Origin of the sequence: Streptomyces sp. WAC04114, from assembly GCF_019733245.1 — a bacterium.
Taxonomy (GTDB): domain Bacteria; phylum Actinomycetota; class Actinomycetes; order Streptomycetales; family Streptomycetaceae; genus Streptomyces; species Streptomyces massasporeus_A.
This window is the reverse complement of the sequence record NZ_JAIGQA010000029.1, coordinates 1-56,007: the sequence shown is the minus strand read 5'-3', so window position 1 is coordinate 56,007 and position 56,007 is coordinate 1. Positions and strand designations below refer to the sequence as shown.

The following is a 56,007-nucleotide window of genomic DNA, read 5'->3' as shown; positions in this document are numbered from 1 at the left end:
GCGCGTGGGGTCGATGGTCGCCTACGAAGGGTTCGTCCAGTACGAGCCCAACCCGCCGGCCGTGCGCCAGATCGCCAAGGACTGGATGACCGGCGAGGGCGCGCCCCTGATGAAGTGCTCCGGCGACGGCCTGCTCTACCTCGCCGACTACGGGGCGAACGTCGTCGTGATCAACCTCAACGGCGACGGCATCTCCGTCAACGCCACCAACCTGCTCGCCTTCGACGCCCACCTCACGTGGGGTGTGGAGCGGGTCAAGGGCCTGGCGAAGTTCGCCGGGCAGGGCCTGTGGAACACCAAGATCTCCGGGCAGGGCTGGGTCGCGCTGACCTCCCGGGGCAAGCCCATCGTCGTCGACTGCGGAGGCGGCGAGGACGAGACCTACGTCGACCCCGACGCGCTCGTCGCCTGGTCCCCGAACCTCAAGGTGAAGGGAAAGCGCAGTTTCCGGGCCCAGTCGCTGATCGGCCGCGGCAGCGGCGAGGCCTACCAGATGGCCTTCTCAGGTCAGGGCATCGTCGTCGTCCAGCCCAGCGAGGACAGCACCGACCGCCTCCGGGTCCGGGGCTGAGGGGGAGCCACACGCCATGCAGAGCCCGATTTTCGCCTACAACGAGCAGCAGACTCAGGAACGCTGGAGTCTGCAGAACAAGCAGATGCTGCGCGTCGCCCTGGATGGCCACGACGACGTCCTGGCCCGCAAGGGCACGATGGTCGCCTACCAGGGCCTCGTCGAGTTCGATGCCGAATTCCAGAGCAACCAGCAGTCACGCGCGCGTGCGCAGACCGGGGAGGGCCTGGACCTGATGCGCTGCCACGGGCAGGGCACGGTCTATCTCGCCAACCTCAAGCAGCATGTCCACATCACGGAGGTGGACCAGGACGGCCTCACCGTCGACAGCAGCTACGTGCTGGCGATGGACTCCTCCCTGCACCACGAGGTCATCGCCGTGGACAGCCTCTACGGCATCTCCGGCTCCGGGAAGTACCAGCTCAACATCTCCGGCCGGGGCAAGGTCGCCCTGATGACCTCCGGCATGCCGCTGGCGCTGCAGGTGACGCCCGACAAGTACGTCAACTGCGACGCCGACGCGATCGTCGCCTGGTCGACAGGCCTGCGCGTGCAGATGCAGGCCCAGACGCACTCCTCCGGTGTGTGGCGGCGGCGCGGCAGTACCGGCGAGGGCTGGGAGCTGAGCTTCATGGGCACCGGCTTCGCGCTCGTCCAGCCGAGCGAACTGCTGCCGCCGCAGAACGCCCAGATCGGCTCGGGCCTCGCCGCGCAGTACGGCATGGGCCAGCAGGGAGCGCGGGGGCAGAACCAGGGCAACGTCTGGAGCTGAGCGAGTGCTCCGCGGGGTTCGGCCGATTCAGGTCGGGGGTTGTGCGGTCTCGTCTCAGCCCGCGAGCCGTCGGTGCCCGATCGCTCACTTCCCCGCGCCCCTGAGGGGGCGCTGCCACCTGTCAGCAGGAAGGTAAGGGGCGACCGCTACAGCGGTCGCCCCTTACCGAGGTTCAGACCCCGAGCCTCGCGCGGGTCGCCGTCAGCAACTGCACGACCGACTCGTCCGCCACCCCGGCCACCTCGTCGTACCCGAACCAGCGTACGTCGAGCGACTCGTCACTGATCGCGTGCGCGGCGTCCGGGGGTGCCACGACCGCGTACTGGACGTCGAAGTGGCAGTGGCACGGCGGCGGGATCGGATGCCGGTCCAGGCGCACCGGGCCGCCGGGCAGCAGGGAGAGACCCGGGACGCCGGACTCCTCCGTCGCCTCACGCAGGGCCGCGTCCGCCAGGGAAGCGTCGCCGGGCTCGCAGTGGCCGCCCATCTGCAGCCACATCCGCAGCTTCCTGTGCAGGGTCAGCAGCACCCGGCCGCCCTCGGGGTCGATCACCAGGGCGCTCGCCGTGATGTGACCCGCGTGGCAGGCCTTCCACAGGCCGTCCGGGTGCTCCGCCAGGTGGTCCAGATAGGCCTGGCGCAGCTCCGCCTGGTCCTCGTACCCCTTCAGTACGAGGACCGCGTCGTCGTACAGGCTCACCCGGCGTCGTCGCCCTTGCCCTCGTCCTCGGCCCCGCCCTCGTCCTTCTTCTTCAGGTCGGGCTTGTGCGCCGCCTCGCCGAGCATCTTGTCCAGCTCGGAGAAATCGATCTGCTCGCGGTGCACGAAGCCGTCCGGGTCGTCCAGGTCGGTCGCCGTCGGCAGCATGTCCGGGTGGTGCCACAGGGCGTCCCGGCCGTCGACACCGCGCGCGTCCGTGAGCGAGGCCCACAGGCGGGAGGCGTCCCGCAGACGGCGCGGGCGCAGCTCCAGGCCGATCAGCGTGGCGAACGTCTGCTCGGCAGGGCCGCCCGAGGCACGGCGACGGCGCAGGGTCTCGCGCAGGGCGTCAGCGGACGCCAGGCGGGGCTTCGCCGCGGCGTGGACCACCGCGTCCACCCAGCCCTCCACGAGCGCCAGAGCCGTCTCCAGACGGGCCAGGGCGGCCTTCTGCTCGGGCGTGTCCTCCGGCTGGAACATGCCCTGCTGGAGGGCTTCCTGCAGCTGCTCAGGGTTCTGCGGGTCGAACTGGCCGACCACGTCCTCCAGCTTGGCCGTGTCGACCTTGATCCCGCGGGCGTAGCCGTCGACCGCGCCGAACAGGTGCGAGCGCAGCCACGGCACGTGCGCGAAGAGGCGCTGGTGGGCGGCCTCGCGCAGGGCGAGATACAGCCGCACCTCCTCCTGGGGGACGCTCAGGTCCTTGCCGAAGGTCTCGATGTTCACCGGCAGCAGCGCGGCCTTGCCGGCCGGGCCGAGCGGAAGGCCGATGTCGGTCGAGCCGACGACCTCGCCGGCGAGCACGCCGACGGCCTGCCCGATCTGCGTGCCGAACATGGCACCGCCCATCGAACGCATCATGCCGATCAGCGGGCCGGCCATGGCCTGCATCTCTTCCGGCAGGACGTCGCCCATGGCGTTGCCGACGCGCTCGGCGACCGGGTCGACGAGCTCCTTCCAGGCGGGCAGGGTCGCCTCGACCCACTCCGCGCGGCTCCAGGCCACCGCGGAGGCGGCGCCGGAGGGCAGCGACGTGGCATCGTCCAGCCACAGGTCGGCCAGGCGGACGGCTTCCTCGACGCCCTTGCGGTCGGCGGGACCGACGCTGGCGTCCTTGGTGCCGTCAGGGCTGCCCTGGGAGACCGTCTGGCGGGCGATCTGCTTGGCCATGTCCCAGTTCACCGGGCCGCCCTCGTAGGAGAGCATCTGGCCCAGCTGTTGGAACGCGGCGCCCAGGTCGGTGGGGTTCAGCGACCCGAACATGGCTGCGAACGGATTGTCCGCACCGGGGCCGCCGGGGCCACCGGGACCTCCGCCGAAGCCTCCGGCTCCGGGCAGGCCGCCAAAACCGAACGGGTTGGCCGGTCCCTGACCACCACCGCTCTGCTGGTCCTTCTTCTTGCCCTCGTCGCCGTCGTCCGGCTCCTCCGGCGGAAGGCCGAATCCGAATGGGGTGTCACTCACGGGATTCCTCGGCTGGTAGGGCCGCCGGTTCTTTCCGGCGGCACGGCTGCCCGACAACACCACCCAGCGTAGACACCTGGGGCGGATCGGGCCTCGGTGCTTCGCCGACTGACGGCCTGCGGCAGGATGGATGCCACCTGGTACGCACGCGTCGGACGCGCTCGTACTGAAGACAACCGCTGGAGACGCCCGGTGAGTTCCCCAGATCCGCAGGTTCGCGCAGCGCGAAACCGGTCAACCAGTTCCGCGAGTCCCGCGGCGCGCGGACCCGTCGTCGCGGTGACCGGCGCCGCGTACGGCGTAGGAGCCCTGCTCACGGAGCGGCTCGCCGCATCCGACGAGGTCAAGCAGGTCCTCGCCATCGATGAGCGGCGCGGCGAGTGCGCGGCGGCCCAGTGGCACATCCTGGACGTACGGGACCCGGCCATCGCGGACAAGCTGCGCGGGGCCGATGTAGTGGTGCACCTGGCGCTGGATCTCGATCTGGAGACCGACGCAGCCGCCCGAACGGCCTACAACGTACGGGGGACGCAGACCGTCCTGACGGCTGCCGCGGCGGCGGGTGTGCACCGGGTCGTGCTGTGCACCTCGGCGATGGTCTACGGGGCGCTGCCCGACAACGAGCTGCCGCTGTCCGAGGACGCCGAGCTGCGCGCCACGGCCGAGGCGACCGGCGTCGGCGACCTGCTGGAGATCGAACGGCTGGCACGACGGGCGCCGCGGGCGCACCCGGGACTCAACGTCACCGTGGTCCGGCCGGCCGTGCTGGTGGGCGGTACGGACACCGCGCTGACCAGGTACTTCGAGTCTCCCCGGTTGCTCGTCGTCGCCGGGTCGCGGCCCGCGTGGCAGTTCTGCCACGTCGAGGACCTGTGCAGCGCGCTGGAGTACGCCGTCCTGGAGAAGGTCGACGGGGAGCTGACCGTCGGGTGTGACGGCTGGCTGGAGCAGGAGGAGGTCGAGGAGCTCAGCGGGATCCGGCGGATGGAGCTGCCGTCGGCGGTCGCGCTGGGCGCGGCGGCGCGGCTGCACCGGATCGGGCTCACGCCCTCCCCGGCCGGGGACCTGGCGTACACGATGTACCCCTGGGTGGTGAGCGGCAGCCGGCTGCACGACGCCGGGTGGCGGCCGCGGCACACCAACGAGGAGGTGCTGGCGGAACTCCTGGAGGAGGTGTCCGGCCGGCACACGGTCGCCGGACGGCGGCTGGGCCGCAAGGACGCCACGGCCGCCGGTGCCGCGGGTGCGACGGTGGCGCTGCTGGGTGCGGCTGCGGTGGTGCGGCGGGCGCGGAAGGCCCGGCGGCGGTTCTGAGGAGCGCTCCCCACAGTCCGAGGGGCGCTCCCCACTCCGAGGAGGGCGCTCCCTACGGAGGGCGGGAGAAGGACACCTGTAGGAGACTCCAAACGCGTACGCGCGCGTGCCGGTCGAAAGCTCTATTCCGCGCTGTCGGTCGCGTGCGGCACGATGGACCCATGGCAACCACGAACGATCACCCCGGTGAGCAGGCCGCCCAGGACCCGATCAAGCTGATCGGGATCCGGGACTCGGCCCTCTCCCTGGACGAGGTGTTCCGGGCTGTCGGGGACGACGCGGCCGGCGGCACCGCCCTCTTCGTGGGAACCGTGCGCAACCACGACGGGGGCGCCGACGTCGACGAGCTGGGGTACTCGTGCCACCCCAGCGCCGAGGCCGAGATGCGGCGGATCGCCGAGAAGGTCGTCGCCGAGTTCCCGGTGCGTGCCCTGGCGGCCGTGCACCGCGTGGGCGACCTCCGGGTCGGGGACCTCGCCGTGGTCGTCGCCGTCTCCTGCCCGCACCGGGGCGAGGCCTTCGAGGCCTGCCGGAGGCTGATCGACGACCTCAAGCACGAGGTGCCGATCTGGAAGCACCAGAAGTTCTCCGACGGCACCGAGGAATGGGTCGGCGCCTGCTGATTTCGGAAGCCGTCTTCCGGTTGCGTAACCGCACCCCCGGCGTGAGCGTTGTCACTGCGGATCGTTAATCTGCTGATCAGTCAGTTGCGGACGCTCAAAGGGGTTGGAGGTCGGCATGGCGGCGCTCGCCTGGTTGCTGATTCCGCTTGTGGCTGCCATCGGCGCGGGGCTCTGGGGCAGTTGGGCCAACCGGACCCGCAAGGTCCGCAACGACGGCCCGGAGCTCATCGGCTACGCCCGCTTCCGGGAGGCCATGGAAAAGCCCCGGCCCGGTGCCTGACGGGACAGGAAACAGCAGGTCACAAGCGTGGTGAAGCGCAGGGTCGCCCCGGACGGGCGGCCCTGACGGTGCGCCGACAGGACCGTCCCGTAGTGTCGTGTCATGCCACGCCGCACCGCGACGATGCTCGCTTCCACCCTGATGCTGATCGCGCTCCTGTGCGCGGGAGTGTTCATCCCCGTGCCCTACGCGGAGATGTCCCCGGGGCCGACGGTGAACACGCTGGGCGATCACGACGGTGAGCCGGTACTGCAGATCGAGGGCAAGAAGACGTACGCGACCAGTGGCCACCTGAACATGACCACGGTCCGTGTCACGAGCGCCGACTACCGGATGAACCTGGTCGAGGCGGTCTACGGCTGGCTCGCGCACGACAACAAGGTCGTGCCGCACGAGACGCTCTACCCGGACGGCAAGACCGAGGAGCAGTCCACGCAGGAGAACGCCGAGGAGTTCAGCCAGTCCCAGGAGAGCGCCAAGGTCGCCGCCCTGAAGCAGCTGGACGTACCGGTGAAGTCCTGGGTGATCGTCTCGACGGTCGTCAAGGGGTCCCCGGCGGAGGGCAAGCTGCACGCGGGGGACGTGATCAAGGCCGTCGACGGTACGGCGGTGAAGGAGCCGGCCGACGTCGCGAAGCTCGTCACCGAGCACAAGCCGGGCCAGGAGGTCCGCTTCACGATCGTGCCGGCCAAGGAGCAGGCCGCCGCGGAGAAGGAGAAGCGGACGCCGACCAAGACGCAGGACATCACGATCACCACCACGACGTCCGACGACACGGGTGAGAAGCGGGCCATCGTGGGGATCTCCGCGGGGACCGACCACACGTTCCCGTTCACCATCGACATCAAGCTCGCCGACGTCGGCGGACCGAGCGCCGGGCTGATGTTCGCGCTCGGCATCTACGACAAGCTCACTGCGGGCAGCCTGACCGGCGGCAGGTTCGTGGCCGGCACCGGCACGATCGACGACGCCGGCAAGGTCGGGCCGATCGGCGGCATCGAGATGAAGACCGTGGGCGCGCGGGCCAAGGGCGCCCAGTACTTCCTGACGCCCGCCGACAACTGCGCGGCCGCCGCCAAGGACACCCCCGACGGCCTCACCCTGATCAAGGTGGGCACCATCAAGGACGCCCTCGGCGCTCTCAAGGACATCCGCAGCGGCGACACCGCCGATCTGCCGAAGTGCGGTAAGTAGACCGGACCAAGTACCGGGGGACAAGGCGCCAGAGGGCCAGAGGGCCAGAGGGCCAGAGGGCCAGAGGGCCAGAGGGCCAGGGCCAAGGGGTCAGGGGACCAAGGCAGCAGAGGGCCAACGGGTCAGGGGACCAGGGGTCCGGAATGCCGGACCCCACGGTCCTCAGGGGGCTACTCCTCGAACGTCGCCGCCAGCGCCTCCGCCAGGCCCGGGACCAGCTCGGAACCGGTCAGGACCTCGGTGGGGGAGTCCTTCTCGCGCAGCCGCAGGGCCGAATCGCGCGCTCCGTCGCGCAGGACCGCGACCGTCATGCGCACCTCCTGGCGGTCCGGGTGGTCCGCCACCCACTTCGTGAGCGCGGCCTCGCTCAGACCCTTCGGAACCTGGGCCTCCGCGGACGGCGGCAGCATCAGGCGCTCCACGGCGAGGGCGCAGCCGACCACGGCGTCGGGCCAGGCGATGGTGGCGAGGAACTCGTCGAGCGGCTTGCCCGTTGGAACTTCATCCTGCTCGATCGGGGTGAGGCCGGAGTTCTCCGGCTCGTCCCCCAGACCGAGCCGGTCCGCGAGCGAGGGCTGATCGGCCCGCAGCCGTGCGGTGTCGACGAGGGCGAAAAGGCGGGCTGGCTGGTCCCAGCCGAGGCCGGAGACGTACTCGTCGATCTCGAGAACGGCCCGGGTGAGCGGGTTCGCAGCCATGGGAGTGTTGGACATGGTCACAATCCTCTCTCGTTCCTGACCGGAATCGGGAACCGAGTAAACGGTGAGTAAGTTGCATAGGTGGGGGCCCACGATCACGGGGGCCACGCACGGTCCGTGAAGACGCGGGCCTGACGAATCAACAGCGAACTTCGAGGTGCGCACCTTGGCTTTCCAGATGCCGGACCGCGGCGGAGGCCCTTCGGGGCCGCGGATCAGAGTGGGCCGCCCGTCCCGGCGTGTCCGGACCCTGCTCATGACGCTGGGCGTCCTGGCCGTTCTCGGCATGGCGTTCACCATGTTCGCGGGCTTTTGGACGGACTGGCTCTGGTACCGCTCGGTCAACTACTCCTCGGTCTTCACCACCACCCTGTGGACCAAGATCGGGCTCTTCTTCGTCTTCGGCGTGCTCATGGCCCTCGCCGTCGGCTTCAACATCTGGCTGGCGCACCGGCTGCGGCCGCCGCTGAGCGCCATGTCGATGGAGCAGCAGAACCTCGACCGCTACCGGATGGGCATCGCGCCCTACAAGAAGTGGCTGCTGTTCGGGATCACCGCCCTGGTGGGCCTGATCGCCGGAGCCTCCGCCTCCGGCCAGTGGCGCACCTGGCTGATGTGGGTCAACGGCGTGCCCTTCGGCCAGAAGGACCCCCAGTTCAAGCTGGACGTCTCCTTCTACGCCTTCGACCTGCCCTGGTACCGGTTCCTGCTCGGCTTCGGCTTCGCCGCCGCGATCCTCTCCGTGATCGCCGCCGCGCTCACGCACTACCTGTACGGCGGCCTGCGTGTCACCAGCCCCGGCGCCCGCGCCACGGCCGCGGCCACCGGGCACCTGTCGGTCCTCATCGGCGTCTTCGTGGCCCTCAAGGCGGTCGCGTACTGGCTCGACCGGTACGGACTCGCGGTGAAGTCCAGCGACTTCAGGGCGACCGACAACTGGACGGGCCTCAGGTACGTCGACGCCAACGCCTACCTGCCGGCGAAGACCATCCTGTTCTGCATCGCCGTCATCTGCGCGCTGCTGTTCTTCGCCACCATCTGGCGGCGCACCTGGCAGCTGCCCGTGATCGGCTTCGGCCTGATGGTGCTCTCCGCGATCCTCATCGGCGGCCTCTACCCGGCCATCGTGCAGAAGTTCCAGGTCCAGCCGAACGAGCAGGCCAAGGAAGCGCCGTACGTCGAGAAGAACCTCGAGGCCACGCGCCAGGCGTACGGCATCGACGGCACCAAGGTCACCGACTACTCGGGCACCGGCAACACCGAGGACAAGACCAAGCTGCGCGACGACGTCGGGTCCACGGCGAGCATCCGCATCATGGACCCCAACATCGTCTCGCCGACGTTCCAGCAGCTCCAGCAGATCAGGAACTACTACGCGTTCCCGGAGAACCTGGACGTCGACCGCTACGCCAAGGACGGCAAGGACCAGGACACCGTCATCGGCCTGCGTGAGATCAACCTCGCGGGCATCCCGAAGAAGAACTGGATCAACAACCACTTCCGTTACACCCACGGATACGGAGTGGTCGCCGCCGAGGGCACCAGTGCCGACGCCCAGGGCCGGCCGAACTTCACGGAGTCCGACCTCCCGTCCAAGGGCGACCTCGGCACGTACGAGCAGCGGGTCTACTACGGCGAGAAGACCACCACGTACTCGATCGTCGGCGGTCCCCAGAAGGAGATCGACTACTCCGACGACAACGGTGAGAAGACCACCAGCTACAAGGGCGACAGCGGGGTCAACCTCTCCAACCCGGTCAACCGGGCCGCGTACGCGGTGGCGTTCGGAGAGCCGCAGATCCTGTACTCCGGCGCCATCGGGGACGGTTCGCGAATCCTGTACAACCGCACGCCCAAGGAGCGCGTCGAGGCGGTCGCCCCCTGGCTGACCATCGACGGCGACGCCTACCCGGCGGTGGTCAACGGCCAGATCCAGTGGATCGTCGACGCGTACACGACGACCAACGGATACCCGTACTCCTCGCGTACGACCCTCGGTGACACGACGGCCGACTCGCTGACCGCCACCAACGACAACCGCGCGGTGGTGGCCCAGCAGAACCAGGTCAACTACATCCGCAACTCGGTGAAGGCGACCGTCGACGCGTACACCGGCGAGGTCAAGCTCTACCAGTGGGACACCAAGGACCCGGTCCTGAAGACCTGGATGAAGGCCTTCCCGAACACGGTGGAGCCCAAGAGCGACATCTCCAAGGATCTGATGGACCACCTGCGCTACCCGCAGGACCTGTTCAAGGTCCAGCGGGAGCTGCTCACCCGCTACCACGTGAAGGACGCCACGACGTTTCTCAGCGGCAGCGAGGTGTGGCAGGTGCCGGACGACCCGACGAACCGGTCGGGCAGCGCGGTGCCGCCGTACTACCTGAGCATGAAGATGCCCGACCAGCAGGCGCAGGCGTTCTCGCTGACGACGACCTTCACCCCCACCGGCCGGGACAACCTCAGCGCCTTCATGGCGGTCGACGCCGAGGCGGGCACCAGTGACTACGGCAGGATCAGAATCCTGAAACTGCCGACGAACACCACGGTCAACGGCCCCAAGCAGGTCCAGAGCCAGTTCAACTCGCAGGAGGACATCGCCGAGTCCATCAGGCTCCTGAGAGGCGGCGACTCCGAGGTCGAGTACGGCAACCTGCTGACGGTGCCGCTCGACGGCGGACTGCTGTACGTGGAGCCGGTCTACGTGCGCGGTGGCGGACTGAAGTACCCGCTCCTGCGCAAGGTGCTCGTCACCTACGGAGGCCAGACCGCCTTCGAGAACACCCTCGACGAGGCCCTCAACAAGGTCTTCGGAGCGGACGGCCCGACCACCGAGCCACCGGACGAGGGCGATACGACGACACCACCGCCGACGTCCGACAACCCGACGGTCCAACAGGCCCTGGAGGACGCCCAGAAGGCGTTCGACGCGGGTCAGGAGGCCCTGAAGAAGAACGACTGGGAGGCGTACGGCAAGGCGCAGAACGACCTCGAGGACGCGCTGCGGCGGGCCGAGGACGCGCAGTCCGAGGCGAGCGGCACGGGCGGCGCCGGGGGCGGCGAGAGCAAGCCCGGCGACAAGCCGAGCGGCAGCCCCAGCGGCAGTCCGAGCCCGAAGCCGAGCAGCTGAGGCCCTGGCCTGGTCAAATGCCCACCCCGCGCCGTGATACGGTTGTGAACACAACGGCGCGGGGTGGAGCAGCTCGGTAGCTCGCTGGGCTCATAACCCAGAGGTCGCAGGTTCAAATCCTGTCCCCGCTACTGAAGTCGCGATGTCCGAGTGACGCAGCGACACCGAAGGCCCGGATTCCACAGAGGAATCCGGGCCTTCGTGATGTGTGAACGCATGTGCTGGCGCGGGTTGTGGCCGCGCCGCCGGGGGGAGTTGGGCGATCTGTGTTTGACTTGTCTCTCTGTGGGCATGTCGACAAAACGCTGAAGTGACCTCACTGGCTGCGGTATACCAGGTGTACCCAGGTTGCAGGTGGTGCGACGATGGACGTTATGGGGGACAAGGCAACTCTGTTCGAGACAGGGCGTTTTGTGCAGCCTTCCAGCCGGGAGGACACCGAGACCCCGGACGAGACCGGGGAGATCGCCGACGAGGCGGCCGAGGAGCTGCGTCAGCGGCTGGCCGCCGAGGCCGGCGACGTCGAAGCCATGAGTGTCCTCGGGGCCATGCTGCTGCGCCGTGGCGATCTCGACGGTGCCGAGCCTCATCTGCGAGCCGCCACCGCCGCGGGCGACCGGGCGGCGGCCAACAACCTGGGAGTCCTCCTTCACCAGCGGGGATACGCCGAGGAGGCCGCCGGATGGTGGCGGATCGCCGCCGTCGCCGGATCCACGGCGGCCGCGCACGCCCTCGGCCGGCACCACCGCGAGCGCGGTGACGAACCCGCCGCCGAGTACTGGCTGCGCCAGTCCGCCGAGCAGGGGCACACGCTGGGCGCCTACGCGCTCGCCGACCTGCTGGAGCACCGCGGGGACGCCGCGGCCGAACAGTGGATGCGGGTCGCGGCCGAGCGCGGCCACCGCGAGGCGGCGTACCGGCTGGCGCGGGCGCTGGACCGGAAGGCGGCGCGGGAAGCCGAAGGCGACAACGGTGTCCAGGCGCACGAGGAGGCCGAGCAGTGGTACCGCCAGGCCGCCGCGCGCGGCCACCGGCGGGCCGCCCTGCAGCTCGGGACGATCCTGGAGAGGCGCGGCGAGCTCAAGGAGGCCGGACGCTGGTATCTGACCTCCGCCAAGGACGGCGAGGCGCGGGCCGCCTGCGCGCTCGGCTTCCTGCTGCGCGACGCGGGCGACATCGAGAACGCCGCCGTGTGGTGGCTGCGCGCCGCCCAGGACGGCGACGGCAACGCCGCGAACGCGCTGGGTGCGCTGCACGCCGAGCGGGGCGAGACCCAGACCGCCGAGCGGTGGTACCGAGCCGCGATGGACGCGGGCGACGTGAACGGCGCGTACAACCTCGGCCTGCTCTGCGCCGAGCAGGGGCGCACCCCGCAGGCCGAGCAGTGGTACCGGCGCGCGGCCTACGCCGGGCACCGGGAGGCCGCCAACGCGCTGGCGATCCTGCTGCTGCGGGGCGGCGACGAGACGGGCGCCGAGCCGTGGTTCTCCAAGGCCGCGGAGGCCGGGAGCGTGGACGCCGCTTTCAACCTCGGCATCCTGCATGCCGGGCGGGACGAGGAGCAGGCCGCGCTGCGCTGGTACGAGCGGGCCGCTGCCGCCGGGCACACCGAGGCGGCGCTCCAGGTCGGCATGGCGAGGCTGCGGGACGGCGACGAGCAGGAGGCCGAGCGGCATCTGCGGTGTGCGGCCGGGGGCGGGAGCGCCGAGGCCGCGTACCGGCTGGCGACCGTGCTCGACGCGCGGCGGCCGCCGGAGCCCGCGCACGAGCTCGGGGAGCCGGTGCACCGGCGGAGCGAGTGCGAGGAGTGGTACGAGCGGGCGGCCTCCCAGGGGCATCGGCGGGCGCAGGTGCGGGTCGGCATGCTGGCGGCGGCCCGCGGCGATGTCGTCGAGGCGGCTCGGTGGTACCGGGAGGCGGCCGAGGCCGGGTCCCGCAACGGCGCGTTCAATCTCGGGCTGCTGCTGGCCCGGGAGGGGAGCGAGCCCGAGGCGGCGGTCTGGTGGACGCGCGCCGCCGACGCCGGTCACGGGCGGGCGGCGTTGCGGCTGGCCCTGGTCTACGCGCGTCGGGGTGAGCTGGCGGAGGGCCAGCGGTGGGCCGACCGGGCCGTGTCGCTGGGACCGGCGTCGGTCACCGAGCGGGCGGAGCGGCTGAGGGACGCGCTGCGGCAGGAGCTGTCCGCGTGAGGTGGTGCGGATGGGGCCGGGGTGCAGCCGCGCAATGGATTTGCATCCGTCCTCCGCGGTGACGTAACGTTGCATTCACCGACGCGGGGTGGAGCAGCTCGGTAGCTCGCTGGGCTCATAACCCAGAGGTCGCAGGTTCAAATCCTGTCCCCGCTACTGAAGGCCGAGGGCCGGAATCCGAAAGGGTTCCGGCCCTCGGCGTATGCGACGGCGTCATGCAGCATGGCAGCAGAGAGCCCCGGCACCCATCAGTGCCGGGGCTCCCGCGCGTTCGTGGGGGCTAGGCGGCCGCGCAGTTCGGGCAGACGCCGCGGTAGGTCACCTCGACGTCCGAGACCGTGAAGCCGAAGCGCTCGGTGTCGGGCAGGTCCGCCAGCGGGTTGCCGACCGGGTGGACGTCCCGGATCGCGCCGCACTGGGCACAGACCAGGTGGTGGTGAGGCTGGTGGGCATTCGGGTCGTACCGCTTGGCGCGCTGGTCCGTGGAGACCTCCAGCACCTCGCCGAGGGTCACGAGCTCACCCAGCGTGTTGTACACGGTCGCCCGGGAGATCTCGGGCAGCTTGGCGACGGCCCGGGCATGGACCTCGTCGGCCGTCAGATGGACGTGTTCGCCGTCGAGGACCTCGGCCACGACGCGCCGCTGCGCGGTCATCCGCCATCCGCGTCCGCGCAGGCGTTCCAGAAGGTCACTCATGGCCACCAGCCTAACAGCTAAAGGGACCAGGTCCCGAACAGGTGTGAGTTTAGAGCCTCACTTGCTTTAGACATTGTCTATTGTAGGATCGAGAACGGCTTTGGCCGGTGGACAGGATCGGTCAGGAATGGTGCAGGAGGCGCACGTGACGCAGGGACCGCTTACGACGGAGGCCGGGGCTCCGGTCGCCGACAACCAGAACAGCGAGACCGCGGGCGTCGGCGGCCCGGTGCTCGTCCAGGACCAGCTGCTGCTGGAGAAACTGGCCCACTTCAACCGTGAGCGCATCCCGGAGCGTGTCGTCCACGCCCGCGGCGCCGGTGCGTACGGCACCTTCACGGTGACCGCCGACGTCACCCCGTACACGCGGGCCGCCTTCCTCTCCGGGATCGGCAAGCAGACCGAGGTCTTCCTGCGCTTCTCGACGGTGGCGGGCAACCTGGGGGCGGCGGACGCGGTCCGCGACCCGCGCGGCTTCGCGCTGAAGTTCTACACCGAGGAGGGCAACTACGACCTCGTCGGCAACAACACCCCGGTGTTCTTCATCAAGGACGCCATCAAGTTCCCGGACTTCATCCACACCCAGAAGCGCGACCCCTACACCGGCTCGACGGAGGCGGACAACGTCTGGGACTTCTGGAGTCTGTCGCCCGAGTCGACGCACCAGGTGACCTGGCTGTTCGGTGACCGCGGCATCCCCGCCTCGTACCGCCACATGGACGGCTTCGGCTCGCACACCTTCCAGTGGAGCAATGAGGCCGGCGAGGCCTTCTGGGTGAAGTACCACTTCAAGACCGACCAGGGCATCAAGAACCTGACGGCCGAGGCGGCGGCCCGGCTCGCCGGTGAGGACCCCGACTCCCACCAGCGTGACCTTCGCCAGGCCATCGAGCGCGGCGAGTACCCGACCTGGACCGTCGGTGTGCAGATCATGCCGGTGGCCGAGGCGGCGACCTACCGCTTCAACCCGTTCGACCTGACCAAGGTCTGGCCGCACGCGGACTACCCGGTCGTCGAGATCGGCAAGCTGGAGCTCAACCGCAACCCGGAGAACGTCTTCGCCGAGGTCGAGCAGTCGATCTTCAGCCCCGCCCACTTCGTGCCGGGCATCGGCCCCTCCCCGGACAAGATGCTCCAGGGCCGTCTCTTCGCCTACGGCGACGCCCACCGCTACCGGGTCGGCATCAACGCAGACCACCTGCCGGTGAACCGGCCGCACGCCACCGTGGCGCGCACCAGCTCCCGGGACGGGTACCTCTACGACGGCCGGCACGGGGGCGCGAAGAACTACGAGCCGAACAGCTTCGGCGGCCAGTTCCAGACGGACCGTCCGCTGTGGTCCGCCACGGCCGTGAGCGGCGCGACGGGCAACCACCCGGCTCCGGTGCACGCCGAGGACGACGACTTCGTGCAGGCGGGCAATCTCTACCGCCTGATGAGCGAGGCCGAGAAGGAGCGCCTGGTGGCCAACCTGGCCGGCTTCATCGCCAAGGTCTCGCGCGACGACATCGTCGAGCGGGCGATCGACAACTTCCGTCGGGCCGACGGAGACTACGGCAAGCGGCTGGAGGCCGCGGTCCAGGCCCTGCGCGGCTGAACTCCAGCGCTGGACCGCTTGCGGTGGCGGACGGGCCGGGTCCCTTCGGGGGGCCCGGCCCGTCCGCGTCTCACGCCGGAACCTGCTGTCGCGCCGGTGCCCAGCAGCGGATGATGTCGCGGACCGAGACGATGCCGGCGGGTTCGCCGTCGTCCAGCACGATGAGGTGCCGGAAGCCGCCGTGCGCCATGGCGGCCGCCGCCTCCTCCAGGGTCCAGGCCGGGGCGGCGAACACGACGTTGTTGGTGGTGTGGGCGTGGGCGCGTTCCGCGTCCGGGTCCTGGCCCAGGCCCACGGAGTTGAGGATGTCGCGCTCGGTCAGGATGCCGATGCCGGTGTCGGGGTCGTGGACGACGGCCGCCCCGACCTTGCGCGCGGACATCAGCGCCGCGGCCTGGCGCAGGGTGTGGGTCGGGCCGATGGTCAGGACGACAGTGCTCATGGCGTCACGGACGAGCATGGATGGAGCCACCTCCTGGGAGTCTCCCCGCCGTTCGTTCGAAATTTCACAAATTCACAAGTGGGGGGGACTCTCAGGGTGACAGGTAAAGGGAGGGTCAACAAGGGGGCGCTCGGTAACAACGGGGGGCTCAGTAGCGCTGGTTCAGGTATCCCAGCAGCTCGTCGTGGAGCAGGCCGTTCGACGCGGCCGCGTTGCCGCTGTGGGGGCCCGGGCGGGCGTCGAGGCCGGTGAAGGTGCCACCCGCCTCGGTGACGACGATGGCGGTGGCGGCCATGTCCCACAGGGACAGCTCCGGCTCGGCGCACATGTCGACGGCGCCCTCCGCGACCATCATGTACGGCCAGAAGTCGCCGTACGCGCGCGTGCGCCACACCTCGCGGGTCAGGTCCAGGAACCCGTCCAGGCGGCCCTGCTCCTCCCAGCCGCTCAGCGAGGAGTACGAGAAGGACGCGTCGGAGAGCTTGGAGACGCGGGAGACCTGCAGCCGGGAGGCCTTGGTGAGGCTGCGGCCGGAGAACGCGCCATGGCCCTTCGCGGCCCACCAGCGGCGGCCGAGGGCGGGGGCGGAGACGACGCCGACGACGGGCTGGAAGCCGCCCTCGCCGGCCTCCATCAGCGAGATGAGCGTGGCCCAGACGGGAACGCCGCGCACGTAGTTCTTGGTGCCGTCGATCGGGTCGATCACCCAGCGACGGGGGCCGGTGCCCTCGACGCCGTACTCCTCGCCGAGGATCGCGTCTCTGGGGCGGGCGCGCCCGAGGTGGCCGCGGATGAGTTCCTCCGCGGCCTTGTCCGCCTCGCTCACCGGGGTCATGTCCGGTTTGGTCTCGACCTTGAGGTCGAGGGCCTTGAACCGGTCCATCGTCGCGGCGTCGGCGGCGTCGGCGAGGACGTGGGCGAGACGCAGGTCGTCGAGGTAGTCGGGCATGCAACGAACCTATCTGCCGAGGTGGCGATGGGGCTACAGGGGGTTTGCGGGGGAGTCGGATGCGGTCTCGGGTCTGGTGTGGAGGATGTCGCGTGCCTGCTCCGCGGCGCGGGCGGAGCTCTCGGAGACGAAGTCGAGGAAACGGGCGATGTTCTCGAGGCGGACGGCGGCCGGGGTGCCGGGGCCGAGGACGCCGACGCCCTGCCGTGCGGTCTCGACGACCTTGGCGATGGACTGTGCGCTGGCCAGCATCGACCGGTACCAGATGTCGTCGTCGACGATGTAGCGCTCCCGGCGGCCCTGGTCGGCCTCCCGGCGGACGAAGCCCTGGCTGTCGAGGAACGCGACCGCCTTTGACACCGAGGCCGGGCTGACCTGGAGGCGCTGGGCCAGTTCCGACGCGGTGAGGCTGCCCGAGTCGGTCATGCACAGGCAGGCCAGCACGCGGGACATCATCTTCGGCATGCCCGACCCCATCATGACGGTGGTGAACGTCTCCTCGTACTCGCGTACGGCCTCGGCGTCCCGTCCGTCGGGCTGCGGGAGCGCCTTCGGGTCGCGTGGTGCGGCCTGCTTGCGGCGGGTGCGGCGTTCCGTGGCGCGATGGGCCAGGTCGGCGCGGTAGGCCGTGGGGCCGCCGTTGCGCATGACCTCGCGGGTGATCGTCGAGGTCGGGCGGTCCAGGCGCCGGGCGATCTCCGCGTAGGCGAGGCCGTCGGCCAGTCCCAGCGCGATCTGCTGGCGCTCGTGCTGAGTGAGTCTGCCTCCCGGCATCGCGGCCTCCTTCGTGGTGCGTGATGTTCGCACCATAGCGTTCATCTTCATTTCATTGCAACGAAGCGCATGGTGTTGTTGCGTTAGGCGGCAGGATCGTTGCAATGAAATATCGGCTCTGAGCTGTGTTGACTGGCTTCGCATGCAACGAAGTTGTTGCCTATCACGTGAACGCAACGTAGCTTTTCCATCGTTGGAAACGACGGAACGAAAGCCAGAGCAAGGAGAGCAACGATGCAGAAGTTCGACAGCCCCGCCCCCGTCTCGGCCGTCCTCGACATCCCCGCCGGACGCATCCGCCTCATCGCCGCTGACCGCACCGACACCACCGTCGAGGTCCTGCCCGCGGACCCCGCCAAGAGCCACGACGCCAAAGCGGCACAGCAGATCGAGATCACCCACCACGACGGCGTCCTGCGGATCGAGGCCCCCGCGCCCAAGAACCGCATCCTCGGCAACTCCGGATCCGTCGAGGTCACCGTCCAGCTGCCCGCCGGCTCCAGCGTCCAGGCCAAGGCCGCCGCCGCCGACCTGCGCGGCGTCGGACGGCTCGGCGACGTCACCTACGACGCGGCCCAGGGCACCGTCAAGCTCGACGAGGCCGGCAGCGCCCGCCTCACCCTGCTCGCCGGCGACATCTCCGTCGGCCGCCTGGGCGGCCCCGCCGAGATCACCACCCAGAAGGGCGACCTCCGCATCGCCGAAGCCGTGACCGGCGCAGTCAGACTGCGCACCGAGCAGGGCGACATCACCGTCACCGCCGCCCGCGGCGTCTCCGCCTCCCTCGACGCCGGCACCGGCTACGGCCGGATCCACAACTCCCTCAACAACACCGAAGGTTCCGCCGCCGGTCTGATCGTCCACGCCACCACCGCCCAGGGCGACATCACCGCCCGCAGCCTCTGAAACCCCGCCGCCCGTCCGAAGGAGCACCTCTCATGACCGATCTGGCCATCGCGGCGAACGGGCTGCGGAAGTCCTACGGCGACAAGACCGTCCTGGACGGCGTCGACCTGGCCGTCCCGGAAGGAACGATCTTCTCCCTCCTCGGCCCGAACGGCGCCGGCAAGACCACCGCCGTCAAGATCCTCTCCACCCTCATCTCGCCGGACCCGGCCAGCGGCGAGATCCGGGTCGGCGGCCACGACCTCACCGCCGACCCGCAGGCCATACGCGCCGCGATCGGAGTGACCGGTCAGTTCTCCGCGGTCGACGGCCTGATCACCGGCGAGGAGAACATGCTCCTCATGGCGGACCTGCACCACCTGCCCAAGCGCGAGGGCCGCCGCGTCGCCGCCGAGCTGCTGGAACGCTTCGACCTCACCGACGCCGCGAAGAAGCCCGCCTCCACCTACTCCGGCGGCATGAAACGCCGCCTCGACATCGCCATGACCCTGGTCGGCGACCCCAGGATCATCTTCCTCGACGAACCCACCACCGGCCTCGACCCCCGCGCCCGCCACAGCATGTGGCAGATCATCCGCGACCTCGTCACCGGCGGCGTCACCGTCTTCCTCACCACCCAGTACCTGGAGGAAGCCGACGAACTCGCCGACCGCATCGCCGTCCTCCACAACGGCACCCTCGCCGCCGAAGGCTCCGCCGAGGAACTCAAGCGGATCGTCCCCGGCGGACACGTCCGGCTCCGCTTCACCGACCCCACCGCCTACCGGAACGCCACCACCGCCCTGCACGAAGTCACCCGGGACGACGAAGCCCTCGCCCTTCAACTCCCCAGCGACGGCAGCCAGCGCGCACTGCGCACCATCCTCGACCGTCTGGACGCCGCAGGTGTCGAAGCGGACGAGTTGACCGTGCACACCCCCGACCTCGACGACGTGTTCTTCGCCCTGACGGGCACCACCGACCAGTCCAAGGAGACGGCCCGATGACCTCCCTCTCGCTCGCCGTGCGCGACTCGGCCACCATGCTGCGCCGCAACCTGCTGCACGCCCGGCGCTACCCGTCCCTCACGCTGAACCTGCTGCTCACGCCGATCATGCTGTTGCTGCTCTTCGTCTACATCTTCGGCGACACCATGAGCGCCGGTATCGGAGGCGGCGGTCCGGACCGCTCCGCATACATCGCCTTCGTCGTCCCCGGGCTGCTGCTGATGACCATCGGCAGCACCACGATCGGCACCGCGGTCTCCGTCTCCAACGACATGACCGAGGGCATCATCGCCCGCTTCCGGACCATGGCCATCCACCGCGGCTCGGTGCTCATCGGGCACGTCATCGGCAGCGTGCTGCAGGCGGTCATCAGCGTGGTGCTCGTCGGCGCCGTCGGTGTGGCCATCGGCTTCCGCTCCACCGACGCCACCGTGCTGGAGTGGCTCGCGGCCTTCGGACTGCTCGTGCTGTTCGCGACCGCCCTCACCTGGATCGCGGTCGGCATGGGCCTGGTCAGCCCGAACGCCGAGGCCGCCGGCAACAACGCGATGCCCCTGATCCTGCTGCCGCTGCTGTCCAGCACCTTCGTCCCGCTCGACGCGATGCCGGGCTGGTTCCAGCCGATCGCCGAGTACCAGCCGTTCACCCCGGCCATCGAGACCTTGCGCGGCCTGCTGCTCGGCACCGAGATCGGTCACAACGGGTGGCTCGCCCTCGCCTGGTGCCTCGGCCTCGCGGTGCTCGGCTACTTCTGGTCGGCCTCGAAGTTCAACGACGACCCGAAGTAGCCCTCCGGGCCGACGCGTCGCGCGACAAGGCCGTTGCCCTCCGGGCCGACGCCCCGCGCGACAAGGGCGTAGCCCTCCGGCCCAACGCCCCGCGTGACAAGGCCGAAACGCGCCCCCAAGCGCGCTCGCGAACCCTTGACAGTGGTTCCACGCGCGTCAAATCTGGGCGCAGACCGCTCGCCCCAAGGGGAGGCGAAGATGCCTGCAGCGCGGGAATCTCTACTGGACGCCGCGTACGCGGCGCTGGTGCGCCGGCCGTGGTCGGCCGTACGGATGGTGGACGTGGCCGCGGCGGCCGGAGTGTCCCGGCAGACGCTGTACAACGAGTTCGGCAGCAAGGACGGCCTCGCCCGGGCGCTCGTCAGGAGAGAGGCCGACGGATTTCTCGCCGGGGTGGACCGCGCCCTCACCGGGCCCAGCGACCCCCGCGACCGGCTCACCGCCACCGCCGAGTGGACCGCTTCAACCGCCCGGGAGAACCTCCTCGTCCGCGCCATGCTCACCGGCTGCTGGAGCGAGCGGCTGCCCGCCCCGGCCCTGTCGGCCGTGCCGTCCACCTCCGCCGTGCCGGCCCAGCGCCGCGCCGACGGGCCGCTGCCCTCACCCGGCGACTTCGTCGCTCTCGTCCGCGACCGGGCAGTCGGCCTCCTGGCCGGCCCCGGCACGGCCAAGTCCGACGCCGCCGACCTGGCCCGCTCCTGCGAACTCGCCGTCCGGCTGGCCCTGTCGTGCGTGGCCGCGCCACCCGGCGAGGGCGGCGTCGCCGACCTGGTTCGCAGCGCCCTTCAGCGGCAAGCGGGGTGACACCGCGTCAGTGTGCCGACCCCGACAACTGCAGTCCGACCACACCGATGATGACGAGACTGATCGACACGATCTTCAGCGTGGACACCACGTCGCCCAGGAAGACCATGCCGTAGATGGCCGTTCCCGCCGCCCCGATGCCGGTCCACACCGCGTACGCGGGACCCACGTCGAGCCGTCTCAGCGCGAGGGTCAGCAGTCCGAAGCTGCCGAGGGCGAAGATGCAGAACGCGATGGTCGGCCACAGCCGGGTGAAGCCGTGCGACAGCTTCAGACACACCGCGAAGCCGGTCTCGAGCAACCCGGCCACGATGACCAGCAGCCACGCCATGAGTCGTCCTCCCGTATCCCACGTTCAGTGACCGCTTCATCGTCTGTTCCGTCGCGCTCGCCGGGCTTTGGCCAGGCGCGCGTCCGGCTTGGGTGCGATTATGCACTTACCGTCCGCACGCCAGGACAAACAACGCGGAGGTCAGTCGCCTTCCTTGCGCTCGCGCGTGGCCAGCAGCCGGCGCAGCGAGTACAGCCGCGCCGGATCCGCGTGCCCCTCGGCCACCCACGCGTCCAGCGCGCAGTCAGGCTCGTCGTGGCTGCACGCGCGCGGGCAGCCCTCGGTGCCCGGCTCCAGGTCGGGGAAGGCGTGGATGACCCGGGACGGGTCCACGTGGTTGAGCCCGAAGGACCGCAGGCCCGGGGTGTCGATCACCCAGCCGTCGCCGCCCGACAGTGGGAGCGCCAGCGCCGAGGTCGTGGTGTGCCGGCCGCGGCCCGTCACCGCGTTCACATGACCCGTCGTACGCCGCCGCTCCTCGGGCACCAGCGCGTTCACCAGGGTCGTCTTGCCGACTCCGGAGTGGCCGACGAACGCGGTGATCTTGCCGTCGAGCTGCTCCCGCACCCGGGCCAGGGCGACCCCGCTCTCCAGTTCCGCGCGGCTGGTGACGACGTAGGGGATGTCGAGGGCGCCGTACAGCTCCAGCAGCTTCTCGGGCGGGGCGAGGTCCGACTTGGTCAGCACCAGCAGCGGATCCAGGCCACCGTCGTAGGCCGCGACCAGACAGCGGTCGATCAGCCGGGGGCGGGGCTCCGGGTCGGCGAGGGCGGTGACGACGGCCAGTTGGTCGGCGTTGGCGACGACCACCCGCTCGAACGGATCGTCGTCGTCCGCCGTGCGACGCAGTACGGACGTGCGCTCCTCGATGCGCACGATCCTCGCCAGCGTGTCCTTCTTGCCCGTCAGATCACCGACGAGCGCGACGCGGTCGCCGACCACCGCCGCCTTGCGGCCCAGCTCGCGCGCCTTCATCGCCAGGACCACACGGTCCTCGACGAGGCAGGTCAGACGGCCCCGGTCGACGGTGAGGACCAGGCCTTCGGCGGCGTCCTCGTGCTTGGGGCGGATGTTCGTCCGGGGCCGGGTGTTCCGGCGGCCCGGACGGGTGCGGATGTCGTCCTCGTCGGTGTGCTTGCCGTAGCGCCGCATGACGTGATCCCTGCGTCCTACGCCCCGAGCATCCCGGTCCACAGATCGGGGAAGTCGGGCAGGGTCTTGGCCGTCGTCGCGACGTTCTCGATCTGCACGCCCTCCACCGCGAGACCGATGATCGCGCCGGCCGTGGCCATGCGGTGATCGTCGTAGGTGTGGAAGATCCCGCCGTGCAGCCGGCGCGGGCGGATGTGCAGACCGTCGGCGGTCTCCGTGACGTCGCCGCCGAGTTCGTTGATCTCCTTGGTCAGCGCGGCCAGCCGGTCCGTCTCGTGCAGCCGCAGGTGGGCCACGCCGCGCAGGGTCGACGGGGAGTCCGCGAGGGCCGCGACCGCCGCGATGCCCGGCGTCAGCTCGCCGACCTCGCCCAGGTCGACGTCGATGCCGTGGATCGAGCCGGAGCCGGTGAACACCAGCCCGTACTCGGTCAGTTCGCAGGAGCCGCCCATCTCGGTGAAGATCTCGCGCAGCCGGTCACCGGGCTGCGTGGTGCGGGAGGGCCAATCCGGGACGACGACCTTGCCACCGGTCACCAGGGCCGCCGCGAGGAACGGCTGGGCGTTGGACAGGTCCGGCTCGATGACCAGGTCCCGGCCGAGCAGGGCACCCGGCGTGACCCGCCAGACGTTCGGCTCGCCGCCCGACTCGGGCGTGTCCACCTGGGCGCCGACCGCGCGCAGCATGTCGACGGTCATGCGGATGTGCGGCATGGAGGGCAGCGTGGCGCCGGTGTGGCGGACCTCGACGCCCTGGTTGAAGCGCGGCCCGGACAGCAGCAGGGCGCTCACGAACTGGGACGAGGAGGAGGCGTCGACGGCGACCGTGCCGCCTTCGAGGGCGCCGTTGCCGTGCACGGTCATCGGCAGGGCCCCGCGGCCGTCGTCGTCGATGCGGGCGCCGAGCTGACGCAGCGCGTCGATGACGCCGTTCAGCGGACGCTCGTAGGAGCGGGGGTCGCCGTCGAACCGGACGGGGCCGTCGGCGAGCGCGGAGACCGGCGGCAGGAACCGCATCACCGTGCCGGCGTTGCCGACGTCGACCGCGGCCGGGCCGCGCAGACCCGAGGGGATCACCCGCCACGCCTCGCCGGTGCCGTCGGGGCCCACGCCTTCCTCGATCTCGATGCCCATCGCGCGCAGTGCCCCGGCCATCAGCAGGGTGTCCCGGGAGCGCAGGGGGCGGCGCAGCCAGCCGGGCTCGGAGGCGAGGGACGCGAGGACCAGGGCACGGTTGGTGACCGACTTGGACCCGGGCACGTGGACCGTCGCGTCGACGGCTCCGCTCGCGTGCGGGGCGGGCCAGAGGGCGGTGTCTGCGGTGTTCGGGGCCATGGCCCCACTTTATAAGCAGGCAGTGGTTCGAGTACGGCTGCGTCGCGGCTGGTCGCGCCCCGCGGCGGAGCCGCAGATCAGCTCAGCCCCGCGCCCCTGTGACCGCGCCCCTTCGGGGCCCGTCACAGCTCGAGCAGCCAGCGCCCGCCGCCGATCAGCGAGCACAACGACACCGCGTGGAAGAGGAAGAACCACAGCCCCGCCGGTACGTGCGTCAGCCGCGACAGCTGGTCCGCGTCCGAGTCGCCCGCCCCGCCCCGCGCCCGCTTCGCCTGCAGTTCGAAGGCCGGGCGGACTCCGCCGATCAGCAGGAACCACACCACCGCGTACGCGAACGCCGCCTGGACCTGGGGGCCGGCCAGCCAGGACACCAGCACGAACAGGCCGCCGGTGACGAGCATGGTCAGGGCGCCGTAGGCGTTGCGGATCATCACGAGCATGGCCAGGAGCAGGGCCGTGGCCAGCCACAGCAGCAGTGTGATGCGGCCGCCGCCCAGCAGGGCCGCGCCCCCCAGGCCCAGCAGGGGCGGGGCGGTGTAGCCCGCCGCGGCCGTCAGGATCATGCCGATGCCGTGCGGCTTGCCGCGGCTGACGGTCAGGCCGCTGGTGTCCGAGTGCAGGCGTATCCCGGTGAGGGTGCGGCCGGTCAGCAGGGCCACGAGCCCGTGGCCGCCCTCGTGGGCGATGGTGATGGCGTTGCGGGAGATGCGCCACAGGCCGTGCGGGATCACCACGGCGAGCGCGGCGCCCAGAGTCGCGATCACCACCCACAGATCGGGGTCGGGCTGCGTGCCGGACACCTCGTCCCAGAGGGAGGCGAGCGAGGCGGTTGCGGTGCTGTCCATGTGCGGCGTTGGCTCCCTGCGGTCGGATGGAATCTGGCAGTGTGGCACGTATGTGCGGACGGTATTCAGCGAGTCGTAGGCCAGAGGATCTCGCAGGAATCTTTGAGATCGAGAAGTGGGAGCCCGAGGAGACCCTCGCGCCGGACTACAACGTGGCACCCACCAAAGAGGTCTACGCCGTCCTGGACCGCCCCCTGAAAGACGCGGACGACCCGCGCCCGGTTCGGCAGCTGCGCACGCTGAAGTGGGGCCTGGTCCCGTCCTGGTCGAAGACCCCCGAGGGCGGCGCCCGGATGATCAACGCCCGTGCGGAGACCGTCCACGAGAAGCCCTCCTACCGCCGCGCCTTCACCTCCCGGCGCTGCATCCTGCCCGCCGACGGCTACTACGAGTGGGTCACCGGCACCCAGGAGCGCGAGCTGGAGGTCGAGGGCAAGAAGAAGCGGCCCCGCAAGCAGCCCTACTTCGTGACACCGGCCGACGGGTCGGTTTTCGCGATGGCCGGGCTGTACGAGTTCTGGCGCGACAAGACCCTGCCGGACGACCACCCGCAGGCCTGGTGGGTGACGTGCTCGGTCATCACCACGGAGGCGGAGACGAGCCCGCTCGCGGTGTCCCCGGCCGACGGGCCGCGGGCGCTCGCCGAGATCCACCCCCGGATGCCGCTGATGCTGACGCCCGACCGCTGGGACGCCTGGCTGGACCCGTCCCGCACGGACGCCGACGACCTGCGCGAGCTGCTCGCCCCGCCGCCCGCCGGGCTGATGCGGGCCTACCCCGTCGCCACGGCCGTCAGCAACGTCCGCAACAACGGGCCGGAGCTGCTGAAGGAGCTGGAGGGGCCCGAAGAGGGCACACTCTTCTGACGTGACGCATGTGACGAAGACGGCCCGCCCCACCACCGAGACCGTCGAGACCGACGCCGGAACCGCCCGTATCACCTGGCACGAGGCGAAGAAGGCCCGGCTGGTCCTCGCCGTCAGCCACGGCGCGGGCGGCGGCATCGAGGCCCGCGACCTGGTCGCCCTGGCCGAGGCGCTGCCCGCCCACGGCGTGACCGTCGCCCGGGTGGAGCAGCCCTGGCGGGTGGCCGGGAAGAAGCTGGCACCCGCGCCGAAGACCCTGGACACCGGCTGGCGCGGCATCTGGCCCGCGCTGGCGAAGTCCGGGCTGCCGGTGATCTCCGGCGGGCGCAGCGCCGGGGCCCGGGTGGCCTGCCGCACCGCGACCGAGCTGGGCGCCCACGCCGTGCTGGCGCTCAGCTTCCCGCTGCACCCGCCGGGCAAGCCGGAGAAGTCCCGCGCCGAGGAGCTGCTGGGTTCCGGGGTGCCCACCCTGGTCGTGCAGGGCGGCAACGACCCGTTCGGAAAGCCGGCGGAGTTCCCCGAGGGGACGTACGCGCTCGTGGAGGTCCCGTACGGGGATCATGGCTTCGCCGTGCCGAAACGTGCGGAGATCTCGCAGGACGAGGCTGTGGCGGTCATCACGGACGCGGTCGTGGAGTGGACCGGGTCACTCGGGTAAAGCTTCGGGAATGCCGGGACGGCGGTCACTGTTGTGCGGGACGTACGTGCTGGAGACCAGCGCCGACGTCGTAGGAGAGGGAGTCCGCCGCATGGGTTCGACCATCTGCCCGACCCGCAGCAGCCGCGCCGACCTGGACTGGACGGTGCTGCACGCGGCCAGGACCGCCCCTATTCGGGCGGCGGGCGGACCGGATCGTCGTCTATCCTCCGATTCGGGTGAGACCGGTCTCGGTCTCACGAGAACATTCGAGGAGGTGGGTCCGGTCACAGGGACCGACGCAGGGACCGATAACGGCCAGGCGGAGCAGCCCGAGGGCCAGGGCGGCACGGGTGCGGAGACGGCCGCGGAGCGCAGTGCGCGCTTCGAGCGGGACGCGCTCGAGTTCCTCGACCAGATGTACTCGGCCGCGCTGCGCATGACGCGCAACCCGGCCGACGCCGAGGACCTGGTGCAGGAGACGTACGCCAAGGCGTACGCGTCCTTCCACCAGTTCCGTGAGGGCACCAATCTCAAGGCGTGGCTGTACCGGATCCTCACCAACACCTTCATCAACTCGTACCGCAAGAAGCAGCGCGAACCTCAGCGCTCCGCGGCCGAGGAGATCGAGGACTGGCAGCTCGCCCGCGCCGAGTCGCACATGTCGACGGGCTTGCGCTCCGCGGAGTCGCAGGCGCTCGACCACCTGCCCGACTCGGACGTGAAGGCGGCGCTCCAGGCGATCCCCGAGGAGTTCCGCATCGCCGTCTATCTCGCGGACGTCGAGGGGTTTGCCTACAAGGAGATCGCCGACATCATGGGGACACCCATCGGTACGGTGATGTCCCGGCTGCACCGGGGCCGCCGTCAGCTGCGCGGCATGCTGGAGGACTACGCCCGTGACCGCGGGATGGTCCCGGCCGGTGCCGGAGAGTCGAACGAAGCGAAAGGCTCGGGGTCATGAGCTGCGGAGAGCCGCACGAGACGGATTGCAGCGAAATCCTCGATCATCTCTACGAGTTCCTCGACCGTGAGATGCCGGACTCGGACTGCGTGAAGTTCGAGCACCACTTCGAGGAGTGCTCGCCCTGCCTCGAGAAGTACGGGCTCGAGCAGGCCGTGAAGAAGCTCGTCAAGCGCTGCTGCGGGCACGACGACGTGCCGGGCGACCTGCGGGACAAGGTCATGGGGCGGATCGACCTGATCCGCTCCGGCCAGGCCGTCCCCGAGCAGGACGTCACGGCCTCGCCCGCCACGCATCAGGAGTCCTGACACTCCTGCGTGTTACACCTACCCCCCTCTCCGCAGGGGTAGTCGCCTTCGAACACGTCACTCGAACGTGCTAATCCGCGGGTTGTCGACCCGCGGAACCCCCTGCCGCCGCTCTAGGCTCCGATGCCTGACGGACATGGCCGGGGGAGGGGCTCATGGAAGCGGTACCGGCACGGGCACGTGTCTACATCGCCTGTGTCGCCGTGGCCGCGCTGCTCTGCCTGCTGCCGCCGCCGGGCGTCCGCACGCCCTGGTGGGCGGCCGCGCTGCTCGCGGCGCTGTACGCGGGGTGCGAGCGCGTGGCCCGGTCCCGGTTCGTGGGGATCTCCCACCCGGCCGGGACCTTCTACCCCGTCCTGCTCGCCGGCGCCTTCCTGTTGCCCGCGCCGGCCGCGGCGCTGGTGGTCGTGCCCGGCGCCCTGCTCTCGCAGGTCGCGCAGCGGCCCGTGGCGCTGCGGCGCGTCTGGCGGGCCGCCCAGCTCGTCCTCGGGGTGTGGGCCGCGGCCGAGGTGCACCGGCTGCTCGGCGGGCGGGACGCGGTCGCGGCGGGCGACGTCCCGTACGCCCTCGGGCCGGCCGGAGCGGCCGTCCTGGCGTTCTGCCTGGTGCTCGCGCTGCTCGACGGCGGCATCCTGGCCCTGGCCGAACGGGTGCCGGTACGGCGGGCCTGGCGCGGCCTGGTGGCCCGCTCGCTCGCCCCGATCGCCGTGCACGGCCTCGCCGGACTGATGATGGCCGTCCTGTGGCGCAGCCCCTACGGGCCCGTCTCCGCGCTGCTCGTCCTGCTGCCCATGTGCGTCTCGTGGTGGGCGTTCGCGCAGTACCACCGCGAACGCGCCGCGCATCAGGCGACCATCCGGGCGCTGGTGCAGGCCGTCGACATCAAGGACGGCTACACCCGCGGGCACAGCGAGCGCGTCGGGCAGGCCTCCATGATGATCGCGCGCGAGCTGGGCATGGCCGACGAACGCGTGGAGGTGCTCCGCTTCGCCGGGATCCTGCACGACGTGGGCAAGCTGGGCGTGCCCACCCGGCTGCTCAGGAAGGACGGGCCGCTCACACCCGAGGAGCGGCGGGTGATCGAGCTGCACCCCGAGTACGGGCACGAGATGGTGCGCGGCATCGGCTTCCTCGGCGAGGCCCGCGCCGCCGTGCTGCACCACCACGAGCGGCTCGACGGCAGCGGCTACCCCTACGGCCTGGTGGGCCGTCAGATCCCCGAGTCCGCACGGGTCGTGGCCGTCGCGGACGCCTTCGACGCCATGACCTCCACCCGCAGCTACAGCAGGGCCCGGCCCGTCTCCGTGGCCCTGGCGGAGCTGGAGCGGTGCGCGGGCAGCCAGTTCGACCCGGTGATGGTCGCGGCGCTCGTCGAGGCCGTCGGGCGCACCGGATGGCACCCCGCCGTGACCGCCGACGACGAGGAGACCCGCCCGTCCCGCGTGCCCCCGCCCGGCACCCGCCTGGCCGGCCGTCCGGGAGCACACCGATGAGCGCGTACCGGCCGCCACCGCTCCTCATCCTCGTCCACGCCTGCGCCGCCCTCCTCGCGACCGGCTCCCTCGCCGTCACCTTCCACCACGGCCTGGAGGAACGCCGGGTCGCCCTCGCCTTCGGCGTCCTCGTCACCGTCGGCGAACTCACCCGGCGCAACGGCGCCCGGGTCCGGGAACCGGCACCCCTCGGGGCCGCCGCGGCCCTCTCCTACGCCCTGCTCGGCGAGGCCGGCGGACAGGCCACCCACCACGGCCCCGCCCAGGCCGTCGCCGTCGTACTGGCCGCCTGTCTGCTCGGCAGCGTCCCGCACGTCGCGCGCGGGCAGGGGCCCACCCTCGACCACCTCGCGCGCCGTGTGCTCACCGTCGGGTTCGTCGCCGTGTGCTTCCAGCCCCCGTACAACCGGGGCATGTTCGACGACTGGGGCGGTCCCGCCTACGCCCTGCTCCTCCTCGCGCTGCTGTCCCTGACCGCGCTGTGCGACGCGGTGCTCGCCGCCGCCCTCGCCCACACGCGCACCGGCTGGCCCTTCGGGCCGGTGCTGCGGGACGAGATGCGGGCCGTGTACGGCATCGGGTCCGCCGTCATCGCCACCGGGGCGGTGATGGCGCTGGCCGTCGCCGTGGTGGGGCTCTGGGCGCTGCCCGTCTTCTCCGTGCCGTTGCTGCTCGCCCAGATGGCGTTCCGCCGGTACGCCGCCGTCCGGGCGACCTACCGGCAGACCATCGCCTCCCTCGCCCGGGCCACCGAGGTCGCCGGATACACCCCGGCCGGGCACGCCCGGCGCGTCGCCGTGCTCAGCAAGGCGGTGGGGCGCGACCTGGGGATGACCCAGCCCGAGCTCGCCGTCCTGGAGTACGCCGCCCTCATGCACGACATCGGCCAGCTCAGCCTGGTCGACCCGGTGCCCGCCGGCGCCACCGCCGCACTGCCCGCCGCGGAGCAGCGGCGGATCGCCCTGCTCGGCGGAGCCGTCGTACGGCAGACGGGCGTCGACGAGGCGGTGGCCGTGGTCGTGGAGCGGCAGGCCGACCCCTACGCCGAGCAGCCGCTCGCCGCGCGAATCGTCCGGGCCGTGAACGCGTACGAGGAGAAGTCCAGGGAAGGAGGGCCCGGCGGGCCGCTGACGGCGCTGGAGGAACTCCGGCTCGCCACCGCCGGGACGTACGCCCCGGAGGTGGTGGAATCACTGGCCCGGGTACTGGCAAGGAGCAGTCTGACCCTGCCCGTGACTGGGTAACCCATGGGTAATGAGCGGCCTCGAGGCCGCACGTGGTTGGATGCGAAGGAGAAGGTGTCCGGGGGCTCGAAACACAGCTACGGCCAGCCCACCGCACGGAACTGGCAGGCGGGAATCGTGAGGATCTTCGGCAAGGGACGGCACCGGCCCTCCGCCTCCTGGCGGCAGGCCACGGACCGGGCGTTCACCCTCATCGGCGACGGCCGGTACGAGGACGCAGGCGCACTGTTGACACGCGCCGCCGATCTGGAGCCCTGGCTTTCCGAGTCCTGGTTCAACCTCGCGCTGCTGCACAAGTTCCGGCACGACTGGGAGCAGGCGCGGGCGGCCGGCCTGCGGGCCGTGGCACTGCTCGACCGGGACACCGGCGCGCCCGACTGGTGGAACGTCGGCATCGCCGCGACCGCGCTCCAGGACTGGCCGCTGGCCCGGCGCGCCTGGCAGGCCTACGGGCTGCGGGTGCCGGGTGCGGCCAACGACTCCGGTGAACCCCTCGGCATGGACCTCGGCAGCGCGGCCGTACGGCTGTCCCCGGAGGGGGAGGCCGAGGTCGTGTGGGGGCGGCGGCTGGATCCCGCGCGGATCGAGGTGCTGTCCATCCCGCTGCCGTCGTCCGGGCGGCGCTGGGGCGAGGTCGTCCTGCACGACGGGGTGCCGCACGGGGAGCGGACGACCGCCGCCGGGCACACATACCCGGTGTTCGACGAGATCGAGCTGTGGGCCCCGTCCCCCGTGCCGACGTGGGTGGTGCTGCTGGAGGCGGCGACGGAGGCGGACCGGGACGCGCTGGAGCAGCTGGCCGCGGACGCCGGGTTCGCCGCGGAGGACTGGTCCTCGTCGGTGCGGTTGCTGTGCCGGATGTGCTCGGAGTCCCGGATGCCGTCGGACGAGGGCGACGGGGAGCATCTCGATCCGCACGATCACAGTGAGCCGGGGCATCCCGGGCCGCTGGGGCACCGGACGGATGGGCAGCTGTGGGTTCCCGAGCGGGAGTGCGGGTTGGCTGCGCCGGCTGCGCTGGTCCGGGGGCTTCTGGACGGGTGGGTGGCCGACAGCCCGGATTCTCGTGACTGGCGGGATCTGGAAGAGGTGTGCTAGGTCGTCCGACGGGTGCGGCGCCGCGGGGGCTGATCGCGCAGTTCCCCGCGCCCCCAGGACACGAAGGGGCGTCCGACACCGGCGTAATCTGTATCAGGATCTCAGCCCGGTCAGTTTCAGGAAGGCGTACACGACGTCATGGCTCAGCAGGACACCGATCAGCAGCGCGCGGGCGTGCTCCCCGTCGATGACGAGGGGTACGTGATCGACACGGAGGACTGCGAGGAGCGCGAGGCTGCCTGGCGGGAGCGGGGGACCTCGCGGCCGATCACGGTCGTCGGGAATCCGGTGCTGCACAAGGAGTGCAAGGACGTCACCGACTTCGGCGAGGAGTTCCAGCAGCTCGTCGCGGACATGTTCGCCAGCCAGCGCACCGCCGAGGGCGTGGGCCTCGCCGCCAACCAGATCGGCGTCGACGCGAAGGTCTTCGTCTACGACTGCCCCGACGACGAGGGCGTCCGGCACACCGGCGTCGTCTGCAACCCCAAGCTCGTCGAGCTGCCCGCCGACAAGCGCCGCCTGGACGACAGCAACGAGGGCTGCCTGTCGGTGCCGACCGCGTACGCGCCGCTCGCCCGGCCCGACTACGCCGAGGTGACCGGGCAGGACGAGAAGGGCAACCCGATCAAGGTGCGCGGCACCGGATACTTCGCACGGTGTTTGCAGCACGAGACGGATCACCTCTACGGCTACCTGTACATCGACCGGCTCTCCAAGCGTGAGCGCAAGGACGCGCTGCGGCAGATGGCCGAGAACGAGCCCCGCTACCCGGTCGTGGCCAACGACTGAGACCTCAGCTTCACCAGGCGCACGGCGTCTGTTCGGGTTTCCCACCCTGAACAGGCGCCGTTCGTCTGCACCGTTCGCCTGTCCGTCGCACGTTCGACCGCTTCTGCTCGCCAGGCGATCCGCCGGTAGTCACGCAACGGGAGGTTCCCGGCGCTGTGGTGTAGTGAATGAAGCAAATGCGTTCCCAGAACGGTCAGTTGTAGTGCTGAATGGGATGAGCGGGGTATGCAACGGCGCACGCCCGGCACGAAGGGAGGGGCGCCCGCGCCAACTGGCGGCTGAGAGGGGTTAGTTCGTGCATGCTTTGTCACGCGGCACCACATCGACACCGGTCACGATCGCAGTTCCACCGTCGCTCTCTCTCCCGGTGATCGAGGAGGGGTTTCCCCGGCAACTCCACCCGTATTGGCCGAAGTGTCAGGAGAAGACCCGGGCCTGGCTGCTCGAAAAGCGGCTCATGCCGGCGGACAAGGTGGAGGAATATGCCGACGGCCTTTGCTACACCGACCTCATGGCCGGGTACTACATCGGCGCCTCCGACGAGGTCATGCAGGCGATCGCCGACTACAGCGCGTGGTTCTTCGTCTGGGACGACCGTCACGACCGCGACATCGTGCACGGCCGCCCTGTCGCCTGGCGGCGGCTGAGGGACCGGCTGCACGCGGCCCTCGACTCCCCCGGGGAGCACCTGCACCACGAGGACCCACTGGTCGCCGGGTTCGCGGACAGCGTGCTGCGCTTGTACGCGTTCCTGGGCCAGACGTGGAACCTCCGGTTCGCCCGGCACTTCCACGCGGTGATCGACGCCTACGACCGGGAGTTCCACAACCGCACCCGGGGCATCGTCCCGACGGTCGAGGAATACCTGCAACTGCGCCGGCTCACCTTCGCGCACTGGATATGGACGGACCTGCTGGAGCCGACCGCCGGCTGTGAACTCCCCGACGCCATACGGAAACACCCGGCGTATCGGCGGGCGGCACTGCTCAGCCAGGAATTCGCCGCCTGGTACAACGATCTGTGCTCCCTCCCGAAGGAAATCGCGGGCGACGAGGTGCACAATCTCGGAATCAGTCTCATCACCCATGAGGGGCTGACTCTGGAACAGGCGGTCGTGGAAGTCAGGTGCCGTGTCGAGAAAAGCATCACCGATTTCCTCGAGGTCGAGCAGGAAGCCTTGCGGTTCGCCGACGACCTCGCCGACGGATCCGTGCGGGGAAAGGAATTGAGCGCCGCCGTGCGGGCCTGCCTGAGCAATACGCGGAACTGGTTCAGCTCCGTCTACTGGTTCCACCACGAGTCCGGCCGGTACATGGTCGACAGCTGGGACGACCGGTCCACGCCCCCGTACGTCAACAACGAAGCGGCAGGTGAGCAATGACCGTCGAGTCTGTGCAGCCCGAAACGCCGTCGGCCGTGGAGCTGCGGGAGCCGCCCCGGGCGGGCGGGGGTGTCCCCGTGCTCGGGCACGGCTGGAAGCTGGCCCGCGACCCGCTGGCCTTCATGTCCCGGCTGCGCGAGCACGGCGACGTCGTGCGGCTGAAGCTCGGGCCGAAGACGGTGTACGCGGTCACCGCCCCGGCCCTGACCGGCGCACTGGCGCTGAGCAACGACTTCATCATCGCCGGGCCGCTGTGGGAGTCCCTGGAGGGCCTGCTCGGCAAGCAGGGCGTGGCCACGGCGAACGGCCCGCTTCACCGGCGCCAGCGGCGCACCATCCAGCCCGCCTTCCGGCTCGACGCGATCCCCGGCTACGGCCCGATCATGGAGGAGGAGGCGCACGCGCTCACCGAGCGCTGGAAGCCGGGCGAGACGATCGACTGCACCTCCGAGTCCTTCCGGGTGGCGGTGCGCATCGCGGCCCGCTGTCTGCTGCGCGGCGACTACATGGACGAGCGGGCGGAGCGGCTGTGCGTCGCCCTCGCCACCGTCTTCCGTGGCATGTACCGGCGGATGGTGGTCCCGCTCGGACCGCTCTACAACCTGCCGCTCCCGGCCAATCGGGAATTCAACCGGGCCTTGGCCGATTTGCATCTCCTCGTCGACGAGATCATCGCCGAGCGCCGGGCATCCGGTCAAAAGCCGGACGATTTGCTGACGGCATTGCTGGAGGCGAAGGGCGAGAATGGCGACCCGATCGGGGAACAGGAGATCCATGATCAGGTCGTTGCGATCCTCACCCCGGGCAGCGAAACCATCGCCTCCACGATCATGTGGCTGTTGCATATGCTCGCGGAGCACCCCGAACACGCCGACCGAGTGCATGACGAAGTGCGAGCGGTCACCGGTGGGAGGCCGGTGGCATTTGCAGACGTCCGAGGACTCAGGCACACCAACAATGTCGTCATCGAGTCCATGCGTTTGAGTCCGGCCGTCTGGATTCTGACCCGCCGGGCGGTCAGGGATACGGAACTCGGTGGATACAGTATTCCGTCCGGGGCGGACATCATCTACAGCCCGTACGCGATCCAGCGCGACCCGAGGTCGTACGATCGGCACCTGGAGTTCGACCCCGACCGCTGGCTTCCGGAGCGGGTCACGGACATCCCGAAGCACGCCATGAGCCCCTTCAGCGTGGGCAACCGCAAGTGCCCGAGCGATCACTTCTCGATGGCCCAGCTGACGCTGGTCACGGCGGCGCTGGCGACGAAGTACCGCTTCGAGCAGGTGCCGGGCTCGAAGGACGCCACCCGCGTCGGGATCACGCTGCGGCCGCACGACCTGCGGGTGCGGCCGGTGGCGAGGTGAGGACCCCCGGGCTCAGGCCGCCTCGGGGCCCCTGAACGTCCGCCGGTAGGCGTTCGGGGTCGTCCCCACCGCCCGGACGAAGTGGTGGCGCAGTGTGGCCGCGTTGCCGAACCCCGTTCGGCCGGCGATCGCGTCCATGGTCTCGTCCGTCGCCTCCAGCAGCCGCTGGGCCAGCAGCACGCGCTGGCGCAGGATCCAGCGGTAGGGAGTGGTTCCGGTCTCCTGCTGGAAGCGGCGGGCGAAGGTGCGCGGGGACATGTGGGCGTGGACGGCGAGCTGCTCGACGGTGACCTCCTCGTCGAGATGGCGCTCCATCCACGCCAGCACCTCGCCGATCGTGTCGGCCTCGGTGTGGGGGAGCGGGCGCTCGATGTACTGGGCCTGGCCGCCGTCGCGGTGCGGCGGCACCACCATCCGCCGGGCGATCTTGTTGGCGACCTCGGTGCCCTGCTCCTTGCGCACCAGGTGGAGGCAGGCGTCGATGCCGGCGGCCGTGCCGGCGGAGGTGATCACCGGGTCCTCGTCGACGTAGAGCACGTCCGGCTCGACGACCACGCGCGGGTACTGCCGGGCGAGGTCCTTCGCGTGTTTCCAGTGCGTGGCGCACCGGCGGCCCTCCAGCAGCCCGGCCGCGGCCAGCACGAAGACCCCGGAGCAGACGCTCAGCACGCGCGCACCGCGGTCGACCGCGCGACGCAGCGCGTCCAGCAGCTCCGGCGGGAAGTCCCGGGACGCGTAGCTGTGCCCCGCGGGCACGGCGATCAGATCGGCCGTCTCCAGCCGCTCCAGACCGTGCTCCACCCGGAGCGAGAAGCCCGAGTTCATACGCAGCACCGGGCCCTCGGCCGAGGCGACCGCGAAGTCGTAGACCGGCAGGCCTTCGTCGCTCCGGTCCGTGCCGAAGACTTCGCACACCACACCGAGTTCGAAGGGGTTCACGCCGTCTAGGAGGGCGACGGCCACGTTCTGCAGCATGGATCCAGTGTGCCTCGCCGTTGGCAGTAATTCGAGGGTCTACGGCAGTACTGCCACTGACGGTAAGGAGTAAACGGCGCGACAGTGGTGTCCATGAATACGAACCAGATCGAAGCACTCATCGGACTGTCCGCCACCTTCGCCATCCTGGTCCTCCTGATCCTCCCGTCCGTGATCGGCCTGGTGCGCGAGCATCGCATCGACCGTCAGATCCGGGAGGCCCAGGAGGCCCGCGGAGAGCGTCCGGCTCAGAAGTCCTCGTCCAGGTCGACGGTGCCCTCCACCGCCACCTGGTACGCGGAGGGCCGCCGCTCGAAGAAGTTGGTCAACTCCTGAACCCCCTGGAGCTCCATGAAGGAGAAGGGGTTCTCCGAGCCGTAGACCGGAGCGAAGCCGAGGCGGGTGAGCCGCTGGTCGGCGACGCACTCCAGATACTGCCGCATCGACGCGGTGTTCATGCCCGGCAGGCCGTCACCGCACAGGTCGCGCGCGAACTGCAGCTCGGCCTCGACGGCCTCCCGGAGCATGTCCGTCACCTCCTGCTGGAGCCCGTCGTCGAACAGCTCCGGCTCCTCCTTGCGGACGGTGTCGACCACGTCGAAGGCGAAGGACATGTGCATCGTCTCGTCGCGGAACACCCAGTTGGTGCCGGTGGCCAGGCCGTGCAGCAGGCCGCGGCTGCGGAACCAGTAGACGTACGCGAAGGCGCCGTAGAAGAACAGGCCCTCGATGCACGCCGCGAAGCAGATCAGGTTGAGCAGGAACCGGCGGCGGTCGGCCCGGGTCTCCAGCCGGTCCAGCTTCTCCACCGAGTCCATCCACTTGAAGCAGAACGAGGCCTTCTCGCGGATGGACGGGATGTTCTCCACGGCCGCGAAGGCCGCCGCCCGGTCCTCCGGGTCGGGCAGATAGGTGTCGAGCAGCGTCAGATAGAACTGGACGTGCACGGCCTCCTCGAAGAGCTGCCGCGACAGGTACAGCCGCGCCTCCGGGGAGTTGATGTGCTTGTACAGCGTCAGCACCAGGTTGTTCGCGACGATCGAGTCGCCCGTGGCGAAGAAGGCGACCAGCCGGCCGATCAGGTGCTGCTCCGCCGGTGACAGCTTGGCGAGGTCGGCGACGTCCGAGTGGAGGTCGACCTCCTCCACGGTCCAGGTGTTCTTGATGGCGTCCCGGTAGCGCTCGTAGAAGTCCGGGTAGCGCATGGGGCGCAGGGTGAGTTCGAAGCCGGGGTCGAGAAGGTTCTGAGTGCTCATTACTGGCAGGCCTCGCAGGACTCGGGGTTTTCCAGGGAGCAGGCGACCGCTTCGGGGTCCGGGGTGGCCTGCGCGGGAACGGTGGCCTGGGCGGCGCGGGCGATGCGGGTCGCCGGGCGCGAGCGCAGGTAGTACGTCGTCTTCAGCCCGGACTTCCAGGCGTAGGCGTACATCGAGGAGAGCTTGCCGATGGTCGGCGTCTCCAGGAACAGGTTCAGGGACTGGGACTGGTCCAGGAACGGGGTCCTGGCCGCCGCCATGTCGATCAGGCCGCGCTGCGGGATCTCCCACGCCGTGCGGTAGAGGGCGCGCACGTCCTCGGGGATCCAGGCGAAGTCCTGCACCGAGCCGCTGGCCTCGCGCAGGGCCTCCCGGCTGCGGGCGTCCCACACGCCGAGCCGCTTGAGCTCGTCCACCAGGTAGGAGTTGACCTGGAGGAACTCGCCCGACAGCGTCTCGCGCTTGAACAGGTTGGACACCTGCGGCTCGATGCACTCGTACACGCCCGCGATCGAGGCGATGGTGGCCGTGGGGGCGATCGCGAGGAGCAGCGAGTTGCGCATGCCGGTCGTGGCGATGCGCTCCCGCAGCGCCGCCCAGCGCTCCGGCCAGGTCAGCTCCACGTCGTAGTGGTCCGGGTGCAGCACGCCCCGGGCCGTACGGGTCTTCTCCCAGGCCGGCAGCGGGCCACTCCGCTCGGCGAGGTCGGCGGAGGCCTCGTACGCGGCGAGCATGATCCGCTCGGCGATGCGGGTGGACAGGGCCTTGGCCTCCGGCGAGTCGAAGGGCAGGCGCAGCTTGAAGAAGACGTCCTGGAGGCCCATCGCGCCGAGGCCGACCGGACGCCAGCGGGCGTTGGAGCGGCCCGCCTGCTCGGTCGGGTAGAAGTTGATGTCGACGACCCGGTCGAGGAAGGTCACGGCCGTAACGACGGTCTCGTCAAGACGCTCCCAGTCCAGGTCGCCGGTCGATGTGTCGACAAAGGAACCCAGGTTCACCGAGCCCAGGTTGCAGACCGCCGTCTCCCCGTCGCTGGTGACCTCCAGGATCTCCGTGCAGAGGTTGGAGGAGTGGACGACGTGGCCCGGCTCGGCCGTCTGGTTGGCGGTGCGGTTGGCGGCGTCCTTGAAGGTCATCCAGCCGTTGCCGGTCTGCGCGAGGGTGCGCATCATGCGGCCGTACAGCTCACGGGCGGGCAGGGTCTTCCTCGCCAGGCCCTTCGCCTCGGCCGCCCGGTACGCGGCGTCGAACTCCTCGCCCCACAGGTCGACCAGCTCGGGCACGTCCGAGGGGGAGAACAGCGACCACTGCGCGTCGGCGTTCACGCGCCGCATGAACTCGTCCGGCACCCAGTGCGCCAGGTTCAGGTTGTGCGTGCGGCGGGCGTCCTCGCCGGTGTTGTCGCGCAGTTCCAGGAACTCCTCGATGTCGGAGTGCCAGGTCTCCAGGTACACCGCGGCCGCGCCCTTGCGCCGGCCGCCCTGGTTCACGGCGGCGACCGAGGCGTCGAGGGTCTTCAGGAACGGGACGATGCCGTTGGAGTGCCCGTTGGTGCCGCGGATGAGCGAACCGCGGGCGCGGATGCGGGAGTAGGCGACGCCGATGCCCCCGGCGTGCTTCGACAGCCGGGCCACCTGGTGGTACCGGTCGTAGATGGAGTCCAGCTCGTCCTTGGGGGAGTCGAGGAGGTAGCAGGACGACATCTGCGGGTGCCGGGTGCCCGAGTTGAACAGGGTGGGGGAGGAGGGGAGGTAGTCGAGGCGGCTCATGAGCCCGTACAGGGCCGCGACCTCCTCCAGCGCGCGGGTGGTGTCGTCCTCGGCGAGGCCGCTCGCCACCCGCAGCATGAAGTGCTGGGGCGTCTCGACGACCTTGCGGGTGATCGGGTGCCGGAGCAGGTAGCGGCTGTGCAGCGTGCGCAGGCCGAAGTAGCCGAAGCGGTCGTCGGCGCCGGTGTCGATCAGGTCGTCGAGCCGGGCCGCGTGCAGCCGGACGAACTCGGCGGTGCGGTCGGCGATGAGGCCCTCGCGGTGGCCGACCGCCACGGACTCGGTGAAGGACGTGACGCCCTGCGAGGCGGCCTCCTCGCGGATGCCGATGGTCAGCAGCCGGGCGGCCAGCCGGGAGTAGGCGGGGTCCTCGGAGATCAGACCGGCCGCGGCCTCCGTCGCCAGCTCCCGCAACTCCGCCTCGTCCGCGGCGGCGGACCGGCCGCGCAGCGCTGCGGCGGCGACCCGGCCGGGGTCGGCGTCGGGGAGGTCGGCGGTCAGCTCGGTCAGGGTACGCAGCAGCGCGGTACCGGGAGCGTCCTGCTCCTCCTCGGCGGCTGAGACCGGTTCGGCTGGCGCGATGGTCACGTGGGGCTCTCCCTCGCTCGGCACGGGGGCCTCGTCGAGGGCAGGGGGCAGCACACGAGCGCACGCGGCGTCGCGTCCACCGGCCCATTCCACGAGGCCCGGACGTCAGGGCACACCGGCCGGGTGGCCGGGTGCGCTGTCGGCAGGTCCTCGGACTGACGCCCATGCGCCTGTACGGGCATGGGTACACCGTTGCGGGACAGTTCCGGATTCACACCGGATTCCCCTGCGGCGACAGCGAGCATGAGCATACATCTTGTGTTGGGTTCGGTTGGCACCCCCAGATGTTGTGTCGCGGTGGTGTCGGAGCGTCAACTCGTAGGTGAGGAGAGTGATGCCCGGAAGCTCCGGGAGGGGGTTCCGGTCCCGCTCGGGGGTGCGAGTGGAGCCCAGTCGTTCCGTCGTCGGGACAGGCCCCAGCCGTCAGGTCGCCGAGGCTCCTGCATTCGGTGGGTTCCGCACGGCGGACCAGGAAGTCCGTGCAGTGAGTGGGTACGACAGCGGACCGCCGTTGTGCTTGATGCCGGCGGCCCGCTGCGGGTGTTGTGTGGTTGTTCGTGCCCAGGCGGCGGGGCCGCACGGTGATACGGCCTCGCGCCCCTGGGCAGGCGCGCTCAGGCTGCGCTAGTGGCTCGTCCCCGCGGTCGCCGGCGGGAGTTCCACCTGGACCCCGGGGTCGCCCGCGTCCGCCGTGTAGTCCTCCGGCTTGGTCTCGTCGACGCCGTCGGGGGCCTTCAGGGCCTTCAGGGCGAAGGTCAGGACGACCGTCACCACCGCGTTCAGGACGAACGCCGTGAGGCCGATGTAGCCGATCTCGCCGATGCCCGGGATCTCCTTCGCGGAGCCGCCGAAGTGCTTCTGGGTCGGGGAGGCGACGCCGTACGCGGCGACCGTGCCGTAGATCATGCCGACCGCCCAGCCCGCGAGCAGGGCCCAGCGGTGGAACCAGCGGGTGAACAGGCCGCCGACCAGCGCCGGGAAGGTCTGCAGGATCCAGATGCCGCCCAGCAGCTGGAAGTTGATGGCGACCGTCTTGTCCATGGTGAGGACGAAGGCCAGCGCGCCGACCTTCACCAGCAGGGAGACCAGCTTGGAGACCTTGGTCTCCTGGGCCGGAGTGGCGTCCGGCTTGATGAAGTCCTTGTAGATGTTGCGGGTGAACAGATTCGCGGCCGCGATGGACATGATGGCCGCGGGCACCAGCGCGCCGATGCCGATCGCCGCGAACGCCACGCCCGCGAACCAGTCCGGGAACATCGTCTCGAACAGCTGCGGGATCGCGAGCTGCCCGTTCTGCACCTTGATGCCGGCCGCGATCGCCATGAACCCGAGCAGCGCCAGCAGACCCAGCATCAGCGAGTACAGCGGCAGGATCGTGGTGTTGCGGCGGATCACCTCACGGCTCTTCGAGGACAGCGTCGCCGTGATCGAGTGCGGGTACATGAACAGCGCCAGGGCGGAGCCCAACGCCAGCGTGGCGTAGGTCCACTGGCCCGGCTCGGCCGGTGTCAGCGCACCGCGCGGCGCGCCCGTCGCCGGGTTGGTCTGGCTGTACGCCTCACTGGCCTTGGCGAAGATGTCGTCGAAGCCGCCCAGCTTGATCGGGATGTAGATGATCGCCACCGCGATGACGATGTAGATCAGCGTGTCCTTCACGAACGCGATGAGCGCGGGTGCCCGCAGACCCGAGGAGTACGTGTACGCCGCCAGCACGCCGAAGGCGATCAGCAGTGGCAGGTCCTTGATGAACCAGTTGGTGTTCTCGCCGCCGCCGACGCCCATCACGTCCAGCACGGCCTGGATGCCGACCAGCTGGAGCGCGATGTACGGCATCGTCGCCAGGATGCCGGTCACGGCCACCGCCAGCGACAGGCCCTTCGAGCCGAAGCGGCCGCGCACGAAGTCGGACGTCGTGACGTAGCCGTGCTTGTGGGACACCGACCACAGGCGGGGCAGGAAGGTGAAGATCAGCGGGTAGACCAGGATCGTGTACGGCACGGCGAAGAAGCCGGCCGCGCCCGCCGCGTAGATCGCCGCCGGCACGGCGACGAAAGTGTACGCCGTGTACAGGTCGCCGCCGAGCAGGAACCAGGTGATCCAGGTGCCGAACGAGCGGCCGCCCAGGCCCCATTCGTCCAGGCTGTGCTCGTTCTCGGCCTTGCGCCAGCGCGCGGCCAGGAAGCCCATGACCGTCACGGCCAGGAAGAAGAAGATGAAGACGCCGAGCGCGACGCCGTTCACGCCGTCCTTCACTGCGACGCACCGCCCTTCGCGGCCGAGCGGGCGCGCTGGTCACGCTGCCACAGCTTGTAGGCGATCATCGTCAGGACGGTGGAGATGAGCACCCACGCCATCTGGTACCAGTAGAAGAACGGGATCCCGATGAAGGCCGGGTCGGTCTTGGCGTACGAGCCGACCCACAGCATGGCCACGAACGGCGCTATGAGGCAGACGGCGATGACGACGCGCATGGGCGTCACCACCGGCCCTCCACTGGCTTCTGGGGCTTGCGACATCAGGCGGCTCCGTCCCCTTGGTGATCACCTGTGTAATGCGCAGGCAATCTAGGTCAGGGTGTGCCGATAGCGGAACCCCTCGTCCGCAATGCGACCCAACCGAAACCGGGCTTCAGCAGTGACGGAAGCGCGCCGGGCGCCTAGTCGGCGGGCCGCTTCAGCCGTGCCACGAACTTGTACCGGTCGCCCCGGTAGACCGACCGCACCCACTCCACCGGCTGGCCGCCCCGGTCCAGCGAGTGCCGGGAGAGCATCAGCATCGGCAGCCCCACGTCCGTGCCGAGCAGGCCGGCCTCGCGCGGGGTGGCCAGGGACGTCTCGATGGTCTCCTCGGCCTCCGCGAGATGGACGTCGTAGACCTCGGCCAGCGCCGTGTAGAGGGACGTGTACTTCACCAGCGAGCGCCGTAGCGCCGGGAAGCGCTTCGCGCTGAGGTGCGTGGTCTCGATGGCCATCGGCTCGCCGTTGGCCATGCGCAGCCGCTCGATGCGCAGCACGCGCCCGCCGGGCGTGATGTCGAGCAGCCCGGCCAGGCGGTCGTCGGCGGTGATGTAGCCGATGTCCAGCAGCTGCGAGGTGGGCTCGAGGCCCTGGGCGCGCATGTCCTCGGTGTACGAGGTCAGTTGCAGCGCCTGCGAGACCTTGGGTTTGGCGACGAACGTGCCCTTGCCCTGGATGCGCTCCAGCCGGCCCTCGACGACCAGTTCCTGCAGCGCCTGGCGCACGGTGGTGCGCGAGGTGTCGAACTCCGCCGCCAGGGTGCGCTCGGGCGGGACCGGCGTGCCGGGCGCCTGGGTCTCGGTCATGTCGAGCAGGTGTTTCTTCAGGCGGTAGTACTTGGGCACGCGCGCGGTACGGACGGGCACCCCGTTCTCGTTCTCCGCACTGCTGACGTCGGTGCTCATGCTCCGCCTTCCCGGCTGGGTCTGCCGACACGATCCCACTTGTATACCGTCGGCGCCTCTTTTGGTCTAGTCCACCAATCGCTGTGGTCTACCCGCAGTATGCCGTGCCCACCCGGGTTTTCGCTGCCTTCTTACTTAAAGGTTCCTGCATATGTAGGTCGCATAACGGCTGGTCAGGGCTGTATCGCGACCCTTGACAGGCCCTCTGGTCTGGTCCAAGCTCCCCGTACTGGTCTACACCATTGGTCCAGGCCCGGCCCCACGTTCACTGCGGGGAGCCAGGGGGGTTGTGGGATCCCTGAGGAGGGTGGCGTGAAGCGCAAGCTGACAGCCGCGATCGGTATCGCGGGCATGATGGTCTCCATCGCGGCATGCGGCGGCGAGGGCGGCGGGGGTTCCGACAAGGGCGCGGACGCCAAGGAGCTGACCGTCTGGCTCACCGTCGACGCGCAGAACAACTGGCCGGAACTGGTGAAGGCCGCCGACGCCGCGGTGAAGAAGAAGCACCCCGGCGTCAAGATCAACCACGAGTACTACGGCTGGTCCGACAAGAACGCCAAGCTCGACGCCGTCCTCGCCACGGACAAGGCCCCCGACGTGGTCGAGATGGGCAACACCGAGATGCTCGGCTACATGGTCAAGGGCGCCTTCGCCCCCCTCGACCAGGCCAAGTTCGACAACTCCGACGCCTGGCTGGACGGCCTCAAGGCCTCCGTCACCTACGAGGACAAGACCTACGGCGTCCCGTACTACGCCGGCGGCCGCGTCGCCAACTGGCGCAAGGACGTGGCGGCTTCCGTCGGCGTGAAGTCGGCGCCCAAGACGTACAAGGAGCTCACAGCCGCCCTGGACAAGATCCAGAAGAAGCAGGGCGACAAGTACAACGCCTGGTACCAGCCCACCCGCGACTGGTACGCGGCCATGTCCTTCGTCTACGACGCCGGCGGCGCCATCGCCACCGAGTCGGGCGGCCAGTGGAAGGCCTCCCTCTCCTCGCCCGAGTCCCTCAAGGGCCTCACCGAGTTCAAGAACGTCGTCGACAAGTACATGCACGGCGACAAGACCAAGGACGAGTCCGACCGCTACATCGTCTACGGCCAGGGCAAGTCCGCCATGATCTTCGCGGCCGCCTGGGAGGGCGCGACCGCCGAGGACCCCAAGAACGACAAGACCGGCAAGCTCAAGGGCAACCTTGAGAACTTCGTGATGCCCGGCCCCTCCGGCAAGAACATGCCCGTCTTCCTGGGCGGCTCCGACCTCGCCGTGCCGGTGAAGTCCGACGCGCAGGCCCTGGCCGCCGAGTGGATCAACGCCCTCACCGGCTCCTCCGGGCAGAAGGGCCTGATGGCCAAGGGCAACCTGCCCAACAACAAGACCGACCTCGCGACGCTCAAGAACGACCCGAAGACGGCGGTCCCCGCCACCGCGGCCGAGTCCAACTGGTTCGTCCCGATGGCCCCCGGCTGGGGCCAGGTCGAGAAGGCGCAGATCCTGCAGACCATGCTGCAGAGCATCGGCACCGGCAAGAAGTCCGTCGAGGCCGCCGCCAAGGACGCGGACGCCGCGATCGACAAGGTCATCAACACCAAGTGACCTGCGCGCGGGGCTCCCTGGCCTGCGGAGCCCCGCCGCCGTCAAGACCTGAGGGACCGCCGAGGAGCGCGCGATGAGTGCCGCAGACACCACCACCCCCGCCAAGGTGCCGCCACCGCGGCAGGCACCGCCGCCGCCCCCGAGGAACCGGCGGCCCCGCGGGCAGCGCACGTCGGGCGGGGCCGCCACCCCCTGGCTGCTGCTCGCGCCCTGCCTGCTGATCCTCGCCCTGGTCATGGGCTATCCGCTGGCCCGCCTGGTCACCCTGTCCTTCCAGAAGTTCGGCCAGTCCCAGCTGTGGGGCTTCCAGCCGGCCGAGACGGTCGGGTTCGACAACTTCGCCAAGGTGCTGGGCGACGGCGAGTTCTGGGCCGTCGTCCTGCGCACGATCGTCTTCGCCGCCGGAGCCGTCGTCTTCACCATGGTGATCGGCATGGCCCTCGCCCTGCTGCTCCAGCGGGTCTCCGGCTGGCTGAAGATGCTCATCAACATCGTGCTGGTGGCCAGCTGGGGCATGCCGGTGATCGTCGCCACCACGGTGTTCAAGTGGCTCTTCGACTCCGACTACGGCGTCTTCAACGCGCTGCTCAGCAAGCTGCCCGGCGTCGAGATGATCGGCCACAACTGGTTCGCGAGCGGCCCCGAGGGCCTGGCCGTGATCATGCTGCTGGTGATCTGGGGAGCCGTGCCGTTCGTGGTCATCACCCTCAGCGCCGGTCTCACCCAGGTCCCCAAGGAACTGGAGGAGGCCGCCCGGCTGGACGGCGCGGGCTCCTGGGGCGTCTTCCGCTTCGTCACCCTGCCCGTCCTCAAGCCGATCATCGTGATGCTCACGACCCTGTCGGTCATCTGGGACATGGGCGTCTTCCCCCAGGTGTTCGTCATGCGAAACGGCCACCCCGAGCCGGAGTTCCAGGTCCTCAACACCTACTCCTACGACCGGGCGTTCGTGGTCAACGACTACGCCCAGGGCTCCGCCATCGCGCTGATCACCGTCCTGCTGCTGCTCGGCGTGGTCGCCGTCTACATGCGGCAGATGCTGAAGATCGGAGAGGTCGAATGAGCACGTTCGCCGGAGCCGGCCGCCACAAGTCGCGGCTCGGCTGGAACCTCCTCGGCCTCCTCGTCTTCGTCGTCGCCGGCTTCCCGCTCTACTGGATGCTCAACACGGCGTTCAAGCCCGCCAAGGACGCCATCGATTCGGATCCGAGCCTGCTGCCGACCGGCCTCACCTTCGACAACTTCGGCCGGGCGCTGGACATCGCCGACTTCTGGGGTCCGGTGGGCCGCAGCCTCGTGGTGTCGCTGGCCGTGGTCGTGATCGGCATGGTCGTCGGGCTGCTGGCCGCGCTCGCCATCTCCCGGTTCGCCTTCCGCGGCCGCAAGATCGTGATCGTGGGCATTCTCGCGGTCCAGATGGTGCCGCTGGTCGCCATGATCATCCCGGTGTTCCTGCTGCTCAACGACCTGGGCCAGTACGACCGGCTGACCGGCCTCATCATCACCTACCTGACCTTCGTCCTCCCCTTCACCGTGTGGACGCTGCGGGGCTTCATCGTCAACATCCCGAAGGAACTGGAGGAGGCCGCCATGGTCGACGGCTGCTCCCGCACCGGCGCCTTCCTCCGGGTCGTCTTCCCCCTCCTGGCCCCCGGCATGGTCGCCACCTCGGTCTACGGCTTCATCCAGGCCTGGAACGAGTACCTCTACGCCCTGATGCTGCTCAGCCAGAAGAACCAGACCGCGACCGTCTGGCTCGGCAACTTCACCACCAAACACGGCACCGAATACGCCCCGATGATGGCCGGCGCCACGATGATGGCCGTGCCGATCGTCGCCCTCTTCCTCCTCGTCCAGCGCAAGATGGCCGCGGGCCTGACCGCGGGCGCAGTGAAGGGATGACCTCACCCGATGACGACACTCGCCAGCGGCACCGACACGCTCACCCGCGACGCCCTGACGGTCCTCCAGCCCGGCTTCACCGGCACCACCGCCCCCGACTGGCTGCTGCGCCGGCTCGGTGAGGGCCTCGCCTCCGTCGGACTGTTCGGCCGCAACATCGCCTCCCCCGGCCAACTGGCCGCGCTGACCGCCCAGCTGCGGGCCGAGCGCGACGACGTCCTCGTCGCGATCGACGAGGAGGGCGGCGACGTGACCCGCCTGGAGGTGCGCAGCGGCTCCTCCTTCCCGGGCAACCATGCGCTCGGCGCGGTCGACGACGTGGAGCTGACCCACCAGGTCGCCCACGAACTGGGCCGACGCCTCGCCTCCTGCGGCGTCAACCTCAACTGGGCCCCGTCCGCCGACGTGAACTCCGACCCGCGCAACCCGGTCATCGGTGTCCGCTCCTTCGGCGCCGACACCGAACTGGCCGCCCGGCACACCGCCGCCTATGTGACCGGCCTGCAGTCCGCCGGCGTCGCCGCCTGCACCAAGCACTTCCCGGGCCACGGCGACACCGCCGTCGACTCCCACCACGCCCTGCCGCGCATCGACGTCTTCGCCGACGTGCTGGCCGAACGCGAGCTGGCCCCGTTCCGCGCCGCCATCGCCGCCGGCACCCGGGCCGTCATGAGCGCCCACATCCTGGTCCCCGCCCTGGACCCGGACCGCCCGGCCACCCTCTCCCGCCGCATCCTCACAGGCCTGCTCCGCGACGAACTCGGCTACGACGGCCTCATCGTCACCGACGGCATGGAGATGCGGGCCATCGCCGGCACCTACGGCATCGAACGCGGCAGTGTCCTCGCCATCGCCGCGGGCGCCGACGCCATCTGCGTGGGCGGCGGCCTCGCCGACGACGCGACCGTCCTGCGCCTGCGGGACGCCCTGGTCGGAGCCGTGCGGGCGGGCCAACTCCCCGAGGAGCGCCTCGCGGAGGCCGCCGACCGGGTCCGGGCACTGGCCCGCTGGGCCGGCACGGCGGCCAGCCCTGCCGAAAGCACCCACGGTACCGAGATCGGCCTGCACGCCGCCCGCCGCGCCCTCACCGTGACCGCCGCGCCGGGCCTCGGCAGCCCCGACACCTTCGAGCCCCTCACCGAACCCCCCTACGTCGCCGCCCTCACCCCCGTCGCCAACATCGCCGTGGGCGACGAGACCCCCTGGGGCGTCGCCGCCGAGCTCATCCACCTCCTGCCGGGCACGGTGACGGGCAGCTTCTCCGCCGGTGACGGCCCGGAGAACGAGGCCGGGGAGAACGCGGGCCGGGCGGCCCTCCAAGCGGCCGGCCCCCGACGCATCGTCGCCGTCGTCCGCGACGAACACCGCCACCCCTGGATGGCCTCGGCCCTCGACGCCCTGCTGACGGCCCGCCCCGACACGATCGTCGTCGAGATGGGCGTCCCCCAGGCGACCCCCCGAGGCGCCCTGCACATCGCCACCCACGGCGCGGCCCGCGTCTGCGGCCGCGCCGCGGCCGAGGTGATCGTCGGCGGTCCGGGGGCGTGAGGGCACTCCGGTGAGCGGCTGGCCGGGTGGCGTCGTGCGTGCCGAGCCCGGGCCACCCGCTCAGCCCGTGGACAGACCCGGTGTGCTCGTGCGCGCTCGGCGGGGCCGCCCATGTCCCGCGATGCGCCCGGCCGGGGCCCGGTCTCTTGCGGTGACCGCTGCCGCGGCGTCGGCGGGCGCCGCCCGGCACGAGACTCCACGGAGGGCACGGCGACGACTCCGTCGGCCGACCCGGCCGTTGTTGCGCTGCAGGCCGCCCGCCCGGGGTGGACCTTGTGAGCGGAACGCAGCCGCGTTCTCGCCAGGTCCCACCCCGTGACGACCCTGCTCCTGGCCGCGGCGGCGGTCGCTCTCTGATCACGGACGGGGCCGCTGGCGACGCCGCAAAGGCAGGCCGGTTTGCGCGCCCAGGACGAGCCGGCCGATGACGACGATGTGCTGGAGCCGGGGTTCTCGGCCGCTAGGGCTGTCGGCAGCCAGAACCTCGGAGGCCAGGACTCCCGGCGGGCAGGTCCCCCTGCGGGCAGGACTCTCGGCGGGCAGGACCTTCGGTACGCAGGCTCCTCGGCGGCGGAGACTCTCGTCCGTATCAGACGGCGGGCAAACGGCGCCGCCGTCGCGTGCCGGTTGGCGAGCATCGCGCCCACCCCCAGCCCAGGGCGCGGCAGCTCGCGGCGGATCCGGCGGCCTGTGAGAGGCCTCAGATCCCCTGCCACTCCGGCTTGTTGAGGTACGTGTGCCGGAAGTAGTCCGCCAGCTTCAGCTTCGACGCGGCGGCCTCGTCGACGACGACGGTCGCGTGCGGGTGGAGCTGGAGCGCGGACGCGGGGCACACCGCGGCGATCGGCCCCTCCACCGTCGCCGCGACGGCGTCCGCCTTGCCCTCACCGGTGGCGAGCAGCACCAGATGACGGGCCTCCAGGATGGTGCCGATGCCCTGCGTGATCACATGGTGCGGCACCTGGTCGATGTCGCCGTCGAAGAAGCGCGCGTTGTCGATCCGGGTCTGCTCGGTGAGTGTCTTGATCCGCGTCCGTGAGGCCAGTGACGAGCAGGGCTCGTTGAAGCCTATGTGCCCGTCCGTCCCGATCCCGAGCAGCTGAAGGTCCACACCCCCGGCGTCCGACAGCGCCTTGTCGTAGGCCTCGCACGCCCCCTGCACGTCCTCCGCCGTGCCGTCCGGGCCCGTGAACTGGTCCATCCCCATCCCGAGCGGCTCCAGCACCTCACGGCGCAGCACCGAGCGGTAGGACTCCGGATGTTCGGCGGGCAGCCCCACGTACTCGTCGAGCTGCGCGATCCGGGCCTGCCCGACGTCCGCGGCACCGGAGCGCACCTTCGCCGCCAGCGCCTCGTACACGGGGAGCGGCGTCGAGCCGGTGGCGACGCCGAGCAGGGCGCCCGGCTTGCGCCGGAGCAGCTTGGCCATGGCCTCGGCAATGAGCTCGCCGCCCGCCTTGGCGTCCGGAACGATGACAACTTCCACGCTGGGCCTGCCGATCTGAGAGGAGTGCTCAACTGGGACTGGACCCGGGAGGGGTCGTGTGGTTTAGACCAATCTAACAGAGCGGTTCTGTCCCTCCCAGGGTGAAGACCGTTGCTCCCAAGCGGGCAGCGCCGCCGTGCCCACCGGGCCACCACGGGGTGAACAGCGCCGCTCCGCGCGGGATACGGAGGGGTGGGGAGTGACGCGGAAGCAGGAGGGCGGCCTCCCGGGCGGGCGCCGTGCGGCCCGGGGGAGTGGAATGGGTCTGCAGCCGCCCCGCCCCGCCCCGGAAGGACCTCGTCATGACAGCAGCCGCCTCACCGGACCCCTTCCCCGCCGCCACACCGGACACCATCAGCGAACTCCCGGGCCGGGCCATGGCCCGTGAGATGGCGGAGCAGCCCGCCGTCCTGCGACGGATCCTGTCCGAGGGCGCCCCCGCCATCCAGGACGTGGCCCGGCGGATCGCCGCCCGCGCACCCCGCTTCGTCCTGCTGACCGCCCGTGGCACCTCCGACAACGCCGCCCTGTACGCCAAGTACCTCCTGGAGATCCGGCTCGGCCTGCCCTGCGGACTCACCTCGATGTCCACCACCACGGCCTACGGCGCCCGGCCGGACCTCACCGACGTCCTCGTCGTCACCGTCAGCCAGTCCGGCGGCTCCCCGGACCTGGTCGCCTCGACCCGGGCCGCCCGCGAGGCCGGGGCGATCACGCTGGCCGTCACCAACAACCCGGACTCACCGCTCGCCGGCGTCTCCGAGCACCACATCGACATCATGGCCGGACCAGAGGAGGCCCTTCCCGCGACCAAGACCTACACCGCCTCCCTTCTCGCGCTCTACCTCTTCGTCGAGGGCCTGCGCGGCGGCGACGGCGCGCCCGCGCAGGTGCTGCCGGACCGCGCCGAGCAGCTGCTCGCCCGGCAGGGTGAGGTGCGCACCCTCGCCGCCCGCTACCGCTTCGCCGAGCGCATGGTGATCACTTCCCGCGGCTACGGCTACCCCACGGCCAAGGAGGCCGCCCTCAAACTGATGGAGACCAGCTACATCCCCGCCCTGGCCTACTCCGGCGCGGACCTGCTGCACGGACCGCTCGCCATGGTCGACAACGTCTCCCCGGTCATCGCCGTGGTCACCGACGGCAAGGGCGGCGAAGCGCTCCAGCCCGTCCTGGACCGCCTGCGCGGTCGCGGCGCCGACCTCGTCGTCATCGGCCCCGGGCGCCAGGTCGAGCAGGCATCGGCCGGCTTCGTCATGCCCACCGGCGACGTGGCCGAGGAGGTCCAGCCCGTGCTGGAGATCATCCCCCTCCAGCTCCTCGCCTACGAGGTCACCATCGCCATGGGGCAGGATCCGGACGCGCCGCGGGCGTTGGCCAAGGTGACGGAGACCCACTGAAGGCGGGGAGTCCGCGAACGTCATCGCGGTCGGCGGGGGAGACCTGGCCGGCCACGTCCATGGCGGTCAGGTCACCGCGGCCAGTGAGGCCCGCCCGTTCACCCCACACCACCCGGTCCCCGCCCCACAGTCCGGCCGGCCGCCGCGGCTACGTGAGCGATCCCCCCGTCACATCCACCCAACTCCCCGTCACCCAGCGCCCCCCGTCCGACACCAGGAACGCCACCACGTCGGCGACCTCGGCGGGCTCGCCCACCCCGCCCAGTGCCGATATCGCCGAGGCCTTCGCCCAGCCGTCGGGGGTGCCGCGCAGCAACTCTGCCGTGTTGTCCGTGTCGATGATCCCCGGGGCCACCGAGTTGACCGTGATGCCCCGGTGCCCCAGCACCTTGGACAGGTCCCGGGAGAGGACGTCCAGCGCGCCCTTCGTCATCGCGTAGGCCACGTTGTCCGGCATCACCGCCGTGCGGGCCAGCCCCGACGAGATGTTGACGACCCGGCCGCCGTCCCGCAGGCGCGTCATGCCGTGCTTGATGATGAAGAACGGCGCCTTCACGTTCACCGCGAAGGCCTCGTCATACTCCCGCTCCTCCAGCTGCCCGATCGGCCGTGTGTTTCCGATCGCCGCGTTGTTCACCAGGATGTCCAGCCCGTCCGCGTGCCGGTCGAACTCCGCCCACAGCGCCTCGGCGGCCCCCGGCGTCCCCAACTCCACACCCACCGCGAACGCCGAGCCCCCGGCCCTCTCGATCGCCGCGACCGTCTCCTTCGCCGCCGACTCGTTCCTGCCGTAGTGCACCGCGACCCTCGCGCCGTCGCGTCCCAGCCGTTCGGCGATTCCGCGTCCGATGCCCCTGCTCGCTCCCGTGACGAGTGCGGTCCTGCCTGTGAGCACGCCCATGGTGGCGCCCCCCTTCTCATTTCCCTAGCGGTCGCTACAAAAATGACCGTACAGCAGCCCGCAGACATTTCTCTAGTGCCCGCTATAAAATGCACCCCATGGTGAACGACGACGGAACCGCCAAGGCCTCGCAGGGGCCCGAAGCCGCGAGCGCGAGAGCCGCCGGGGGCGGCAAGGCCGGGACCAGGCGCCGCGGCCGCCCCCGCTCCTTCGATCGCGAGACCGCGCTGGAGAAGGCCCTCCTCGCCTTCTGGGAGCACGGCTACGAGGCCACGTCCGTCTCCGATCTCACCCGCGTCATGGACATCGGTGCCCCCAGCCTCTACGCCGCCTTCGGCGACAAGCGGTCTCTCTTCGACGAGGTCGTCCGCGTGTACGGCACGAGATACGGGTCCTTCACCGACCGCGCCCTCGCCGAGGAGCCCACCGCCCGGGACGCCGTCGAGCGCACCCTGCGCGAGGCCGCCACCGCGTACACCGAACCCGGCCACCCGCACGGCTGCCTCGTCGTCCACGCGGCGGCGAACTGCTCGAACCCCGAGGTGGAGCAGTCGCTGCGGGACCGCCGCAACGCCAACATCGCCGCGTTCGAGAGCCGCATCCGGGCCGACGTCGCCGCCGGCGTGCTGCCGCAGGCCACCGACGCCGCCGCACTGGCCCGCCACACCGGAGCGATGATCCAGGGCATGTCACAACAGGCACGCGACGGGGCGAGCCGGGAGGAACTGGAGGCGGTCGCGGAAATTGCCCTCTCCATCTGGCCCCGCACAGGAACCCGCACGGGTTAGGCTGCCTGCTGGACGCCGCTGCGTCCGACGTGTCGCGGAAAAAGACAACAACGAACAGCCTCCCACGCATGGACACCCGCAAGTGGTCTAGTCCACAATGCGTGACGAGAGCGCGTGTGCAACGCGCACCAGCCTCCGTCTTCCCCGCACAGGAGGACGGACCGAGGAACCGAGGCTCTCTGCCCTGACTGCCCCGGCTCCTCATCCTTCGGCCGACCGGGACCGCACACCCCACGGCCGATGCTGCTCCGGGCTGCGGTGCCGGGAGGGTTGAGGGTCCCTCTCAGGCGCCGCGGCCCGCGGGTGTTTCAGGGCCGTACGAACCCCCGGGTACGCTCGCAGACGTGCCCTCCATGAACGAACTCGTACGCCAGCACACCGCACTCGACGACACCGACCTCGAGTGGCTGCACCTGCTGGTCTCGGAGTGGCAGCTGCTCTCCGACCTCTCCTTCGCCGACCTGGTCCTGTGGGTCCCCACCAGCGACGGCACCCGGTACGTCTCGGTCGCCCAGATGCGGCCCAACACCGGCCCGACCTCGTACCAGGACGACATGGTGGGCCACCTCGTGCCGCGCGGCCGGCGGCCGATGCTGGACGCCGCCCTCGACGAGGGCCGCATCGTGCGCGAGGGAGACCCCGAGTGGCGCGAGGAGGTTCCCGTCCGGGTCGAGTCGATCCCCGTAAGGCGGGAGGGGCGCGTCCTCGGCGTCATCGCCCGCAACACCAACCTCCTCACCGTGCGGACCCCGAGCCGCCTGGAACTCACCTATCTGCAGAGCGCCTCCGACCTGGCGCAGATGATCGCCGCCGGGTCCTTCCCGTTCGCGAACCAGCAGCTCGACATGGACGCCTCGCCCCGGGTGGGCGACGGCCTGATCCGGCTCGACGCCGACGCCATCGTCCAGTACGCCTCCCCGAACGCCCTGTCCGCCTACCACCGGCTCGGCCTCGCCTCCGACCTCGTCGGCCAGCACCTGGGCAAGACCACCGCCGAACTCGCCCCGACCCGGGGCCCGGTGGACGAGGCGCTCGCCAAGGTCGCCAGCGGCTGGGCACCGCGCGAGTTCGAGATCGAGGCCAGTGACGGGGTCATCCAGTTCCGTGCGATCCCGCTCAAGCCGAAGGGCACCCGCATCGGTTCCCTCGTGCTGCTCCGCGACGTCACCGAACTGCGCCGGCGTGAGCGCGAGTTGATCACCAAGGACGCGACGATCCGGGAGATCCACCACCGGGTCAAGAACAACCTCCAGACGGTGGCCGCGCTGCTCCGTCTCCAAGCCCGTCGCATCGAGTCCGACCGCGGGCGCGAGGCCCTCGAAGAGGCGGTGCGCCGCGTCGGATCGATTGCGATCGTGCACGAGACGCTCTCCCAGAACCTGGACGAGCGGGTGGAGTTCGACGACATCGCCGACCGTGTGCTGGCCATGGTCGCGGAGATCTCCCCGGGCAAGGTCGCGGGCCGGCGCACCGGCCGCTTCGGCATTCTCGACGCCGAGGTGGCCACCCCGCTGTCGATGGTGCTGACCGAGGTGCTGCAGAACGCGCTGGAGCACGGCTTCCGTGAGGGCGACACCGGCACGGTTGAGGTCTCGGCCGTCCGCGGCGGCACGGCCAAGGAGGCCCGGCTGCTGGTCACGGTCCAGGACGACGGGGTCGGTCTGCCCGAAGGGTTCGATCCGCACACCGCCGGCAATCTCGGCCTGCAGATCGTGCGGACCCTGGTGGAGGGCGAGTTGGGCGGCACCTTCGACATGGTCCCGGCCCCGGAGCGCGGCACCCGTGTGATCCTCGACATCCCGGTGCCGTCGCAGAAGTGACGGAATCGCAGAAGTGATGCAATCCGGGACCCCGCCAAGGGGCCTCGGTAAAGCAATGAGCCCCGGGCCACCAAGTGGCCCGGGGCTAAAGCTCGTTGCTGCTTAACTAAGCGCATCGGGGGAACTGCGCGCTGCGGCTCGGGGGCGGGAGATGCGTACTCGCTGTACGCGCCGCCAAGCTCAGGCTGTCAGCAGGGGTGGGTTGTCAGGCGGAGGCCTGACGGGCCCGGTTGCGGGCAGCGCGGCGCTTCATGGCGCGACGCTCGTCCTCGCTGAGACCACCCCAGACGCCGGAGTCCTGGCCGGACTCGAGCGCCCACTGCAGGCACTGCTCCATAACCGGGCAGCGACGGCAGACGGCCTTGGCTTCCTCGATCTGCAGCAGCGCAGGACCGGTGTTGCCGATGGGGAAGAAGAGCTCGGGGTCTTCCTCGCGGCAAACGGCGTTGTGACGCCAGTCCATGGCTGCTACCTCTCCTTGGTATTACGTGCAGGTTGCTTGTGAATGTGAACGCTTTCACGAATCCCTCAACAAGTGAAGGGCCGACTGCCAGGTTCCCCGGCGAAGGTCCTGTGAGTTGAAGAGGGGTTCTGGTGATCAGTGGAGGCCGGTGTTGCGGGCCGTCTCGATCGCCACGTAGAGACTCGCAAACCTCAGCGGCGGATACAACCCCTTCTGGAAAGTTTTTTTTGATTCTTCGGTGTCGACTAGGTCACAGCCGTACTTCCATGGGGTGGATCCTGGCCTAAACGTTCGAGTGAAAGGACTTTAGCCAGTTCTGCTCACACAATCACACGCAGTGCACGGCGTACGCCTGTGAACGTCACGCTTGTTCGCAGCCCCAGGTGGTCGCCGTCCATCTGGAGGGGGAGCGGGACCTTCGAATGCAAGGTGAACTCTGTCAAGTCGTGCAGAGATGTGGCGTGCTTGCCATGGGGTCCCCGCTCGGGGGACGAAGTGAGCAACTGGGTGCCATACCGGGCAACCGCCGCGGTCGACAGGCGGCTGAGACCGAAGAGATCGAGCCCGGTATCGAACGAGGCTTTAGGCGCCGCGTAGATCGGGCGATTGCCCAGAAACGTCCATGGCGAGGTGTTCGAGACTATGGACAGCACCAGATCGGTGATCGGGTCCTCGCCGGCCCGCTCCAGCGTGATCGTCCCGTTGCGGCGGTTCGGCTCGCCCAGGAGCTGACGCATCACCTGGCGCACGTAGAGAGCGTGTGTGGATTTCCTGCCGCGCTCGCGATGCTGCTCCACACGGCCCACCACACCGGCGTCGAAGCCGAGCCCCGCGTTGAAGGTGAACCAGCGGGAGGGCACCGCCTCGTCCTCCGTGCCCGGCGTGCCGGATGTCAGGCCCAGCCCGACGGTTCGCTCGCTGCCGTCGCGCAGGGCGTCCAGCAGTGCGCCGGTGGCTTCCACGGCGTCGTTGGGCAGGCCCAGGGCGCGGGCGAAGACGTTGGTGGAGCCGCCCGGGACCACGGCGAGGCCGGGCAGACGGCCCGGGGCGGGGCCGGCGTGCAGCAGGCCGTTGACCACTTCGTTGACCGTGCCGTCGCCGCCGAGGGCCACCACCAGGTCGATGTCGTCGCTGTCGGCCGCGTGCCGGCCGAGGTCGCGCGCGTGGCCGCGGTACTCCGTGGTGACCGCCTCCAGCTTCATCTCGCTGGCGAGCGCATGGATCAGCACGTCGCGCGTGCGCGCACTCGTGGTGGTTGCCGCCGGATTGACCACGAGAAGTGCACGCATGACTGGCAGCGTACCTACTGGGTGGTACTGGGCCCATACCGAGGTAGGGATCAGGTAAGAGGAGGGGGGTGAACCGTGCCACGGGGGGCGTGTACGGCGGGGGCTACTCTTCAGGTGTGAGC

52 protein-coding genes, 2 tRNA genes, 1 pseudogene and 1 riboswitch (1 of these 56 only partly in view) are annotated in these 56,007 nt (G+C 70.3%); of the genes and pseudogenes, 33 read left to right on the top strand and 22 right to left on the bottom strand.

Annotation, left to right across the window (positions count from 1 at the left end; genetic code table 11):
• Together K4G64_RS11285 and K4G64_RS11280 are read left to right on the top strand one after the other, a co-directional pair.
• A protein-coding gene (locus K4G64_RS11285) for an AIM24 family protein (RefSeq protein ID WP_031112077.1) crosses the window boundary here: on the top strand, positions 1-571 show its 3' portion. 110 nt of this gene lie to the left of the window's left edge; the window shows 571 of its 681 coding nt (coding positions 111-681); its start codon lies beyond the left edge, outside the window; the stop codon is at positions 569-571.
• Between the two features lie 16 nt (positions 572-587).
• Entirely contained in the window at positions 588-1,343 is a 756-nt protein-coding gene (locus K4G64_RS11280) for an AIM24 family protein (protein WP_221755888.1), read from the top strand.
• A 172-nt stretch (positions 1,344-1,515) separates the two neighbouring features.
• On the opposite strand, the gene K4G64_RS11275 is transcribed toward K4G64_RS11280, so the two are convergent.
• A complete protein-coding gene (locus tag K4G64_RS11275) occupies positions 1,516-2,043 on the bottom strand; it encodes an NUDIX hydrolase (RefSeq protein ID WP_221755887.1) in 528 nt (175 codons plus the stop codon).
• Complete coding sequence (locus tag K4G64_RS11270; protein ID WP_221755886.1) at positions 2,040-3,506, bottom strand: zinc-dependent metalloprotease; 1,467 nt, start codon at positions 3,504-3,506, stop codon at positions 2,040-2,042. Before K4G64_RS11270 ends, K4G64_RS11275 begins: the two co-directional genes overlap by 4 nt.
• Positions 3,507-3,698: 192 nt before the next feature.
• Between K4G64_RS11270 and K4G64_RS11265 the strand changes: the two genes are divergently transcribed.
• The 4 genes from K4G64_RS11265 (at position 3,699) to K4G64_RS11250 (ending at position 6,917) form a co-directional block, all read left to right on the top strand.
• Positions 3,699-4,820 (top strand): SDR family oxidoreductase, encoded by a 1,122-nt coding sequence (locus K4G64_RS11265; protein ID WP_221755885.1) that lies wholly within the window; start codon positions 3,699-3,701, stop codon positions 4,818-4,820.
• 161 nt (positions 4,821-4,981) lie between these two features.
• Entirely contained in the window at positions 4,982-5,443 is a 462-nt protein-coding gene (locus K4G64_RS11260) for a molybdenum cofactor biosynthesis protein MoaE (protein WP_221755884.1), read from the top strand.
• A 115-nt stretch (positions 5,444-5,558) separates the two neighbouring features.
• Positions 5,559-5,723: a hypothetical protein gene (locus K4G64_RS11255; protein WP_199820205.1), complete on the top strand. Its 165-nt coding sequence runs from the start codon at positions 5,559-5,561 to the stop codon at positions 5,721-5,723.
• A gap of 102 nt (positions 5,724-5,825) precedes the next feature.
• Positions 5,826-6,917, top strand: coding sequence for a PDZ domain-containing protein (locus K4G64_RS11250; protein WP_221755883.1), 1,092 nt, complete (start codon positions 5,826-5,828; stop codon positions 6,915-6,917).
• A 170-nt stretch (positions 6,918-7,087) separates the two neighbouring features.
• Here the strand turns inward: K4G64_RS11250 and K4G64_RS11245 are convergent, their stop codons facing one another.
• Entirely contained in the window at positions 7,088-7,630 is a 543-nt protein-coding gene (locus K4G64_RS11245; RefSeq protein WP_221755882.1) for a PPA1309 family protein, read from the bottom strand.
• 163 nt (positions 7,631-7,793) lie between these two features.
• Between K4G64_RS11245 and K4G64_RS11240 the strand changes: the two genes are divergently transcribed.
• The 4 genes from K4G64_RS11240 to K4G64_RS11225 all read left to right on the top strand — a co-directional run bounded on the left by K4G64_RS11240 (position 7,794) and on the right by K4G64_RS11225 (position 13,090).
• On the top strand, positions 7,794-10,745 hold the full coding sequence (locus K4G64_RS11240; RefSeq protein ID WP_221755892.1) for a UPF0182 family protein: 2,952 nt from the start codon (positions 7,794-7,796) through the stop codon (positions 10,743-10,745).
• A gap of 57 nt (positions 10,746-10,802) precedes the next feature.
• Positions 10,803-10,876 (top strand) — tRNA-Met (locus tag K4G64_RS11235).
• Between the two features lie 234 nt (positions 10,877-11,110).
• Positions 11,111-12,934: a tetratricopeptide repeat protein gene (locus tag K4G64_RS11230; protein ID WP_221755881.1), complete on the top strand. Its 1,824-nt coding sequence runs from the start codon at positions 11,111-11,113 to the stop codon at positions 12,932-12,934.
• Between the two features lie 82 nt (positions 12,935-13,016).
• A tRNA-Met gene (locus K4G64_RS11225) sits at positions 13,017-13,090 on the top strand.
• A gap of 124 nt (positions 13,091-13,214) precedes the next feature.
• Here the strand turns inward: K4G64_RS11225 and K4G64_RS11220 are convergent.
• On the bottom strand, positions 13,215-13,631 hold the full coding sequence (locus K4G64_RS11220; protein ID WP_031110441.1) for a Fur family transcriptional regulator: 417 nt from the start codon (positions 13,629-13,631) through the stop codon (positions 13,215-13,217).
• 145 nt (positions 13,632-13,776) lie between these two features.
• Between K4G64_RS11220 and K4G64_RS11215 the strand changes: the two genes are divergently transcribed.
• The gene (locus K4G64_RS11215) at positions 13,777-15,228 is read left to right on the top strand and encodes a catalase (RefSeq protein WP_221755880.1); all 1,452 of its coding nucleotides are present in this window, start codon (positions 13,777-13,779) and stop codon (positions 15,226-15,228) included.
• 70 nt (positions 15,229-15,298) lie between these two features.
• Here the strand turns inward: K4G64_RS11215 and K4G64_RS11210 are convergent, their stop codons facing one another.
• The 3 genes from K4G64_RS11210 to K4G64_RS11200 form a co-directional block, all read right to left on the bottom strand.
• Positions 15,299-15,688: a cyclic nucleotide-binding/CBS domain-containing protein gene (locus K4G64_RS11210; protein WP_221755879.1), complete on the bottom strand. Its 390-nt coding sequence runs from the start codon at positions 15,686-15,688 to the stop codon at positions 15,299-15,301.
• A 130-nt stretch (positions 15,689-15,818) separates the two neighbouring features.
• Positions 15,819-16,619 carry a histidinol-phosphatase gene (hisN, locus tag K4G64_RS11205; RefSeq protein ID WP_031110445.1) on the bottom strand — a complete coding sequence of 267 codons (801 nt, stop codon included), beginning with the start codon at positions 16,617-16,619 and terminating at the stop codon, positions 15,819-15,821.
• Positions 16,620-16,652: 33 nt separating this feature from the next.
• Positions 16,653-17,393 (bottom strand): helix-turn-helix domain-containing protein, encoded by a 741-nt coding sequence (locus K4G64_RS11200; RefSeq protein WP_221755878.1) that lies wholly within the window; start codon positions 17,391-17,393, stop codon positions 16,653-16,655.
• A 234-nt stretch (positions 17,394-17,627) separates the two neighbouring features.
• Between K4G64_RS11200 and K4G64_RS11195 the strand changes: the two genes are divergently transcribed.
• From K4G64_RS11195 to K4G64_RS11180, 4 genes are all read left to right on the top strand, one after another.
• Positions 17,628-18,299 carry a DUF4097 family beta strand repeat-containing protein gene (locus tag K4G64_RS11195; RefSeq protein WP_221755877.1) on the top strand — a complete coding sequence of 224 codons (672 nt, stop codon included), beginning with the start codon at positions 17,628-17,630 and terminating at the stop codon, positions 18,297-18,299.
• Between the two features lie 32 nt (positions 18,300-18,331).
• Positions 18,332-19,285, top strand: a complete 954-nt coding sequence (locus tag K4G64_RS11190) for an ATP-binding cassette domain-containing protein (protein WP_221755876.1) — start codon at positions 18,332-18,334, stop codon at positions 19,283-19,285.
• Positions 19,282-20,073: an ABC transporter permease gene (locus K4G64_RS11185; RefSeq protein ID WP_221755875.1), complete on the top strand. Its 792-nt coding sequence runs from the start codon at positions 19,282-19,284 to the stop codon at positions 20,071-20,073. The genes K4G64_RS11190 and K4G64_RS11185 overlap by 4 nt, the downstream gene beginning before the upstream one ends.
• A 198-nt stretch (positions 20,074-20,271) precedes the next feature.
• The gene (locus K4G64_RS11180; protein WP_221755874.1) at positions 20,272-20,877 is read left to right on the top strand and encodes a TetR/AcrR family transcriptional regulator; all 606 of its coding nucleotides are present in this window, start codon (positions 20,272-20,274) and stop codon (positions 20,875-20,877) included.
• A 7-nt stretch (positions 20,878-20,884) separates the two neighbouring features.
• Here the strand turns inward: K4G64_RS11180 and K4G64_RS11175 are convergent, their stop codons facing one another.
• From K4G64_RS11175 to K4G64_RS11160, 4 genes are all read right to left on the bottom strand, one after another.
• Positions 20,885-21,208: a multidrug efflux SMR transporter gene (locus K4G64_RS11175; RefSeq protein ID WP_221755873.1), complete on the bottom strand. Its 324-nt coding sequence runs from the start codon at positions 21,206-21,208 to the stop codon at positions 20,885-20,887.
• A 141-nt stretch (positions 21,209-21,349) separates the two neighbouring features.
• Entirely contained in the window at positions 21,350-22,360 is a 1,011-nt protein-coding gene (gene rsgA, locus K4G64_RS11170; RefSeq protein WP_221755872.1) for a ribosome small subunit-dependent GTPase A, read from the bottom strand.
• A 17-nt stretch (positions 22,361-22,377) separates the two neighbouring features.
• Positions 22,378-23,694 carry a 3-phosphoshikimate 1-carboxyvinyltransferase gene (aroA, locus tag K4G64_RS11165; protein WP_221755871.1) on the bottom strand — a complete coding sequence of 439 codons (1,317 nt, stop codon included), beginning with the start codon at positions 23,692-23,694 and terminating at the stop codon, positions 22,378-22,380.
• A 122-nt stretch (positions 23,695-23,816) separates the two neighbouring features.
• Positions 23,817-24,539, bottom strand: a complete 723-nt coding sequence (locus K4G64_RS11160) for a M50 family metallopeptidase (protein ID WP_221755870.1) — start codon at positions 24,537-24,539, stop codon at positions 23,817-23,819.
• 50 nt (positions 24,540-24,589) lie between these two features.
• Here K4G64_RS11160 and K4G64_RS11155 point away from each other — a divergent pair, with 50 nt between their 5' ends.
• The 10 genes from K4G64_RS11155 (at position 24,590) to K4G64_RS11110 (ending at position 34,686) form a co-directional block, all read left to right on the top strand.
• The gene (locus K4G64_RS11155; RefSeq protein ID WP_221755869.1) at positions 24,590-25,405 is read left to right on the top strand and encodes an SOS response-associated peptidase; all 816 of its coding nucleotides are present in this window, start codon (positions 24,590-24,592) and stop codon (positions 25,403-25,405) included.
• 1 nt (position 25,406) lies between these two features.
• Positions 25,407-26,063 (top strand): alpha/beta family hydrolase, encoded by a 657-nt coding sequence (locus K4G64_RS11150; protein ID WP_374206398.1) that lies wholly within the window; start codon positions 25,407-25,409, stop codon positions 26,061-26,063.
• Between the two features lie 256 nt (positions 26,064-26,319).
• Entirely contained in the window at positions 26,320-27,006 is a 687-nt protein-coding gene (gene sigR / locus K4G64_RS11145; protein ID WP_221755890.1) for an RNA polymerase sigma factor SigR, read from the top strand.
• Positions 27,003-27,314: a mycothiol system anti-sigma-R factor gene (rsrA, locus tag K4G64_RS11140; RefSeq protein ID WP_221755868.1), complete on the top strand. Its 312-nt coding sequence runs from the start codon at positions 27,003-27,005 to the stop codon at positions 27,312-27,314. Before sigR ends, rsrA begins: the two co-directional genes overlap by 4 nt.
• A gap of 155 nt (positions 27,315-27,469) precedes the next feature.
• Entirely contained in the window at positions 27,470-28,807 is a 1,338-nt protein-coding gene (locus tag K4G64_RS11135; protein ID WP_221755867.1) for an HD-GYP domain-containing protein, read from the top strand.
• On the top strand, positions 28,804-30,051 hold the full coding sequence (locus tag K4G64_RS11130; RefSeq protein WP_221755866.1) for an HD domain-containing protein: 1,248 nt from the start codon (positions 28,804-28,806) through the stop codon (positions 30,049-30,051). Before K4G64_RS11135 ends, K4G64_RS11130 begins: the two co-directional genes overlap by 4 nt.
• A gap of 117 nt (positions 30,052-30,168) precedes the next feature.
• Complete coding sequence (locus K4G64_RS11125) at positions 30,169-31,149, top strand: hypothetical protein (protein WP_031108068.1); 981 nt, start codon at positions 30,169-30,171, stop codon at positions 31,147-31,149.
• Positions 31,150-31,287: 138 nt separating this feature from the next.
• Complete coding sequence (def, locus tag K4G64_RS11120; RefSeq protein ID WP_221755865.1) at positions 31,288-31,938, top strand: peptide deformylase; 651 nt, start codon at positions 31,288-31,290, stop codon at positions 31,936-31,938.
• A gap of 295 nt (positions 31,939-32,233) precedes the next feature.
• Complete coding sequence (cyc1, locus tag K4G64_RS11115; protein WP_221755864.1) at positions 32,234-33,319, top strand: epi-isozizaene synthase; 1,086 nt, start codon at positions 32,234-32,236, stop codon at positions 33,317-33,319.
• Complete coding sequence (locus K4G64_RS11110; protein ID WP_221755863.1) at positions 33,316-34,686, top strand: cytochrome P450; 1,371 nt, start codon at positions 33,316-33,318, stop codon at positions 34,684-34,686. The genes cyc1 and K4G64_RS11110 overlap by 4 nt, the downstream gene beginning before the upstream one ends.
• 12 nt (positions 34,687-34,698) lie before the next feature.
• Here K4G64_RS11110 and K4G64_RS11105 read toward each other — a convergent pair whose 3' ends face one another.
• Entirely contained in the window at positions 34,699-35,661 is a 963-nt protein-coding gene (locus K4G64_RS11105) for a GlxA family transcriptional regulator (protein WP_221755862.1), read from the bottom strand.
• A gap of 93 nt (positions 35,662-35,754) precedes the next feature.
• On the opposite strand from K4G64_RS11105, the gene K4G64_RS11100 reads away from it, so the two are divergent.
• A complete protein-coding gene (locus K4G64_RS11100) occupies positions 35,755-35,997 on the top strand; it encodes a hypothetical protein (RefSeq protein WP_221755861.1) in 243 nt (80 codons plus the stop codon).
• Here the strand turns inward: K4G64_RS11100 and K4G64_RS11095 are convergent.
• The 6 genes and pseudogenes from K4G64_RS11095 to K4G64_RS11075 all read right to left on the bottom strand — a co-directional run bounded on the left by K4G64_RS11095 (position 35,910) and on the right by K4G64_RS11075 (position 42,695).
• Entirely contained in the window at positions 35,910-36,917 is a 1,008-nt protein-coding gene (locus K4G64_RS11095; RefSeq protein ID WP_221755860.1) for a ribonucleotide-diphosphate reductase subunit beta, read from the bottom strand. The genes K4G64_RS11100 and K4G64_RS11095 overlap by 88 nt on opposite strands.
• Entirely contained in the window at positions 36,917-39,274 is a 2,358-nt protein-coding gene (locus K4G64_RS11090; RefSeq protein WP_221755859.1) for a ribonucleoside-diphosphate reductase subunit alpha, read from the bottom strand. The genes K4G64_RS11095 and K4G64_RS11090 overlap by 1 nt, the downstream gene beginning before the upstream one ends.
• Positions 39,275-39,397: 123 nt before the next feature.
• Positions 39,398-39,542, bottom strand: a riboswitch (cobalamin riboswitch).
• 38 nt (positions 39,543-39,580) lie between these two features.
• Positions 39,581-39,673: pseudogene (locus K4G64_RS40065) on the bottom strand (GNAT family N-acetyltransferase); the annotation flags it as partial.
• 225 nt (positions 39,674-39,898) lie between these two features.
• Entirely contained in the window at positions 39,899-41,527 is a 1,629-nt protein-coding gene (mctP, locus tag K4G64_RS11085; RefSeq protein ID WP_221755858.1) for a monocarboxylate uptake permease MctP, read from the bottom strand.
• Positions 41,524-41,790: a DUF3311 domain-containing protein gene (locus K4G64_RS11080; RefSeq protein WP_107051731.1), complete on the bottom strand. Its 267-nt coding sequence runs from the start codon at positions 41,788-41,790 to the stop codon at positions 41,524-41,526. The genes mctP and K4G64_RS11080 overlap by 4 nt, the downstream gene beginning before the upstream one ends.
• 140 nt (positions 41,791-41,930) lie before the next feature.
• Positions 41,931-42,695: a GntR family transcriptional regulator gene (locus K4G64_RS11075; RefSeq protein ID WP_097220267.1), complete on the bottom strand. Its 765-nt coding sequence runs from the start codon at positions 42,693-42,695 to the stop codon at positions 41,931-41,933.
• 312 nt (positions 42,696-43,007) lie between these two features.
• Here K4G64_RS11075 and K4G64_RS11070 point away from each other — a divergent pair, with 312 nt between their 5' ends.
• The 4 genes from K4G64_RS11070 (at position 43,008) to K4G64_RS11055 (ending at position 47,738) form a co-directional block, all read left to right on the top strand.
• Entirely contained in the window at positions 43,008-44,288 is a 1,281-nt protein-coding gene (locus K4G64_RS11070; protein WP_221755857.1) for an extracellular solute-binding protein, read from the top strand.
• A 73-nt stretch (positions 44,289-44,361) separates the two neighbouring features.
• Positions 44,362-45,351: a carbohydrate ABC transporter permease gene (locus K4G64_RS11065; protein WP_221755856.1), complete on the top strand. Its 990-nt coding sequence runs from the start codon at positions 44,362-44,364 to the stop codon at positions 45,349-45,351.
• The gene (locus K4G64_RS11060; protein ID WP_221755855.1) at positions 45,348-46,190 is read left to right on the top strand and encodes a carbohydrate ABC transporter permease; all 843 of its coding nucleotides are present in this window, start codon (positions 45,348-45,350) and stop codon (positions 46,188-46,190) included. The genes K4G64_RS11065 and K4G64_RS11060 overlap by 4 nt, the downstream gene beginning before the upstream one ends.
• A gap of 9 nt (positions 46,191-46,199) precedes the next feature.
• Entirely contained in the window at positions 46,200-47,738 is a 1,539-nt protein-coding gene (locus tag K4G64_RS11055; RefSeq protein WP_221755854.1) for a glycoside hydrolase family 3 protein, read from the top strand.
• Between the two features lie 700 nt (positions 47,739-48,438).
• On the opposite strand, the gene nagB is transcribed toward K4G64_RS11055, so the two are convergent.
• A complete protein-coding gene (gene nagB / locus K4G64_RS11050; RefSeq protein ID WP_221755853.1) occupies positions 48,439-49,224 on the bottom strand; it encodes a glucosamine-6-phosphate deaminase in 786 nt (261 codons plus the stop codon).
• Between the two features lie 302 nt (positions 49,225-49,526).
• On the opposite strand from nagB, the gene K4G64_RS11045 reads away from it, so the two are divergent.
• A complete protein-coding gene (locus K4G64_RS11045; RefSeq protein WP_221755852.1) occupies positions 49,527-50,624 on the top strand; it encodes an SIS domain-containing protein in 1,098 nt (365 codons plus the stop codon).
• Positions 50,625-50,772: 148 nt separating this feature from the next.
• Here the strand turns inward: K4G64_RS11045 and K4G64_RS11040 are convergent, their stop codons facing one another.
• Positions 50,773-51,525: an SDR family oxidoreductase gene (locus tag K4G64_RS11040; protein ID WP_221755851.1), complete on the bottom strand. Its 753-nt coding sequence runs from the start codon at positions 51,523-51,525 to the stop codon at positions 50,773-50,775.
• Between the two features lie 98 nt (positions 51,526-51,623).
• Here K4G64_RS11040 and K4G64_RS11035 point away from each other — a divergent pair, with 98 nt between their 5' ends.
• Positions 51,624-52,313: a TetR/AcrR family transcriptional regulator gene (locus K4G64_RS11035; RefSeq protein ID WP_221755850.1), complete on the top strand. Its 690-nt coding sequence runs from the start codon at positions 51,624-51,626 to the stop codon at positions 52,311-52,313.
• Between the two features lie 353 nt (positions 52,314-52,666).
• Complete coding sequence (locus K4G64_RS11030; RefSeq protein ID WP_221755889.1) at positions 52,667-54,133, top strand: sensor histidine kinase; 1,467 nt, start codon at positions 52,667-52,669, stop codon at positions 54,131-54,133.
• Between the two features lie 205 nt (positions 54,134-54,338).
• Here K4G64_RS11030 and K4G64_RS11025 read toward each other — a convergent pair whose 3' ends face one another.
• Together K4G64_RS11025 and K4G64_RS11020 are read right to left on the bottom strand one after the other, a co-directional pair.
• Entirely contained in the window at positions 54,339-54,596 is a 258-nt protein-coding gene (locus tag K4G64_RS11025) for a WhiB family transcriptional regulator (protein ID WP_016639615.1), read from the bottom strand.
• Positions 54,597-54,916: 320 nt separating this feature from the next.
• On the bottom strand, positions 54,917-55,885 hold the full coding sequence (locus K4G64_RS11020) for a diacylglycerol kinase family protein (RefSeq protein WP_221755849.1): 969 nt from the start codon (positions 55,883-55,885) through the stop codon (positions 54,917-54,919).
• Positions 55,886-56,007 lie beyond the last annotated feature (122 nt).

Excerpts from the sequence above, each read along its gene's own strand:
- K4G64_RS11280 (WP_221755888.1), top strand. The coding sequence starts at position 588 with ATGCAGAGCCCGATTTTCGCCTACAACGAGCAGCAGACTCAGGAACGC.
- K4G64_RS11260 (WP_221755884.1), top strand. The coding sequence starts at position 4,982 with ATGGCAACCACGAACGATCACCCCGGTGAGCAGGCCGCCCAGGACCCG.
- K4G64_RS11255 (WP_199820205.1), top strand. The coding sequence starts at position 5,559 with ATGGCGGCGCTCGCCTGGTTGCTGATTCCGCTTGTGGCTGCCATCGGC.
- K4G64_RS11250 (WP_221755883.1), top strand. The coding sequence starts at position 5,826 with ATGCCACGCCGCACCGCGACGATGCTCGCTTCCACCCTGATGCTGATC.
- K4G64_RS11245 (WP_221755882.1), bottom strand. The coding sequence starts at position 7,630 with ATGTCCAACACTCCCATGGCTGCGAACCCGCTCACCCGGGCCGTTCTC.
- K4G64_RS11240 (WP_221755892.1), top strand. The coding sequence starts at position 7,794 with ATGCCGGACCGCGGCGGAGGCCCTTCGGGGCCGCGGATCAGAGTGGGC.
- K4G64_RS11230 (WP_221755881.1), top strand. The coding sequence starts at position 11,111 with ATGGACGTTATGGGGGACAAGGCAACTCTGTTCGAGACAGGGCGTTTT.
- K4G64_RS11220 (WP_031110441.1), bottom strand. The coding sequence starts at position 13,631 with ATGAGTGACCTTCTGGAACGCCTGCGCGGACGCGGATGGCGGATGACC.
- K4G64_RS11210 (WP_221755879.1), bottom strand. The coding sequence starts at position 15,688 with ATGCTCGTCCGTGACGCCATGAGCACTGTCGTCCTGACCATCGGCCCG.
- hisN (WP_031110445.1), bottom strand. The coding sequence starts at position 16,619 with ATGCCCGACTACCTCGACGACCTGCGTCTCGCCCACGTCCTCGCCGAC.
- K4G64_RS11200 (WP_221755878.1), bottom strand. The coding sequence starts at position 17,393 with ATGCCGGGAGGCAGACTCACTCAGCACGAGCGCCAGCAGATCGCGCTG.
- K4G64_RS11195 (WP_221755877.1), top strand. The coding sequence starts at position 17,628 with ATGCAGAAGTTCGACAGCCCCGCCCCCGTCTCGGCCGTCCTCGACATC.
- K4G64_RS11190 (WP_221755876.1), top strand. The coding sequence starts at position 18,332 with ATGACCGATCTGGCCATCGCGGCGAACGGGCTGCGGAAGTCCTACGGC.
- K4G64_RS11185 (WP_221755875.1), top strand. The coding sequence starts at position 19,282 with ATGACCTCCCTCTCGCTCGCCGTGCGCGACTCGGCCACCATGCTGCGC.
- K4G64_RS11180 (WP_221755874.1), top strand. The coding sequence starts at position 20,272 with ATGCCTGCAGCGCGGGAATCTCTACTGGACGCCGCGTACGCGGCGCTG.
- K4G64_RS11175 (WP_221755873.1), bottom strand. The coding sequence starts at position 21,208 with ATGGCGTGGCTGCTGGTCATCGTGGCCGGGTTGCTCGAGACCGGCTTC.
- rsgA (WP_221755872.1), bottom strand. The coding sequence starts at position 22,360 with ATGCGGCGCTACGGCAAGCACACCGACGAGGACGACATCCGCACCCGT.
- aroA (WP_221755871.1), bottom strand. The coding sequence starts at position 23,694 with ATGGCCCCGAACACCGCAGACACCGCCCTCTGGCCCGCCCCGCACGCG.
- K4G64_RS11160 (WP_221755870.1), bottom strand. The coding sequence starts at position 24,539 with ATGGACAGCACCGCAACCGCCTCGCTCGCCTCCCTCTGGGACGAGGTG.
- K4G64_RS11155 (WP_221755869.1), top strand. The coding sequence starts at position 24,590 with ATGTGCGGACGGTATTCAGCGAGTCGTAGGCCAGAGGATCTCGCAGGA.
- rsrA (WP_221755868.1), top strand. The coding sequence starts at position 27,003 with ATGAGCTGCGGAGAGCCGCACGAGACGGATTGCAGCGAAATCCTCGAT.
- K4G64_RS11135 (WP_221755867.1), top strand. The coding sequence starts at position 27,470 with ATGGAAGCGGTACCGGCACGGGCACGTGTCTACATCGCCTGTGTCGCC.
- K4G64_RS11130 (WP_221755866.1), top strand. The coding sequence starts at position 28,804 with ATGAGCGCGTACCGGCCGCCACCGCTCCTCATCCTCGTCCACGCCTGC.
- def (WP_221755865.1), top strand. The coding sequence starts at position 31,288 with ATGGCTCAGCAGGACACCGATCAGCAGCGCGCGGGCGTGCTCCCCGTC.
- K4G64_RS11110 (WP_221755863.1), top strand. The coding sequence starts at position 33,316 with ATGACCGTCGAGTCTGTGCAGCCCGAAACGCCGTCGGCCGTGGAGCTG.
- K4G64_RS11105 (WP_221755862.1), bottom strand. The coding sequence starts at position 35,661 with ATGCTGCAGAACGTGGCCGTCGCCCTCCTAGACGGCGTGAACCCCTTC.
- K4G64_RS11100 (WP_221755861.1), top strand. The coding sequence starts at position 35,755 with ATGAATACGAACCAGATCGAAGCACTCATCGGACTGTCCGCCACCTTC.
- K4G64_RS11095 (WP_221755860.1), bottom strand. The coding sequence starts at position 36,917 with ATGAGCACTCAGAACCTTCTCGACCCCGGCTTCGAACTCACCCTGCGC.
- K4G64_RS11080 (WP_107051731.1), bottom strand. The coding sequence starts at position 41,790 with ATGTCGCAAGCCCCAGAAGCCAGTGGAGGGCCGGTGGTGACGCCCATG.
- K4G64_RS11075 (WP_097220267.1), bottom strand. The coding sequence starts at position 42,695 with ATGAGCACCGACGTCAGCAGTGCGGAGAACGAGAACGGGGTGCCCGTC.
- K4G64_RS11065 (WP_221755856.1), top strand. The coding sequence starts at position 44,362 with ATGAGTGCCGCAGACACCACCACCCCCGCCAAGGTGCCGCCACCGCGG.
- K4G64_RS11060 (WP_221755855.1), top strand. The coding sequence starts at position 45,348 with ATGAGCACGTTCGCCGGAGCCGGCCGCCACAAGTCGCGGCTCGGCTGG.
- K4G64_RS11055 (WP_221755854.1), top strand. The coding sequence starts at position 46,200 with ATGACGACACTCGCCAGCGGCACCGACACGCTCACCCGCGACGCCCTG.
- K4G64_RS11045 (WP_221755852.1), top strand. The coding sequence starts at position 49,527 with ATGACAGCAGCCGCCTCACCGGACCCCTTCCCCGCCGCCACACCGGAC.
- K4G64_RS11040 (WP_221755851.1), bottom strand. The coding sequence starts at position 51,525 with ATGGGCGTGCTCACAGGCAGGACCGCACTCGTCACGGGAGCGAGCAGG.
- K4G64_RS11035 (WP_221755850.1), top strand. The coding sequence starts at position 51,624 with ATGGTGAACGACGACGGAACCGCCAAGGCCTCGCAGGGGCCCGAAGCC.
- K4G64_RS11030 (WP_221755889.1), top strand. The coding sequence starts at position 52,667 with ATGAACGAACTCGTACGCCAGCACACCGCACTCGACGACACCGACCTC.
- K4G64_RS11025 (WP_016639615.1), bottom strand. The coding sequence starts at position 54,596 with ATGGACTGGCGTCACAACGCCGTTTGCCGCGAGGAAGACCCCGAGCTC.
- K4G64_RS11020 (WP_221755849.1), bottom strand. The coding sequence starts at position 55,885 with ATGCGTGCACTTCTCGTGGTCAATCCGGCGGCAACCACCACGAGTGCG.